The sequence below is a fragment of the Paenibacillus marchantiophytorum genome, assembly GCF_014640555.1.
GTDB classification, from domain to species: Bacteria; Bacillota; Bacilli; order Paenibacillales; family NBRC-103111; genus Paenibacillus_E; species Paenibacillus_E marchantiophytorum.
Window position 1 is genome coordinate 1 of record NZ_BMHE01000053.1, and the last position, 45,618, is coordinate 45,618.

Sequence of the window (45,618 nt, forward strand, 5' to 3'; positions counted from 1 at the left end):
TATTCCTAAGAATCCGCAGTGTGATCTCCACTCTACAAAAACAAGCTCGCCCAATTTTCGACTCTCTTTTCCGTGCATTTCGGGGGCAATTTATTTTCAACTAACTGATACCTAAGTAGTTACAAATTTGCTCAGTAGCGCCAACTCGGTTCATTAAATCTCCAAAGCAGCCATTTTACGGTCTATAAACATCATACAGTTCGTTAGATGCTCTTTGAGACCGAAAAGCCCCATGCCCCCCTAACGAACTCAATACCCTTTATTCGGCCAGAATCGCTCATTCTGAAAATCTAACGAATACCAGATGCTCTATTTCAAGAAAATGACCACCTTTCCGCCTAAAATTTGCTCAGTAGCGCCAACTCGGTTCATTAAATCTCCAAAGCAGCCATTTTACGGTCTATAAGCATCATACAGTTCGTTAGATGCCCTTTGAGACCGAAAAAGCCCCATGCCCCCTAACGAACTCAATACCCTTTATTCGCGCAAAAAACCCATCCGTTGCCGGATGGGTTTCACTATTTTTTTCTCGCTAGAATAGCTTGGTAATCCACTTGCGTGCCTTCCATTGGGAGGACCGTGAATTGTTCGATGTCAAATACTTCGGCCACTTTACGCTGGATGTGCTCATCCTCATAAAAGGAGAAGAATCGCTGAGGCCGATACGTATCATGCTCCCAAATCCCCTCACTCTCGTACCCGCCGTAAAGTCCCAAGTACAACAACCCTTCCGGCTTGAGCACAGTTTCTATGTTGGTGAGAACTTGGTGAAGTCCCTCCTTGGGTACATGAAGCAATGCATTCATCGTCCAAACGGCATCAAATGATTGCTCAGGCAAGCCCAGATTATAGAAATCCATTGCAAAGGCAGCCAACCCTTTTTCCTTGCATATAGCTACCATTTCTTCGGAAAGATCAACACATGTGACCTCGCAACCTTGATTTTGCAAATAGACGGCTTGATGACCAGGACCGCTGCCCAGATCCAGCACCCGCTTGCTCGTATCCGGAGAAACCTCATGCAGTCGTTTAAGAAAACGGTCCATTTCTTCGCTTTTCCAGATTTGAATCGTTTCCTCGTTGCGCAAACGGGCTTGTTGATCGTAGCTAGCCTTGAGTGTTTGTTTCACTTGAGCATCCAATCGGTCTTCCTCCCTTCATGCAAGTTGCGTTTTACTTCACCAAAGCCTTTTGCGCGGCATCCACAAGCTGGTCGAAGTACTCATCGTCTTCAAGCAGCTCCTCAACAGCTTCAATGTCTTCTTCTTTCCCGGACTCGTTCAAAAAGTTTAAAGCGTAGCTCCAATCATCTTTCCCGCGTTTGCTGTGCAGGGTGATTTCGTAGGGATGTTCGTGCCCGTTTACTTTGAATTCAACCTTGCCTACATAGCCATCTTCTTTGGCGAACTCCATGTTCGCTTTTAGCACTTCAATCATGTTCATCATCCTTTTCTGATCGTTTTAGCCAAGTCCATATGGCTTTCATTGTGGTTTGCAAGTTAGTTGTATCCTGCCAAATATAAGGATTATGATCTCTAAAATAATCGGCATGACCGCCTATCAAAGGCAGCGTCTGCCGGTGATTCGGTGCATGCTTCACTCGATTCCAACGCCTTAAACCAAGGCGGGTCTTGGACCATCCGCCCCAAGTGCCCAGACGCGGCACCGGATCTTTGGCTTGATTCAGCTGGTTCGCTGCTTTCAGATAAAGCACTTGATTCCTAAGATTAGGCGGTATCGCACATTTCGGGGACCCGATTTGGATCACACCCAGAAGTGAATATCCTTGTTGTATGACCATTTCAGCAGCTTGAATAGAAGCTACCCCGCCTGCACTATGCCCTATAAGCAGAACCTGTTGTCTGGCTGATAAGTTAGCGGTTAGATAGGATATCAAGCTTTCCCCTCCATATATGGATGGTTTGCCATGGGCGTTGCGCCAAAGATCGCTTATAATTTCACTGAGCTGCCGCCCCCGATGACGTGTCCAATCCCCATAGGGATAGTGAACAACAACGCGGTTCGCAATACCCTCTTGATTGAACTGAGCGGACAACGCCATTCCAAAAGCATCCAAAAAATAAGGTGCCGTCGCAAAGCCCGCTGATATCATAATGACGACTTCCTCCGCAGCGGAGTACCTGGCCATGGGTACGTCAATTCCCTTCTTCTGCGAAATGGGTTAGGAACGCGGTTTAGCGCGATTGGTCGGCATCGCAGTCATCGGATCATCCGGCCAGTAGTGTTTAGGATATCGGCCTTTGAGGTCTTTTTTAACTTCAAAGTAGGCTTCTCGCCAAAAGCTGGCCAAATCCTTCGTCACCTGAACAGGACGCTGGGCTGGCGACAATAAGTGCAAAGTCACTGGGATTCTGCCTTTCGCAATCCGCGGAGTATCTGCAAGGCCGAACATTTCTTGCAAGCGAACTGCAATTGCAGGAGATTCACCCATCCTATAGTCAACGGGAACACGAGATCCGCTTGGCACTTGAATGTGCGTGGGTGCCCACTCGTCCAATCGGCGTCGCTGCTCCCATGTTAGCATTTCTTCTAATATACTTGTCAAATTTAGCCGCCCTATGGCACCTTTGGTTTTCAGTCCATACAGATGGGGCCCCAGCCAATCTTCCAATGTAGCCAGTAAAGTTGCGTCCCGCATATCGGGCCACTCCTCTTCATGCCTATGGATAAAGGTAACACGCTCCTGCAATTGACGCGCACTCTTTGTCCAAGGCAGCAGTTCCAAAGATTCGGCACGAATGCCGGAGATCAGCGCCTGCACATATAATTCCGGGCTGAGCTCCTGCAAGGGGTTGTCTTTGAGGATAATCGCTCCAAACCGCAAGCGTTGCCTTGCTTTTACGGATTCGGTCGCCTTATCCCAAAGCACTTCTTTCTCCTGCTGCAAAAGACTTTCAAATACTGCAAGCAGTTCATCTTCCTGTATGGGCGCTGCCAAATAAATACGGCTTTCCGGGCCATTATCGTCTAGCTCGGCAGCTACGAGATAGCGCTCGTTGGATAGCGGCTGCAGCTCAGGCAGCACAGCTCCGCGCCCGCTGCTCAGCAGGAAGCGGCCCGTCGATCGTCGCTGCGCGACGCGATCGGGGTAAGCGAAGGCGAGCAGCAGCCCGCTCGCCGAAGCCCGCCTGGCGCTCTGGCGGATGCCGAGCGCCTGCATGAGCACTTTGGCTTCCGCCGCGATGCGCCGGCACAAGCCAAAGTCAACATCTGCGCGCTGCTCGCCCTGCGCAGCGCGCCAGAGCACTTCGATGCGGGTGCGAACATCCGCATCCCGCCCTTCCGCAGCGCGCATGAAATCGCGCTCGCTCAGCATTACCGCGAGCTCGCACGCCATGGCGCCGAGCTCAAGCGGTATGGCTTGCAGCACCATGTGCGCAAGCCTCGGGTGCAGCCCTAGCGGCGCGAGGCGCTTGCCGTGCGCCGTTAGGGCCCCGTGCGCGTGCAAGGCACCGAGCTGCACGAGCAGATCCCGAGCCTGCTGGTAAGCAGCAGCAGGCGGAGGGTCGAGCCAGACCAGCTCGGCTGGGTCTGACACGCCCCAGGCGGCCAGTTCCAGCGCTAGCGGCGCCAGATCCGCTTCGCGGATTTCTGGCGTGCTGCTTAGCGGGAGCTGCCGCTGCTCGGTCTCGGTCCATAGGCGGTAGCACACGCCAGGACCGAGACGACCAGCCCGGCCTCTGCGCTGATCAGCAGAGGCTGCCGAAACTGGAACCGTCGTCAGACGGGTCATGCCGGTCCGTGGCGAGAAGCGCGGCACACGCATCAAGCCGCTGTCGATAACAACCGTGACACCTTCAACGGTCAAGCTCGTCTCTGCGATCGACGTCGCCAGCACGACCTTGCGGTGACCCGCGGCGCTTGGCGCAAGCGCCCGATCCTGGTCTTCTTGAGAAAGATTGCCATATAGCGGCGCAATCTCCACCTCTTGACCTAATCGCAGTGCGCCGAGACTGCCAGCTACGCGATGAATCTCTGCTGCTCCTGGCAGAAAAACAAGCAAACTCCCTGCCTGTTCGGCTATTGCTTGTTGAATACTTTTGATAACTGCAGTTTCTATCTTGCCCATCACTTTGGTTGTTAAATAATGCGTTGTAACCGGGTAAGTTCGCCCTTCACTTCTAATAATAGGGGCCTGATCCAGCATGGAAGCGACAGGTTCGGCTTCAATGGTCGCTGACATCACGAGGATGCGCATGTCTTCGCGCAGCAAGGTCTGCGTCTGCCGGCTCAAAGCCAGTCCCAGATCAGCATGCAAACTGCGTTCATGAAACTCATCAAAAATAACGACACCTACACCATCTAGCGCTGGATCAGTTTGAAGCATCCTTGTTAGTACGCCTTCCGTAATGACTTCAATACGTGTTCTCGGGCCGACTCGTGTATCATTTTTTACCCGATAACCCACTGTGGTTCCTACTTCTTCACCTAGAAGCTTGGACATGTAGCCCGCAGCAGCCCGTGCGGCCAACCTTCGCGGCTCAAGCATTAAGATCTTCTGATCTTGCAGCCATGTTTCTTGCAGGAGAGCAATCGGAACCCGGGTCGTCTTACCCGCTCCAGGCTGAGCAACCAGCACGGCGCAGGGGCTCCCGCGCAATGCGTCCATTAATTGGGGGAGAACAGATTCAATCGGCAATGCACTCATTTGTTTCACTCCGAGCTATGTAGAAGTCTGGTTTCAACTTTATACCTCTATTCTCTTTCTGCTGTTCCTTCCGCAAGCAATCGTGTATACTTAGATAGAATCTGGTCACTAAAGGAGATCTTTAAGATGAACGTACATGAAGCGATATCCAAACATTCGAATGCACAGCATTTGCATCTCGTGCGCTTTGCGGAACTGGATGAAAAGCGTGAGCAAGCGATCGATGCTGCCGTTGATCTGTGCAAACGTGGGCTACCCTTCACCGTTGATGCCATCAACGCCATTACAGCCCAAATCATCGCCCATGCGAAAGAGGGCATTTCTCCGCTCCGTTCTTATGTAAATGAGGACATGGTGCGTGATTACGTAAACAAAGGGTAAGGAGATAAGATGTAATGGGTGTTCTGACTTTTATTTCGATGTTAATTATGGGTTCCGCCTTCAGTGCCGGATTCCTGCTTCTTTTTAAGCGCAAAACAGCTCTGGGAATTATCTGTATCGGACTTTCCGTTGTCTGTTATATTGCTTACGCCTACATAGCGAATAAGTATTTTGTTTAAGACTTTTAATTAGATGAAAGAAGAACCGAGCGGAACATGCGCATCGGTTCTTTGTCTATGCCTGTGGAATAAAGCCGTATTCCCTCAGTTTCCGAAACACCAGCTCATAATACGCAGTGGGGTGGGGAACAATTTGTTCCAAACGCACCACTAGATTCTCCTCTTCCAGGAAACCCGCCGCGTTCAGTCGATATCCATTCGCCGTCAATTCATCCATTTCAGAATGAATTAATCGTTCAAAACTGGCCGCTTTCACCGCAAAAATCCCACTGACCTCATCAGGTTGCAGTACATACGCCTGAAGCTGCTGATCGCAACGATGCACGAAAACATGACAAAACTCACGATCGATAAGGTTTTCGGAGATGAGATCCTCTTCCGCAAATATGCCACATGGCATTAATTGATCGAAGTTAACCTTGAGCCCTAGCTCTTCCTCCAGCTCGCGCGCTCCCTCTTTTGTTGTTTCGCCGGCCGCAAGATGTCCAGCACAAGAAATGTCCAGTAAATTCGGAAATAAATCTTTGTCTGGGTGCCTCAATTGCAGAAGAAGAGCCGGTTCTCCCCCTTCATGTGTAACAATCCAGCATTGAAAGGTTTGATGCCAAAGTCCCTTCGCATGCACTTCCGAACGTGGAGCAGCGCCAAGCCAATTCATGTTTTTATCATAAATATCAAATATCTCTTCGGTTTTGTTCAAGATACTGTCTAACTCCCCTCAGAGTGATCTATTCGAATGCCGCAAAATCGATTTCCTGAAACCGGCTAACTTCTTTCATCCAACGCTCGGCAACATACTGCGTATGTACGGGATGAATATTGTAAGCGTCATATGCCGCTTGATTGGCAAATACCATCGAGAAACCATAGTCAAAATCCGTTTTCACGCTTACTTGACGCAGAACACGGAACTCCTCTACACCAGGAATCGCCGCCAATTCCTCTGCGCTGCTTGTTAGAAATTGTTCAGCCTCTTGTGTATCTTTACCAGCATGCAAATTAAAAATAACCATATGTTGAATATTTCCTAAAGTCATCGTCTTTGTGCTCCTTTTTCATGATCTGCCTCTATTATAGCGGATTTTGTCCATAATATGGAGCATAAAATCGAACGTATGTGTACAGGTTAAGGCTGAACGCTAATTTGTCCAGAAAGGATGACTCTCATGGAAAACAAAAAACATGCCGGCAATTACACCGGAACCACGAACACGAACGCCCAAAATCAAGATTTGGCCTTCGTCAATGACACCTTAGAAAACGCCCCAAACACAAACTCAGTTAACATTGCCAAAGATGATATTAGTGAAGAAAACGAACAAATCCAATTGAATCAGAAATAAGATCATCTGGTTAAAATGAGCAGGCAGCTAGTTCCGAGTTTCGGGCGACTCCTGTTCTTTTTTTGCGACCGAAAACTTGGCATCCCTCTCGGGTTGCGCTACTATGGAAAGAGATTCAGTCTTGAGGAGGTCAGTCATTTTGGAAAATGTCATTATCATTGGTGCAGGCCCTTGCGGGTTGTCTGCCGCAGTCGCTTTACAACGCGAAGGTCTTTCACCCTTACTTATAGAAAAAAGCAGCATCGTCAATGCCATTTATTTGTATCCTACGTATTTGCAATTTTTCAGCACGCCTGAACTGCTTGAAATTGGAGACTATCCATTTTCAACCCCTCATGATAAACCCTATCGTCAAGAAGCATTGGTCTATTACAGAGAGGTCGCTCGCAGAGAACAACTTCGTATTCGCTCTTATGAGGAAGTCGTTGCCATAGAACAGCTCGAAACAGGCTTCCATGTGCATACGGTAAATCAGTTTGGCAAAGCGACAGTTTATAGCGCTCGTCGTGTCATCGTTGCTACCGGTTATTTTGATCATCCTAATTTGCTTGGGATCCCCGGCGAGGATTCACCTAAGACGACCCACTATTACAAGGAAGCTCACCCCTATGCAGGTACCAAAGTAGCTATTATCGGCGGCAATAATTCCGCTGTTGACGCGGCCATGGATTTGATGCGGGTCGGCGCTGAAGTAACCGTTATTTACCGCGGACCCCATTTCTCTGCCAATATTAAACCATGGGTTCGTCCGATCTTCGAAAGCATGGTAAACAAAGGACGCATCCACATGTGGTTTAACTCTCAGGTTGAACGAATCGAAGAACAAGCGATTGTTGTACGCAGAGACTCCGAAAGCGTCATTTTGGCGAATGACTTCGTTCTTGCCCTCACAGGCTTCAGACCTGATCGTCAACTGCTGACATCCATTGGTGTGAACTTTCATGAAGAAACGAATGCTCCGCTGATCAATCCCGAGACGATGGAAACGAATATTCCGGGACTATATGTCGCTGGCGTTGTTGCATCTTCCAAATACGATGCGAACGAAATCTTCATTGAAACGGGACGGATGCATGGGATAGCCATTACGAAACATATCATGGCCGAAATAAACCTAGCTTGCGGCTAGGTCACTAAATCCAGTCAAGTCCAGTCAAATCATTGAACCTTGAGGCAAACCCAAGGCCCCTAACGAACTCAATAACCTTTATTCGACCAAAATCGCTCACTCTGAAAATCTAATGAATTCCAGAGGCGCTATTTCAAGCATACGATCACCTTTCCACCTAAAATCTGCCGTAGCAAAGAAATCTGCGGCGGACGCCACCAGCAGCAAATCCACTCCAGAGGGAACGACGTTTTCCTCTACCCCACTCCATAGGGAACGTCATTCCTCTATTCTGGCATTAACCGCGTTATTTGGACCTCACGCGGAACTCTGTTCCTCTATTTCGCTGTTTCGCCCCCGAAATGGGCAGATTCACACCAAATAACGGATCCTAGTTCCGCATGGATGCACACATCGGCCGATATGCCACATATAGCGGATCGTAGTTCCTCTTGCCACTGACGGCTGCCGCTCCCGCCCAACCAATCAGCTACTTTCCCGTACTGCTAACTCTCCGCGTTCTCCCAACCATCCATCTAACTCCACCACCAGCAGCAAACCCACTCCAGAGGGAACGTCATTCCTCTATTCTGGCATTAACCGCGCTATTTGGACCTCACGCGGAACTCTGTTCCTCTATTTCGCTGTTCCGCCCCCGAAATGGGCAGATTCACACCAAATAACGGATCCTAGTTCCGCATGGATGTGCACATCGGTCGATTTGCCACATATAGAGAATCGTAGTTCCTCTTACCACTGACGGCTGCCATACCGTCCAACCAATCAGCTACTTTTCCGTACTGCTAACTCTCCGCGTTCTCCCAACCATCCATCTAACTCCACCACCAGCAGCAAATCCACTTCAGAGGGAACGTCATTCCTCTATTCTGGCATTAACCGCGCTATTTGGACCTCACGCGGAACTCTGTTCCTCTATTTCGCTGTTTCGCCCCCGAAATGGGCAGATTCAGACCAAATAACGGATCCTAGTTCCGCATGGATGTGCACATCGGCTGATTTGCCACATATAGAGGATCGTAGTTCCTTTTGACGGCTGCCTCTCCCGCCCAACCAATCAGCTACTTTCCCGTACTGCTACTCTCCGCGTTCTCCCAACCATCCATCTAACTCCACCACCAGTAGAAAATCCACTTCAGAGGGAACGACGTTTTCCTCTACCCCACTCCAGAGGGAACGTCATTCCTCTATTCTGGCATTAACCGCGCTATTTGAACCTCACGCGGAACTCTGTTCCTCTATTTCGCTGTTCCGCCCCCGAAATGGGCAGATTCACACCAAATAACGGATCCTAGTTCCGCATGGATGTGCACATCGGTCGATTTGCCACATATAGAGAATCGTAGTTCCTCTTGCCACTGACGGCTGCCATACCGTCCAACCAATCAGATACTTTTCCGTACTGCTAACTCTCCGCGTTCTCCCAACCATCCATCTAACTCCACCACCAGCAGCAAATCCACTCCAGAGGGAACGTCGTTCCTCTATTCTGGCAAAAACCGCGCTAATTGGACCTCACGCGGAACTCTGTTCCTCTATTTCGCTGTTTCGCCCCCGAAGTGGGCGGATTCGCACCAAATAACGGATCGTAGTTCCGCATGGATGTGCACATCGGCCGATCTGCCACATATAGCGGATCATAGTTCCTCTTGCCACTGACGGCTGCCTTACGCCCAAACAATCAGCTTCTTTCCCGTACTGCTAATCTCCGCGTTCTCCCAACCATCCATCTAACTCCACCACCAGTAGAAAATCCACTTCAGAGGGAACGACGTTCCTCTACCTTAAGAATTCACTCCACAATTTCATTCTTCGTGGAGCTGCGCAGCAGCACGGGTGATTATTTTGGCAAAGACTATACAAATTGCACTAAGAAAGTCTAAGACAGCAGCAATTCGAAGCAATAAGCACTTACAGTTACCTTTTCTCAGCGCATTGAGACACTCCATCAAATCGAGTTGCTACAGCGCTTGGAAAGGAGTACCTCTCTAAACGACATTTGGGGTAATCGCTCACCACAGACCCAAAAACCTTTCAATCTAGCTGATTGAACGTTTTTTATATGAAAATATTTCCCATTTTTCAAAGTTTCCTCTTCCAATACGAACGTTTGTTTGTTATAATAAAAACAAGAACAAATGTTCCAATTAGATGAGGAGGTTGTTAACATGATGAACACTAGTCACAATTTTCGCTTTATTGAGAGAGATTATTGGTACCACAAGGCATTGTGTGACACTGACCATCTTCTTCCCGGACAGATAGATGCCATGCTCGATGAAGCACATGCCTATTACGCCGATTATACGTTCAAGTTTTATGATGACGGATCGGTGACAATCATAGACAACGACACCAACATTCGCATTAAACCACGAGAATTAACAGGAGCTGTTTATGACTTCTACATCCGCAAGCGTATCTACCTTATTAAAACGAACCTTATGGAGAAACAACTTCAATACGCATAAGTTCTCCAAAAGAAAGGCCACCAAACAAGGGGGCTCCCTTATCTGATGGCCTTTTCTTCTATTTACACATCGCTATATCGAAAACAAGTCTCGAAGTGATCATTCACCATTCCTACCGCTTGCATATAGGCATAACAAATGGTTGACCCTACGAATTTGAATCCGCGCTTTTTCAAATCTTTGCTCATTGCATTTGATATTTCCGATGTTGCTGGAACTTCACTCATACTGCGCCAATGATTGCGAATCGGTTGGCCGCCTACGAATCCCCATATGTATTGATCGAACGTGCCAAACTCTTGTTGAACGTTGAGAAAAGCTTTCGCATTCTGAACAACAGCTGCGATTTTCAAGCGATTTCGTACGATTCCCGCATTTTGCAAAAGCTCTTGCATCTTGTTATCATCGTAATTCACAATGATTAACGGATCAAATTGATCGAATGCTTCACGGTAGTTCTCGCGTTTCTTCAGAATGGTATACCAACTGAGTCCTGCCTGTGCACCCTCGAGATTAAGCATCTCAAACAAATGACGATCATCATGGACCGGTACTCCCCATTCTTGATCATGGTAATGGATATATAACGGATCTTCATTGACCCAACCGCAGCGGACAGTCATTTCTACGTTCACCTCACCTAGATATAGAACACGCGTTCTCATTCATTATAAAACCAATACGAACACTTGTCCAGTTCCAAATTAATTAATAGGAAGACCGTAGAATTGTTGGGTATTCCGATGAATGATCACGGCTGCTGTTTCTCTTGGCACACCATGCAGCAGCGCTATCTGTTCAATAACCGCATGAATCATCTGCGGGTGTGTTTCTTGCCCTTGGAAAGGCCCTTCGAAGGGCCAAGGACCATCCGTCTCAACCATTAGTTGCGTAATTGGATAATTACGAACAAGCGTTTGTATTTCCTCTTCATACAAAACATCAGGAGTAATGGAGATCATGTAACCGGCTTGAATCATGCGTTGCACCACATGTGGAGCCCCTTTGAACCAGTGAAAATGAGCTTTGCGAATCCGATGCTTCACCAGCAGATCACAGACGATTTCCGCATCTTCATAAACCGCGTGCAGCACGACTGGTTTATCCAATTCCGCAGCCAGTTTCATGAAGCTTTCCAGTAGCGCCACATAGGGAGCAAGATTAAAGGCGTGCCCCTTTTCTTCGGCTTCAACCCGATTATAATAAGGTAAGCCGATCTCTCCAACTGCAACCATCTCATCTGCGTGTTCGCGAATCCAAGTGAATAGTTCTTCCACTTCTACTTCATCAGGCAGCGCCTGTTCAGGATGGAAGCCATAAGCAGCGAAAACTTTACCTTCTGCGAATGTTTTCAATCGCTTCGTCGCTTTACAAGAATCCAAATGTCTGGACACCGCAATAAGAGCTTCAATCTGGCTGTTGGCTAAATCAGAAACGATTTGCTTAGCAGAATCTTCTGTATACATATCAAGATGTATATGGGCATCAATAGCGAGAATCATGATTGGACCTCCTGACGCAATAGACTTTGTATATGTTTACGAAGCTTGTGGAATGCGGGCTCAAGATTGACTTCCTCCTGACGCGGCCGGGCGAAAGGAACTACCAGTTCCTCCAGTATTTCGGCAGGCTTATTCGAAATCACATAGATCCGATCAGATAAGAAAAGAGCTTCCTCGATACTATGGGTCACAAATAAGATAGACCGCCTGTTCTTCTCCCAAATATTGAGCAGCCAGGCTTGCATATCTTGGCGCGTCAGCGCGTCCAATGAGCCGAAGGGTTCATCCAGGCACATGACTTCCTGCGGACTAAGCAGCGCTCTGAGAAACGACACACGCTGCTGCATCCCGCCTGACAAGACGTGTGGCAGCTCCTGTTCGTACCCGGCAAGGCCAACCTTGGGCAGCCACTCTCTGGCTTTTGCCACCGCGTCCTGCCTTGGTACACCAGCAACCTCTTGAGCTAGTGCTACATTGGCTTCAATCGTCCGCCAGGGGAACAATGCGGGCTGCTGCGGCATGTAGCTGATCAAGCCTTTGATGCCCGTCACCTTCGCTCCATCCAACCAAACATCGCCTGCTGTAGGCGTGACGAGACCGCCAATGATATGGAATAGGGTACTTTTTCCGCTGCCGGACGGGCCGATGATGGTCACGAACTCGCCTTCTTTTACATGCAGTGAAATATCAGATAACACGGTCACACGTTGTTTTTTGCCCGCGAATGTATGTTGAATTCCTTGAAGTTCTAACTTATTCATGCTCGTACTCCTTCATCTCTAGGATGACTTCTTCGCATTCCAGCGAATGATCAGCTTCTCCAGCCCGGCAATGAACCAGAAGAACAACAAGCTTAGTATAACGATGATAAATATCGCAACAAATTCACGATCCGCACGAAAGGCCGATTTCTGTAAAATCATATAATAACCAAGGCCAACACCGCCACCCAACCATTCCGCAATAACCGCTCCCATTACACTGTAAGTTGCTGATATTTTGAGTCCGGTAAACAGAGCCGGCAATGCATGAGGCACCTCAAGCTTATAGAAAATTTGCCTTCTGCTAGCCCCTATCATCTGCATGTAATTATACATATTCCGATCTGTTTGCATGAAGCCATCCAGGGTAGACATCGTTACCGGGAAGAAACAAACCAGTGAAATTAATAAGATTTTAGGTAAAAGACCAAATCCAAATAAAATAATTAAAAGAGGGCCCAACGCAATCGTAGGAACATTCTGTGAAAGAATCAACAACGGATAGAATCCGGCTTTGAGCGCGGGTATCCGGTGCAGACAACCAGCGACGACAGCGCCGCCTGTTACACCGACAGCGAAGCCCATTAACATCAATCGCAGAGTGGCGAAGCTATGCATCCAGACGCGCGGCATATCCGTTGTACCGTCTCGCCATATCTTGAGCGGACTCGGCAGCAGCCAACTGGCTGTTCCTCCCCAAGTCACTGCTAGCTGCCATATAAGCAACAGAAGGATGACCACGACAATAGGTGGCCATCCTGCTTTGAACCAGCGTTGCTGTTTCATTATCTGTATTTCTCCGTTAACTTGTCCATCGACGCTCCAGAGGGGTTGAAATATATTTTCACTTGGGAAATAACGTTAGGGCTGCCCATTTCAATCATTGCGGCATTCATATCCTGAATGATTGCCAGCAATTGATCCAATTCCCCTTCCATCGTTGTTTCCAACGGTGAAACGAAATATTTCACACCAGATTTCGCGATCACCTCAATCGCTCGATCGACATAAGGAATCACATCTTCATTATTTTTCGTTTTGGGAATGATTTGAATACTGACAAGTGCATTAGCCATGGGAATTGCTCCTTCCAATTGATCGTCTGATTTCAGTTCAAGCTTATTTCGCAGCAGCTGGCAAGAAATTGTTCGTAAAAGCAGCGTCTACATCCAGGTTTTTCTCCAGAAGCTTATGCTCCAGCATCCAATTCGCATAATTTTCCCAGACTGCCCGTTTTTGTTCACCCCAACGCGGGGCATCATCCTGGTAACGTGTGCTAAGCCATTTTTGGCTAGCAAGCACAAGCTTTTTATCCAAGTCGGGAACAGCTTTGATCAAAATGTTCGCCGCATCCTCAGGCTTGCTGATTGCGAATTGATAGCCCTTGGTCGCTGCTGCCATGAAGGCTTTCACGACTTCTGGTTTTTCTTTGATCATTTTCTCATTCGTTGCCAGAACCGGCGTGTAATAATCCAGTTTATCGGAGTATTTATTCAAATAAATCATATTTAGCGGCTCTCCACGCAGCTCGGCATCCACGCCTGTCCAAGCGTAGTATATCCAAGCGAAATCAATATCACGTTTCACCGCTGTGAAGTAATCAGCTTCACCAATATTAACAATCTTCACTTTGCTCGGATCCGCTTTCTCTGATTGCATTAGAGATTCAATCATAGCATTTTCAGCTGGAGCGCCCCAACCACCGTATGTTTTATTCTCAAAATCCTTCGGCGATTTGACGTTCTTCGCCACCGGTGAAGCAAATCCTGATGTATTATGTTGGATCACTGCGGCAAGCGAAACCAAAGGAACACCTTGGATACGACCTTGTGTAATGCTCTCTTGATAACTAACCCCGAATTCAGCAGCTCCTGAAGCGATCATCGTATCTGCGCCGCCCTCTCCGGGAGCGATGATTTGCACATTCAAACCTTCTTGTTCGAAAAAGCCTTGATCTTTAGCCACGTACAGTCCCGTATGATTCGTATTCGGCGTCCAGTCCAAAACCACCTTAATATTCGTCAATGCCTTGGCCGGTTTAGCAGATTCCGTTGCTTTGGCCGATTCCGTCGGTTTCACGGCCTCATTGCCACACCCTGCCAACGCGACAGACAGACTTACCAGCATCCATGGTGCGATTTTCTTCCAGTTCATTCCTAGTTTCCCCTCTCGTCTTTACATCCAACCACAAGAAAAAGCTCCCGTTATCCGGGAGCGCCATAAGTAGAAAATGATAAACCCTATCGAAGCTTGACCGAAAGGACGTGCATTTGTGTGAATTCTCTACGCTGGCATTACCATAGATACAAAAAAGCCGCAAAAGACAAAATCGTCTCGTGCGGCTTATACGTTGACATTAGTACACTAATTAGTTGTACTATCATTCTCTGCGCTAGCATTACCTAGATCAGATCGAACGGTCAGCGGTATATCCCGCACTCTCAGCCTGACTAATCAAGCTCCCGGTTGGTGGTTATTCAATTCACATAAGAGAAATATACCCCTACTTATTGAATTAAGCAAGCTTACCTTTTAAATTATTAACTTCTAGGGGCCCAAAGCATAATGGAGACCCCTACAACGCAAACAGCAGCTCCAATCCAATCGTACATATCAGGTGTTTTTTTATCTACAAACCATCCCCACAGCACGGCAAGAATGATGAATACACCGCCGTAAGCTGCATAGACTCGCCCAAAGGATGGAAAGCTCTGCAGAGTTGGAATAATACCGTACAAGACAAGGATTATTCCTCCTACAATACCGTACGAGAGTGGCTTGGATTCTCGCAGCCAAAGCCAAACCAGGTATCCTCCGCCAATTTCAGCGATCCCAGCGATTACGAAAAGCAGGATAGTTAACAACAATGACGAGTACTCCTTTCCAAGAGCAAGTTCCGATGTACTTCGGCAGCCTATTCCTTATCATTCCCAAGTAGATTCAACTGCCAGGAAACACCAAACTTATCCCCAACCCAACCAAATTTCTTACTGAACGGATAAGCCCCTAGCGCCATATAGACTTGACCATCCTGCGATAATTGAGCAAAAACACGCTCAATCTCCGCTTCCGTTTCGCAGTTTACATAGAGTGAAATGGATGGCGTAAACGTAAAAGCATGCTCCACACTGCTGTCTATACACATAAATTCCTGTCCATGGATGGAAAACCTCGCCTGCAGCACACTGCCCTCCGCTCCCGCTTCATTCGGGCCGTATCGCTTTATGCTGACGATCTCAGATTGATCGAAGACAGAAGTATACAGATTCATAGCTTCTTCGGCCTGGCCAGTGAACATCAAGAATGTTGTGATTTTTTGATGAGATACGCCCATACGAACAGCTCCTTTGTCACTTATGTCAATAACCAGCTTTTTAATTGGGAACCCATCCGCTTCGCATCCGAGTAGCCCAAATCGTGCAGTTCTTCCAGTTTCTTCGGATTCTTCTCCATCCGGCCTACAAGTACTTTGGCAGAAGGACGGATGATGATCGCACTGCCATCGGCTTCCATTTTGGAAATGGTCTCCAAGGTTGCATTGTAGATTTCACTTCGATTCACAAGCACATTCACGAGACCGTCATATTTCGGATAAAAGCTTTTGGCAAGCCACCGTTGTTTGAACGGACTCTTGCGATATCCTTGTTCTTTGGTCAGCACGATAATATGTTTCTTATTGCCATCCGCAACTGACTTCTGTACCGGAATCGGATCGACCAATCCGCCATCGAATAACGTGCGGCCTTCGTAATGAATCGGCTTTGCTACAAACGGCAGTGAGCTAGAAGCCTGCACAATAGGCATTGTCTCTTTCATCAGCTGATGCTTGGTGTAATAAATCGGTTCACCGGTATGCGCATCCGTAGTTCCAATCGCAAATTGCTGTGTTGAATTATAGAAAGCATCATAATCAAAGGGAACCAATTTATTCGGCAATTCATTGAAAATGAAATCCATGCCAAAAATACTTTTGTGGCGCACCAAATTGCGATAGCTTAGATACCGATGATCTCCAATATAATCAATGGTTACTTTTTTGTTTCGTCCAGGTTGTTTCGCTATATAGGACACCGCGTTACATGCCCCAGCTGATACTCCGACTACATAGGGGAAATATAAATCCTGTTCCATAAAATATTCCAAGACTCCTGCGGTATACACCCCTCGCATACCTCCGCCTTCCAGTACGAGTCCAACGTCTTCCATGGTGACACCTTCTTTCTATCTGTCTCAAGCCCCTTTCTAGCATACAGGAAATGTAAATCAAAAGAAATGCTCCTTCATCTCCGTAAAAGAGACAAAGAAGCAGATTATAACCCATTTTTATAGACAGTTTCCGTAATTATCGCTGATAATCCGCATTTTTGCTGCTAAATGAATGAATGCTATTACCGTTGTTCTTTGTATTGCTCTTTGATCACTAAGAATTGATCTAGATTAGTTAAGAAAATATCGACGATATCAGGGTCAAAATGTTTGCCGCGTTCCGTTTTCAGTAAATCCAATACACGATCCAACTCCCATGCCTTTTTGTACACACGATCACTGCATAGCGCATCAAAAACATCAGCAAGCGCAGTTATTCGGCCATAGAGATGGATCTGTTCGCCTTTCAACCCTAATGGGTAGCCTGTCCCATCATAACGCTCATGATGCTGCCCCGCGATAATCGCAGCCGCATTCAGTACTTGTTTGTTCGAATGCTTGAGCATTTCATAACCCAGATTCGAGTGAGTTTTCATAATGTCGAATTCTTCTTTGGTTAGCGCCCCAGGCTTATTCAGGATTGCGTCTGGAATCCCTACTTTGCCGACATCATGCATAGGAGAAGCTAAGCGAATTACTTCTGCCTCTTGCGCTGGCAACCCGTATTTAATCGCGAGCAAATGTGAATATTCGGCAACCCGCTTCACGTGATGACCTGTTTCTTTGGATCTTGTTTCTGTAATTTCCCCCATTGTATAAATGATTTCTTGCTGCGTGCTTTCCAACTCTTCATTCAAATAAATATTCTCGAAAGCTACGGAAACATTGGTGCAATAAATATCAACCAAATAACGTTCCCACTCGCTAAGTGCTTTGAAACCGTTCATGTAAATGACATTCTCCATCCCCATCTTGCTTTGGAAATAAATCACAAAACGATCGGAAGCGAAGCGGCTTGTTTTGGTTTGAAACGCCTGTTCAATCTCATCCAGCATTTCCGACGGAACGACATCACGTGCACGGTCATCCTGATTGGTGGCATAGTCTCCGCTTGCAGCCAGAATATAAATATCCTCGACCCCTTTGGTCACTGCAAAGCTGCAATGGATGGCATTTTTGTGCAGATTCACAATAGAGGTCATCTGTGTCAAAACGCCGGAGGCAAATTTCTTCATCGATTGCAATTCAAACAATGTTGAAGCTGATTTAATAATCTCTTCCAGACCTGCTCTGCTTTTCTCAATCGTTTTCAAATCTCGATAGGAGCGCAGTGCCGTAACTACCGTGGTAAAAAGCTTTTGCGTCGTCAATTCTGTTTTTTCTTTGTAATCATTAATATCATAATCCATGATCACTGTCCGCTCAGGCGCTTGACCAGGCTGGCCAGTACGCAGGATAATACGAATCGAGGAATTTTTCAACTCTTCGCGTATATATTTAACGATTTGAAGTCCTGCATCTTCGTATTCCATCACCACATCTAATAAAATTAAGGCGGCATCTGGATGCTGCGTTAATAATTGCTTGGCTTCCAACGCAGAATATGCACTATGAAACTCAAGCTTCTTGCCATCAAATTCGAAGTCATCGAGTACCATTTTGGTCACTTGATGGATTTGCTTCTCATCATCTACGATCAAAGCAATCCAAGGTTCTTGTTCAACCGCTTTAACTTGCGTAGAATCAGCAACTTCTTCCTCAGCAAAAAGAAGCTCATCTTGGTCTATGGACCGATCTTGACTTGTCATAGCTCAGCTTCCTCCTCTTTCGGGATTGTAATCACAAATAAGCTTCCTTGTCCCAGTACACTGGAGCAATGAATCGTTCCGTTCATCGATTGTGTCACGAGATTGTAGACAATATTCATCCCTAATCCTGTGCCGCCCTTGCCACGGCTTGTTGTGAAGAATGGGTCGAAAATGTGATCCAGCACTTCTTGGTTCATCCCTTTGCCGTCATCGGAATAACCGATTGTTATCGTATCCCGATCATGTGTAACACGAATGCTTAAACTGCCTTCTTCGTCCATCTCATAAGCATGGTTTAAAGAATTCATCACTAGATTGGTAATTAATTGCGATAAGGCACCTGGATACGTGTACAGATTAAGCTCATGATCACAGTAAACATCCACGCGCAGCCTGGTTTTCTTCAGTGTCGGCTTTAAACTGGCAATAATCCCTTCTAAATACTCCTGCAGAAGGAAAGTACGCTTCACTTCCACACTTTGGTCGACTGAGATTTGTTTAAAGCTGCGGACAAGGGACGACGCACGTTCCAAATTGGACTGCACCATGGCATTCGTCTCACTAACGACAAGAAGAAACTGTTCCAAATCCGACTTTTTCATTTTACCAGTTTCATACAAGCTTTTGAAATCCTTCGTCTTTTGATCCAAATAGGATACTGCGGTAACCCCAATGCCAATAGGTGTATTAATTTCATGTGAAACACCAGCTACCAGATTTCCCAGTGCTCCCATTTTCTCAGATTGAACGAGTTGATCTTGTGTCACTTGGAGCGATTGCAGCGCATGCTGGAGCTCGTGATATCGCTCATCCAGATCCGTAACCATCTCATTGAATGCTTCGGATACTTCCTCAATTTCTGGAGATGCCTTGAATTGCAGATTCGGTAATTCGCCTCCCTGCTTGACCCTTACCGCTGCTTCCCGCAAACGACTCAAGGGCCGAATGACGATGACGCGTAAAATAAGCCACAATACCGTCGATAGAACGATCGCGATCGTTAGGCCCACGATAAAGATTAGCTTGGTCCGTTCTTTGAGCAGTACCGCTTCCTCCGACGAATCAAAAATAACCTCTACCGCACCAACGACCATGCCATCCTCTTGAAGCGGGGCTGTAAGGCGAACAATGGGAATCTCACTTGTTTCCATCGGAACACGGTCAACGATTGTCTGATCCTGTTTGGGGATAATAATGTTGGCAGGGTGCATATGCTTCCCCACTTCTTTGCGATTGGACGCAGCGAGAATTTCGCCATCTTTGTTATACAATTTCATCTCAAGAACACGTATATTTTTATACTGAATATAATCAAAAATTTGCTGAACATCATTAATCGACCGCGATTCTTCATACCTTCCATTGATCGCCATCGTCATTCCGCTAATTTGACTCACATAGGCTTGTCGGATTGAGGTATTTAAGCTCCTCGTGTCAAAAATCATCATCGTCGAAATCATGCTGACCGTGACAATGGTCACGAGGAAAACAATGCGTTTTTGCAGACTGACTTTCTTGGGTTGAGATTTCATATGTAAGCTTCCCCTACTTCACTTCGAACGTAACGGTTTTACTGACGTCATAGGGCGTGTGATCATTATTGTGCAAGGAAACTTTAATTTCGTGCTGGCCTTTGCTTACATGTTCATATACTTTCACTTTCTCGGTAAGAATTTCTTTTTCTCCTTTGTCAAAGGAAAGATGGACATGCCCCTCCCCTTCTTTGCGCACCTGATCGTAGTGCTCTCTGGACAATTTCAAATCCGTTGTTAATTTAAGCGTAGCCGTATCACCGTTTATTTCAATACTCGCATCGAGCGTAGGTTTATACACACTTTCAGTTGTCTTATTGCTTTTAGTAGATCCACATCCCGAAATCAATAGGGCTACAGCCGCAATTAAACACATACTTTTAACTATTTTCATACTTTCATCCCCTGTATCTGACCCAATTTGTCTGATGTTGTCAAAAAAAGCTATCTTGTTTAGCTTATGAATAATCGCGAGGTTTGTCCACTTATATTTTGCATAAATTGGGTATTCAACCTAATTGTTTCTGTATTCTAAATTTTCTGAATTCTAATGTCGAAATATCATAAGAACGCGCAGTTTTTGCGCTTCCCCAGGAAATAATTTCATTTCCCAAGCCAAGAATGATTTCCCCACTTTTGGAGCAATGTAGTAAAGTCACATTTCTCTTTTCAACGACACATCTACTATCCTTAGGAGGCTCTCCCCTATGACGAACACGAATCAGCATCAACAACCCGTCCAACACGCCATTGATGCAGCAGATCATGCCATTCTTCAAGCTCAGGATGCTGAACATAAACTGCAAGTTGCTATCACAGAATCGAACCCTCATGCGATTCAATCTGCGCAAGCTGCAATTACGCAAGCCAAACATCAGGTACATCAAGCGCACGAGCAGCTTCAAACTTTCAACAACGAGCAGTTCGGACAGCAGATCCAGCAAACGATGGAGCAATTGACGCAAGCTTCTCAAGATCTCGATGCCAATCAAAACAAGTTCAGCACCCCAAAACAAATTAGATAGCCGATGGATATTAAAAGTGATCGAAATTCGATCGCTTTTTCTTTTTATAGCAAGACTATGGTAAACTACTGTGGAAGGTTTTCAAGTTATTTGGGGAGGCACTACATTTCATGCTCGTTATCGGAATTGCCGGTGGGACCGGATCAGGAAAAACAACAGTAGCAAGATCGATCATCAACAAGCTTGGTTCGACCAAAGTGACATTAATTTCACAGGATAATTACTATCTTCATCATAGCGGCCTTACGTTTGAGGAACGGGAACGCATTAATTATGATCATCCCCGTGCCTTCGAGAATACTTTGCTGCTCAAGCATTTAAATGAGCTAAAAAACGGCAATCCGGTTGATATTCCGGTCTATGATTTCTCGCAACATGCCCGTTCACAGGAAACGATTCGCATTGATGTTAAACCGATTGTGCTGCTTGAGGGCATTCATGTTTTGACAGATGAAGAGCTTCGCGGCGCTCTGAACATCAAAGTATTCGTCGATACGGATCCCGATGTACGTATTCTTAGACGGCTCTCCAGGGATATCAATGAACGCGGTCGTTCGCTGCAATCGGTTTTTGATCAATACTTAACGACAGTAAAACCGATGCATGATGCCTTCATTGAGCCTTCCAAGAAATACGCGGATATCATTATCCCAGAAGGCGGAGAAAACCAAATCGGCATTTCCATGTTGACTATTTTGACCGAACGCTACATGACAGACCAGGCTGCCAGCTACGAAATTGGTTAATTCACCAGGAGAAAAAGGGGCTAAGCAGTTTACTCACGCTTAGTCCCTTTGTTTTGGTATCCATTTTGCAAGAGAAAGCCAACCGACCTAGAGCGCGCAACAGCTGCGCCCCGTCACGAAGCCGCGACGTCCGCACGCCAATCTGTCATTTTAATGAACTTGGATGATGCTTATTGACGAGAAAATGGCTTGTTTGGCGATCTAATGAACTGAGTTGACGTTATCGAGCAGTTAATAAGCGGAATGGAAATCATTTGTATGAAATAACTCGTTGGGAATTCATTAGATTTTCAAAATGACCCATTTTGATCAAATAAAGGGTATTGAGTTCGTAAGGGGGATTTGCCTCAAGATTCATAGAGGGATATCCCCCTTTGTTTGGCATAAATTAATGAGGTTAAGCATCATCGTTGCCTAAATCCACAGTTTCCCATCTTTCTGCGTAGTCATTCAACTTGCCGTGAAGCGGGACATGAAATTGATTGATAATGAAAAGTCTGACTTTTTTTATCCATTCTTTGAAAGAAGGATACGTGATAAATTGATTCGCATAGCGATCACTGATGCATAAGAAATGAGGTCCCGGCGTTTTATCGGTCAAAAAGTTCAATGAGGTATCGATAGGCGTATACTTCTTGCGCTTCCCTTCCCATGTATCCAAATCCAGTTGAAGGGTCGTCGTTGTCTGTCTAAGCAAGGCTTCCAAATGCTTCACGCGCGCGTAATAAGGCTCTTTGCTCGGAATTTCCATCCTGCGAAGGGTTTCTTCATGCTGTGGATAGAAAATGGCCCTAACGAATTTGCGCTCTTCGGCCCACTTGATAAAAGCATTCATATCGGATGCTGTCCAATCCTCAAACGTTTCGAACACAAACACAGTGCCTTTGCGTGTTTGGGCTGGCGGTTCGTACCCGAATGGCACTTTAATCTGCTCTCTTGCCATGGCTTCCTCCTCTGTTTGTGTCCTCTGGTTGTTCGTCTATGCTCCATATCCTGCTAGCTCTCTATTGTAGCATATCCCAGTAAACGGACGAAATGATTCGTTCATTGGATTTAGAGCGCCCATTACGCTATAATTTCTAAGTATTAATTTTCAATTGAAGGAGACCACTATAATGAGAGATCCACGACTACAAACCTTCGCCCGCAACATTATTCGTTACTCTGTTAGCCTACAGCCTGGCGAGAACATATTGATTGAAATGATAGGCGTTAAAGACCCTGAGCTTGCCAAATGCTTTATTGAAGAAGTTTATGCCGTTGGCGGAAAACCATTCATCGAACTGCGTGATCCTGTCATCACCAGAAGCTTGCAAATGAAAGGCTCGCAAGAGCAGTTCAGCCAATGGTCTGATTTCGAACTGCAGCGTATGAAGCAAATGGATTCCTACGTCGCTGTGCGAAGCGGAGATAATATTACCGAGTCTTCCGATGTGCCGGATGATCAAATGAAATTGTATCTAAAGCACTTCCAACGCCCGCTGTTCGACGAACGAATCAACAACACCAAATGGTGTGTAATGCGTTATCCGAACCCCTCTATGGCCCAGTTAGCCGGCAAAAGCACCGAAGAATTCGAAGACTTTTACTTCAAAGTCTGCAACCTTGATTACAGCAAAATGGCTGTCGCCATGGAGTCGCTTGTGGATCTGATGAACCGCACAGATCGTGTCCGCCTTGTAGCCAAAGGAACCGATATCAGCTTCTCCATCAAAAATATCGGAGCCGTTCCTTGCTCAGGCTTGCGAAACATCCCGGATGGCGAGGTCTATTCCGCTCCTGTGAAGGATTCCGTGAATGGCATCATCAGCTACAACACGCCAACCATTTACTCGGGAACTTCGTTTGAAAACATCGTTCTGCGTTTTGAGAATGGGCGAATTGTAGAAGCCACCAGCAATGATACGAAGAAGTTGAATGACATTCTGGATACGGATGATGGCGCTCGTTATATTGGTGAGTTCGCAATCGGCGTAAACCCTCATATTCAGCATCCAATGAAAGACATCCTCTTCGATGAGAAGATTGATGGCAGCATTCACTTCACTCCAGGTCAAGCATATGAGACTGCCGACAACACGAACCGTTCCTCCGTCCACTGGGACATGGTCCTGATTCAACGACCTGAGTACGGCGGCGGCGAAATTTACTTCGACGATGTGTTAATCCGCAAGGACGGGCGCTTCGTCATTCCTGAATTAGAGAAGTTGAACCCCGAAAACTTAATGTAATAAAATAAAAAGCAGGTAAAGTATCCGTTCGATCGGAGTACTTTATCTGCTTTTTTAACCCTCTAATTAAGGGCATTAATCATTGATAGTTAACCTAGCCAATGAAATACAACATGCTCAGGCGACTGATCAAGCTCAGGTTTTTTCAGCGGAATCAAGGTTTCTGTGTTTTTGATAAGCTCTGCAGCACTCGATTTCCATTGTGTGGCTTCAATTTGAACAACCGTGCCTTTAGGAACAAAAGGAAACAACGCTTGAACATCCTCGTTCGTGAGACGGACGCAGCCCAATGATTTATCGCTTCCAATTGAGCTCTCATCGTACGTGCCGTGAAGCGCTATGTCACCTAGACCGAGGCCTGCTTCGCCATAACTGGAAGCATTTTTTCCTTTTGGATGCTGAACACGGTCATTCACAATGAAATCTCCGAGTGGTGTTGCCGCATTAGCGCCGAGGCCAACCACCTTATCCCCTAACAAATAATTCCCGCTCATAAGCCTCAATCGATGCTCAACCTGATTAATTTCTATAAGTACAGGTTCAAAGGGGATCGCCTCCGAGCCTACCGTATTTGGATAAAACATAGCTGCAGCATCACCTGCTCCACTGTTATAAACCCATCCCCCCTGCCCATTATTAGCCGCGGAGACGTCATTAGAACCTGACTCAGACTCTAAAGGAATAAAGCTTAGGTAATTATTCGGATAATCTTGCAGAAGCTTATTCAGGCTCTCTGGAGCTTTCCCATTGTCCTTCATGTAGGCAGCTAGAGCTGTACGAACTAAATTAGCACCAATCGCACTAAGCGGTTGGTGCTTGTCATAAGCCGAATTCAGGAAGCGTATTCTTACCGAGTTGTCCGTTTCCGGATGGTACTGAGCAACAACGATCGCACGCTTGGCCATCTCTTCATTGGTGAGGACCATGGTCTTTCCTCTCAGCGTTTGATCCTGAGAAACAATTCCGTAGATGATAATGCTGCGTTTGGGCATTTCCTTTGCCAAGGCAACAGCTTGCTTATGCAGAGCATCCTCAATTTCTTCATTGGCGCTTTCAGGCGTTAAATACATAATAAACGGCGTATCCACAGTCTCGTAGGTGATGCTGCTCCCGACTCCCCACACCTTCATGTTGGAAATCGTTTTGTAAATTGGCTTATCCCCAACAAATAATAATACCAACAGCAAGTTAAACACGAGCAGGACGATAAGCAATGTTTTCATAAAAGGGGGCAGCAGTCCTTTATTCTTACCTGGGAAAGCTTGCTGAAGACTGGCTGCGTGCTGCGCTTGCTGCTGATCCAGCTGCTGAATGGCGCGATTGGCAGCCGAATAGAACGGTGAAGGATACGTTTTCAAAACTTCCTTGTAATGAAACACAGCTCTCTTGAGATTCCCTTTTAACTGAAATTTCTGCCCAATCTTATAATGTGCTTCTGGCGAATTGGCATCCAGATACCGAATCACCTTCTCATAATATTGGGGATCAGAGGGGCTTACGAAAAAGTTTTTGTGCAGATGAATCAAATTGTCATCCAGGTGACTCTGAAATCGTTGTTGGTGGCGAATCATTAGGCTCCTCTCCGTTTCAATAGAGTAGCTTGTCCAATCTCGCTGCGTGATACATTTAGTATCTCTGATACATAATGTATCACGAGTAATATAGAAAGACAACTGTTTTGTTGCTTCCCTGCATGAACTGCCCCCGATCAGCAAAAACTGAACGACGGAGGTGATGAACGATGAGTGGACGAAATAGCAAACCCAAAAACACTGGACCTGCCAGCAGCCCTTCTCGCTTAGATCAATTCGGTGAAAAAGCGGTTCAGCAAGAAAAACAGGAAGCTAAGGAACAAAACAGAAGACCAAAATAACCTTCACTTTGGCAATCTAATGAACTGAAATGGCGTTATAATCCTAGTTCCCTTTGGCCTTTGCAATGACAGAGAGCGTCGGTGAACGGAACTATGATCCGCTATAAAGCGGGAATTGGGGTAAACGTAGCATGAAAGGGAACTTAGTTCCGCTATTTAAGCGGAAACTGCTGATTCCAACCGGGAAATGGTGACATAGCGGATCGTAGTTCCCTCAACCTCCCGATAATGACACTTTTAGCTAGAATAGCCCACCGTAGTTCCCTTACGTCCGCGCGAAGCAGCTGGAGTAACTCCGCGTTCACTCCAAAACATATAAACTCTTATATGTACACAAAGACGCTCCCACCTAAGATCCTTAGGTGAGAGCGTCTTGTCGTTGTACAATAGTAAACTTAGTGCGCCACTTGGTTATAGGTCATAATCCAGATGGAGCCTCCTACAATCGTAACTAGAATAATGAGACCAAAGATTAGCGCCATTATATTCCAGCGTGCATTCTCGCCATCCTTCACATGCATGAAGAACAGAAGTTGAACACCGAACTGCAGCACGGCCATAATGAGAATCACCAACAGTGTACCCGTTTTATTGAGCATGTGGTTCATGACAACAACCAAAGGAATAATCGTTAAGATAATCGATAAGGCGAAGCCTATGATGTAAGACTTCAATGATCCATGAGCATCATGATTCTGATGCGAGCTTGTATGCTGCCCACTCATTTACATCACCCCCATCAGATATACAATCGTAAATACGAAGATCCACACGACATCAAGAAAATGCCAGTATAACGAAATGACAGCTACTTTCCGTTTGGTCACAGCCGTAATTCCTCTGCGTCTCAATTGGAAAATCAAACCAATCATCCAGATCAGACCAACCGATACGTGCAATCCGTGCGTGCCAACTAAGGTAAAGAAGGCCGATAAGAAAGCGCTCGTGCTGATGGTTGCTCCTTCGTGATTAACCATCGTAATAAATTCACTTAGCTCAAGTCCAACGAACGAAGCCCCTAGAACCACTGTAACAGCGAGCCAGCCAATTAGCTGCTTTAAGTTACCTTTGTTCATTCCTAGGACAGCCAGACCGCTTGTGAAGCTGCTGGTGAGCAAGATGAAGGTCTCGGCGATGATCCCCGGCATTTTGAACAGTTCTTCCGGTGTAGGTCCGCCATTTGTATTTTGGTGAAGTACCATATAGGTCGCGAATAACGAACCAAACAAGATAACGTCCGTGATTAAAAAGATCCAAAAACCAAACGTTTTGAGCGATTCATGATCATGTTCATGATCGTGGTCATGGGCGTGTTCGCCACTGTGTGCGGCTGCATTTGCCATTAGAGTTTCGCTCCTTTCAATGCGGCTTCTGTCCGTTTCACTTCATCAGCCGGTATATAGTAATCCGTATCATACGAGAACGAGCGTGCAATCATACAGATCCCTACTCCGATTAAAGCCGGAATCGTCAGCCACATCCAACCCCATACGAAGCCGAATCCGGCAAAGAACCAGAACGTCGAAATAATGAATGGAATCGCTGAGTTCTTAGGCATATGAATAGGTTCATAGACAATTGGTGCAGCGGGTTTGCCAGAGGCAGCTCGCTTCTCTTTCTCTTCCCACCAAGCATCTGTTTCGCTAACTTGCGGGAGCACCGCAAAGTTATAGATCGGAGCTGGTGATGGAATGGACCATTCGAGCGTACGGCCTTCCCACGGATCACCGTTCACATCCGCTTCTCTGAATTTAATTGAGTGGGCAATTTGCCACACTTGGAAGATGAACCCGACTCCCATCAAGAAGCCGCCAACAGTGGACACGAGATTAAGCGGTCCCCAGCCCATATCGAAATCGTACGTATACGTACGGCGAGTCATTCCATCCAAGCCCAAGAAATATTGCGGCATGAAACATACATAGAAACCAATGTTCCACAGCCAGAAAGCCCATTTGCCTAAATGCTCATTAAGCTTGAAGCCGAACATTTTTGGCCACCAGTAGTAAAGGCCTGCGAAGTAACCGAACGCGACCCCGCCGATTAGAACCTGATGGAAGTGCGCAATCAAGAAGTAACTGTTATGAAATTGGAAATCCGCAGGAGCTACAGAGAGCAGAACCCCTGTCATACCACCAATAACAAAGCATGGAATGAAAGCGACCGTCCACATCATCGGTGTTGTAAAGCGAATTTTACCGCGGTACATCGTGAAGAGCCAGTTAAACACTTTGGCCCCCGTCGGAATCGCGATCAGCATGGTACTGATGGCGAAAAAGGCGTTCACATTCGCACCCGAACCCATCGTGAAGAAGTGATGAGCCCATGTGAAGAAGGACAATAGACTGATAATCAACATGGCGAAAACCATGGATTTGTAGCCGAATAATTTCTTTTTGGAGAACGTCGACACAATTTCCGAGAAAATCCCGAAAGCGGGTACGACGACAATGTAAACCTCGGGGTGCCCCCACATCCAAATTAAGTTGATGTACATCATCGGATTTCCGCCGCCATCCAAGGTGAAGAAATGTGCGCCAAGAAAGCGATCCAGGAATAATAAAGCCAAAGTTACCGTCAAGATTGGGAAAGCAAAGATAATCATAATACAGCTTGAAAATACGGACCAAGTAAACATAGGCATCTTCATCAGCTTCATGCCTGGTGCACGCATTTTCAGAATCGTTACGATAAAGTTGATCCCGGTTGCCAAACTACCAATACCGGAAATCTGAATCCCCCAGATATAGAAGTTCTGCCCTACGCCCGGACTATGCGACATCTCCGAAAGCGGTGGATAGCTGAGCCATCCTGCGTCCGGTGAACCACCGATAACGAATGATACGTTGAACAGCATTGCGCCCCAGAAAAACATCCAGAAGCTGAGTGAGTTCAAGAACGGATAGGCTACGTCTCTGGCTCCGATTTGAAGAGGGACAACAATGTTAAACAAACCGAACATCAATGGCATCGCCATGAACAAAATCATGATTACGCCGTGGGTAGTGAAAATTTGATTATAATGATCTGCTTGCAAAAACTCACTATTCGGCATTGCGAGCTGCAGACGCATAAGGAGCGCATCGACACCGCCGCGGAACAACATCATAATCGAACAGATGATATACATGATCCCAATTCGTTTATGATCAACGCTTGTTAACCATTCTTTCCAAAGCCAGCCCCATTTTCTGAAATAGGTCAGCACAAAAATCATGGCCACCATCGAGAGTCCGATACTTACTTGAGCGCCTAAAATGAGCGGATCGCCGGTAACGAAAAACTCCGATGCGAACTGTTTGATTTTATCCAACATGAGCACGACTTCCTTTCCTTAAGCTTCCGTCAATCATTTGGTCATTTTCATTTGACTGTGGTCCATCTTGTCCATATCCTTAGATGTCTCCGACCCCGAGGCTTTCTTCGCCTCTGTCGCCGTTTCTCCACCGCCATGACCACTGTGTGCGGATTGACCTTTTGTATACTTGGTAACAACTTTCTCGAACAAGCCATCTGGAATGGCTGAGAAATATTGCACGCCAGACTTGCCTGGCTTAGCTAAAGCTTCATAGCTTTCCATCGTTAACTTCGCCGGAACTTTTTTCGTTTTGGCGATAAACTCTTCGAAATCTTGCTGTGAAGTTGCATTCACGTCGAAGGTCATATCAGCAAAATGCTCGCCGCTAAAGTTAGCGCCCGTTCCAAAATAATGGCCAATCTCATCCGCTTGCAAATAGAGCGTCATCGCCATGCCAGACATCGTATAAATTTGTCCTCCCAGCTGCGGAACCCAGAATGAGTTCATCGGCGCATCGGAAGTAAGTTCAAACTTAATCGGCGTATCTTCCGGGATCTGCAAGTAGTTGACTGTGGCAATGCCTTGTTCCGGATAAGTGAACAGCCATTTCCAATCGAGCGATGTAACTTGAATCGTGATGGGTGCCTTATCGGATTTCAAAGGTTTAGAAGGTTCGAGTGCGTGCGTATAACGCACGGTCACAACAGCAAGTGTAGCGATAATAATAATCGGTATCGCCCACCACACCACTTCCAACGTTGTACTATGTGCCCAATTCGGCTTATAGGAAGCCTTGTTACCAGCTTTATCTCGATACCGCCATACAATCCAAGCTGTAAGTGCAAGGACTGGTACAAGGATAATCGTGCATAAAACGGTTGAAATCATAATCAAATCTTTCTGCTGCGCTCCTACGGGACCTTTGGGATCCAGTACCATGGCTTGGCTGCAGCCTGACAAGACAACGATGAAAGCAATCATCATCAGGGGCAGTAGAGCTCGTACGAGTTTTCTTTTCTTCATCCAACTAACCTCCCTATCCACAAATCTGCAAATTGCGTTTTCGTTTTATTTAACTTGCATGATATCGTTCTATTACCAAGATAACAAATTGCGCTTAAAAGTACACATGCACAGATATGACTTAACAAATACGTCAAAGGATCGACGTTTTACTGTAAAACAAATGTCACAGAACGTTTGTTGACTATTATGAAAATGTATGAAAAATCAAAAAGCCCTTCAAGTTAGTTACTTGAAAGGCTTTATTCACATTTTCGTTGTTTCGAATTCATTCAGCCTTTGAAGCAGCACGTGAATGAACCAAGTGGATAGCGGTCCGAATCACATAGATGTGAACACTACCTACCATGAAGCCTACGCCAACCATAAGAGAAGCATTGCGATCGCTAAAATGATTTATGTTGAGCAAGCTCAAAACTAATCCTATGCCAAGTAAAGCCCAAGCCGCGATCGTCATCAACTTCACAAGTGGCATAACATCGCGCTCACTGCGCTCAATACTACTGACCGAAATAGCTCTATTCGCCATTAATATCACTCCAAACTCTGATGTAAGTGCTTTATAAATATAGTATAACACAAAAAATGAATTTTGTTCATATTTTATTCACACGTCGCTCAAATTTTGGACAAAATTAAGTCAGCGAGACTTCACATAAAATAATATTGACATTTTCATATATTTGTGTTATAATAAAATATTTTATTGACTTACCCCCACCCTTCTCGATATGATAGCCATATTCTTTCAAATCATTTTCTGTTGGAGGGTTTTGCATGCAAATTGCTAATGGTCTATTTATGCTTGAGCTTTCTGTCCCTGTAATGGGCGGGATCGACGTGATTCACCCTACTCTTTTGTTTGATGAGAATGGCGCCGTCTTAGTGGATACTGGTTTCCCCGGCGTTCTCCCGCTTATCCGCCAAGCGATGGAGCAAGAAGGCGTGTCTCTTCAAGAACTTCACTCCATTATTATTACCCACCAAGACATCGATCATATCGGGAGTTTGCCAACTTTATTATCCGAATCGGAACAGAAATTGAATATTTTGGCTACCGAGATCGAAAAACCCTATATTCAAGGTGAGAAAATGCTGATTAAAATTACGCCTGAGGCCATTGATAAAGCTGTGGCAGGCTTGCCTGCAAATGTTTCATCAGAGTGGCGCCAAGCATTTCGCACAACCTTAGAAAATCCACCCAAAGGCCAAGTCACCGGGCTGCTAAGCAGCAATCAGCAGCTTCCCTATGCCGGCGGTCTTCTTGTCATCGATACACCTGGACATACACCGGGTCATATCAGTCTGTACCACCCAGCCAGTAAAACCTTGATCGCAGCAGATGCTCTCGTTGTTCATAACGGTCAACTCCTAGGACCTGTGCCTGATTACTGTGTCGATTATGCCCTAGCGATGCAGTCCGTCAAGAAGCTCACCGCTCTGGATATTGACCAAGTGATTTGCTTTCACGGTGGCTTGTATCGCGACAACGTCAACAGTCGCATCGCTGAACTTGCGGCAGCGGCGAGTTCGAACTGACGCACTGTAGTTCCCTCATCTAAGCGCGAGGCAGCTGGGGTAATTCCTCGCTCACTCAAAACATATCAATTCTGCAATATTAAAAACAGGCTGCCCCTAAGGGCAGCCCATTGCTTCATTATGTATGCTTATTTCAAAAGCGTGTACTTCCCAATCAGCGGCAATGGCTTGGCTTGACCTTGTGCCGCGGCTACGATACCCAAGATGGCAAGAATAAAAATAGCCAAGTTAGCTAACGGCAGCAGAATCCAACCAATAAACGGAATAATACCTAAAATCACATTCACAATTACGGCCGTTACTAATAATGTGAGACCTTGATTCGCATGGTACCAAGCGAATTTAGAATCTTTGGCAGCGATAAGCGGAATGAAAAACAAGATGTAAGCAACGATTGCCATTCCCTTATTGTTTTGAATATCCGTCGAATCATGCATGGACAACACCTCTTTTTCTCAAAGTTTACTCTTTCATTATATTCGGAGTTTTCCATCTATTCTATGGATTTTCTCACATTTACGAAAAATTTTTCTAGGTTCCAACGATTAAACGTCTAAATTTGCTAATAAACGTCTAGCCTCCATGACTTTTTCCACAGAAACAGGCTTATCTATACTCAATTGTTCCCGCACGCCAGTTCCCATATGAATACAGGGCACCTTAGTTTGATTAACAAAAGACTTCAAACTTGCCAGCGTCACACCGCCACCCGCCATAATCTGAAGGGTATGCCCTTCTGTCCGTCTAACCAGTCGTTTCATTTGCTCTACAGCATCAAGAGCCCTTGCAGCCCCTCCTGAAGTTAATACGGAGCGAATTTGTGCATAGTCCAGCAGGGTACTAACAGCATCCTCCTGATTGACAATTTCATCAAAAGCCCGATGATAGGTAACAGGCAAAGGCGTAGCCTCCAGCAGCAATTCGAGAACGTTGCGGTCAATTGTCTTCTCCGAAGTTAGCGCCCCCAGAACCAAAGCGCTAGCACCAGCTTGATAAGCCCGCTTGCTATCATTAATCATCTGAGCCACATCTTCTTCTGACATGTGAAAAGAACGGCTGTGAGGCCGAATCATGACGTGAACAGGAATTGTAAGTTCAGAAGCAATCTCCTGAACCAATTTCAATGATGGGGTCAATCCACCCTCTTCCAGGTTAGCTACAAGTTCAATTCGATCAGCCCCACCGGCCTCGGCATTCCTTGCATCTTCCAATGTAGTTGCAATGACTTCTAATAAGACCATTCTCTACAACACCCTCCTTCTATTAAACACGTTTACACACGATGTCCCAACAGCCAATCCAGTTGGCTAATTTGGACTTTAACAGGCATAATACCAAGAACCTTGTTACGAAGCATCAGCCCTATCGGATTGCTCATTTGAACGACTCGCGACATCCGTCTGGATTGCTGAACGACGCGATGTGCACGGGGCATTCGAGTTCGTTCGTAAGCAGCCAACGCTGCTTCAAGATTTTCTAAGCGGGAAACTTCAACTTGAGATAGGCAATCCGCAAGGACACTGGCATCTTCCATCGCTTGTGCTCCTCCCTGCCCCAAATTAGGCAGCATGGGATGCGCGGCATCTCCTAGCAGCGTTACTCGCCCTTTGCTCCAACTTTGAAGCGGTACCCGATCATAAATATCATGAAAAAGAATGGATGCCTCCGCGGTGGACTGAATGACAGCCTCAATCGGTTGGAACCAACCCTTGAATTGCTGAAGGGCATGATCTTTATTAAGAAGAATCTTGGCTCCTGGCGCGGAGTTAACAGCAGCGAACCAATAAACCTGATTCTCGCCAATTTGTGAAAAGCCGAAGCGCTTCCCTTTTCCCCACGCCTCAAAGCCGCCACCGATCTCTCGTGGATACCGCTGATCCGCAAAGGTTGTTATGCCGCGCAAAGCATGAAACCCCGAGTACCTCAGCGGTTGGTGCCCGAATAACAAGGCAACCGATTGCGAATGAATACCATCGGAACCAATCAAGAGATGCCCGCTATCTTCGCTGCCATCCTCGAATTTAAGCGTCACACCGGTTTCGTCCTGAACGATAACATTCAGCTTTTTATTCATATGGAGTGTTACATGGGCACCGAGCTCGTGAGCCAAAATAGCTTGCAGCTTGGCGCGATGTATTAAATAACTGTAAGTCTGATATTTATCAGCTTGTAGATCGACGGGTACAGACGTGATGGCCCGGCCTTGCCAAGCACGGATATCAGCTTTCCCTACCCTTGCGCCCGCCTGCTTAACTTTGTCTGCTACATCAAGTTTCTTTAATACATGCATGGCGTTCGCAGCCAATACAATGCCCGCACCAAATTCAGAGAGTTCCTGCTTCTTCTCATAGATGGCAATGTCCCACCCTTGCTTTTGCAAAAAAAGCGCTGTGGTCAGACCGCCGATTCCCGCTCCTAGAATAAGCGCCTTTTTAGAAGCTGCAACATTGTTCTTCATGTCAGCCTCCCCTCTTGCCTGTCTTTTCCATCTACTGTACCACAATCTGGACAAGACAAAAACTCCTCAAGGATCACATTAAGGAGTTAGGATGCAGACATGCACGCAGTTGTTTGGGTGATAGGATGCTTATTAGGTAGCAATCAATTGTTGTTGAACTTCTACAAGCTCCAAGTTTGAGAAAAACCGGCTTAACTTTGCCATCTTCTCCGTTGCAGCTAGTTTGGGCATCGGTTTACACATTGGCTTTCCTTGGTAACAGACCGTAAATAACAAATTCATCACCTTAACCTTCAATGAATTTTAGTTCTTGATACAAATTGTATCACATTATTAGATTCCCGACAAGATCAGATTATTAACGCCACTATTCGCGCTATGTTTAGGCAACTTTTCAGGACTATATACCCGCGTGTAATAAATATCAAACAGGCGCTCAAAAAAAATGCAAAAAAATCCTTACATTCGACAATAACTCAGCATTATAATGGTAGAAAATAGTAGAAAACCCTTTAATTACAACAAAATACGACGTCATCCCGCTTGCTAGCGGCTAGTTATATAATACGAAAGACCCCCTCATAATTGAGGGGGTCTTTCCTAATTAAACGATCGACAATTCTGAAAGTTTAGCGCGAACTTGATCTACTAGTGCTAAGGCATCTTCCGAACGGTTAACGACATCCACAACATCCATATCGATAATCAAAACTTCAGATGCCTGATAGTGATTCATCACCCAATCATCGTAACCCGACCACAGTTGACGATAGTATTCAACTAATGACTGATCTTGTTCAAAGCTGCGTCCGCGCAAACCAATGCGGTACATAACCGTTTCGAAAGAGGCTTTGAGATAAACCATCAAATCCGGCGCTTTCTTGGGAAGTTCAGCAAGTTCAGACATCATATTGTCTGCCAAACCTTCATAAACATCGAATTCCAGCTGAGAAATGCGTCCCAGTTCGCGATTCACTTTCGCAAAGTACCAATCTTCGTAGATGCTTCGATCCAACACATTGCGATTATGTACTAATGCTTGCTTGATCGCCTTAAATCTAGTATTCAGGAAGTGTAATTGCAGCAGAAACGGGTAACGTTTCTTCTCAATTTCTTCCGGAGTTGCTGTATAAAATAATGGCAATATCGGATTATCGTCCACACTCTCATAAAATACATTTGAATTAAGCTCAGAACCCAACAAAGTGGATACGGATGTCTTGCCTAAACCGATCATTCCCCCAACCACAATCACTGCCATTGACCCCTTTCCCCTTCTAGCCCAACTTGAATTTACCAACAGTCAATTAATCTAAAGCTTTCCTATTATACAAGGAAATCAAAGAGGAGGGAACCCTCTTTTTTTACCTTTCACGGTCACACCCTGCCTGGCAATATGAACTTACCAGCAAAAAATTGAAAATGATTTGTGATTGTTTCTGCGTTCATACTGTCACTACTTATATGTGCAATTTCATCAAAATAATAAGACAGAGGTGTGAAAATGATTTACGGAACTAAACTACTGGATACAGATATAGAGTTATTTATTGCAGCTCTCTGCAAAACACCTGTCTATGTTTGGTCGTTAGATCCTTTAGGCGTTTATTATCAGGTTAATTCGGGAATTATCATGAAATATACACCTGATGGAGTACGAATTCATAATGAACAAGATCCTTCAATCTCACAATGGTATTCTCGTGAATCCAACGAGTTCAGCATTAATTACTAAAATGAAAAAACCGCCGTTCCTGATCACAGGTTTGGCGGTTTTTGTTTTTTTCCTACGTGCTTTCCACGATCTCTCCGTTATTCGGTTGGGTAGGCAGAAATACGTCAATCATCGTTCCTTCACCCAATTGACTTTGAATCGTCATCGTCCCTTTGTGGGCTTCTACGATTTTGAAACACATCATCAAACCGAGTCCTGTCCCCTTCTCCTTCGTCGTGTAGAAAGGTTCTCCCAGCTGTTTCAGTCGTTCCTCCGGGATGCCGCAGCCGTTATCCACAGTTCTGACTCTAATCAAATCAGTCCCTTGCAGGGAAACTGTCATCTTGATTTGGCCATCTTTGGGGATGGCTTCCATCGCATTTTTAACCAAATTAATGAATAATTGCTTTAAATGCATCTCCGAACAAATCAACTCAGGTATCTCGGATTCGAACTCCAGGATTAACTCCACATTGCAAAGCACTGCTTGTGTTTCCAATAGAGCCACCACGGTTTGCAGAATCCCCTGCAAGTCGCTTTTTTTATAATGAATGGCTTCCGGCTTGGCAATCACTAGGAACTCACTCACAATGAAATTAATCCGATCCAATTCAGACAGCATAATGTCAAAATAGTGCTGCTTTCCTTTCATATCACTCTGCAGCAGCTGCAAGAAGCCGCGAAGCGAGGTTAACGGATTTCTAATTTCATGCGCCAGCCCTGCCGCTAATTGACCCGCGACAGACAGCTTATCCGACTTGCGCAGCAGCTCCTCCGTTCGCTTGCGCTCCGTAATATCTCGCGTGATACCGGCGAATCCGATAATTTCGCCCTTCTCGTTTTTGATCGGTGTTTTGGTCACACTCACATGCACAAGCTGTCCATCTTTGCGCAAGCGAACCGTCTCCAAACCGGAAATCTGCTTGCCCGCCTTGAGCATTTCGTATATTTCCCTGCGCTGTTCTTCCAGATAGGCCGGATAGATGGGCAAAGTTCGATTGAGCAGTTCGTTGGAGTGCCATCCGAAGATTTGCTCGTACGCGGTATTTACGGAAATGACACACGCATGCAAATCGAGCACACAGATCGCATCCGTTGTATTATTGATGAATGACTCCAGCAGTTCCTTCGTTTCTCTAAGCTCCGTCTCCATCCGCTTGCGTTCCGTAATATCCACACAAGATCCGATGACTTCAACTACGCGGCCATTTTCATAAATGGGACGCAGTGAGGTCAGATAAGTGATCCCTCGGAACGTGGTCTCGTACATCACATTTTGATCGCCATTCCAGGATTTGCTGTAGTAGCTTTCAATGTTGACTGCCATATAGAACGGCCAAATTTTATATAAATCATTGCCTAATATATTCGACGGCTTATACCCCAATCGATACAGCAGTTCCCCATCACATAGCGTATGTATGAATTTCCCGCGCATCTGTCTGAATTTCATCGTCATCCCTTGCTGTCTGCGAACAGTGTCATGGAGATCCTGCTGCGCTACCCGCAAGGATTCACGATCCTTATTATGCTGCGTTATATCTCTTGCTATTAAGTAAACGCCTTCTATTGTCCCATTGACAATGATTGGCACATTTTTCAGTCCAAGTTCTATGATTCCGCCATTCTTATGTGAGACTCTAAGCATATAGTTGTCAGCTTGCATAACGACATTATCGGATGAACCTATGTCCTCATTTTCTTTGCCCCAAAAGTGATTGACAGGCTGTCCTATCATATCCGACTCTATATAGCCCAGAATTCGTTCCATCGCAGGGTTCACGTTTTTAATCAAACCGTTCAGATCACACGTCAGAATCCCAGCTGGATTGTGTTCGATTAATGATTTGTAGCGTTGTTCACTCTCAGCAAGCTTTTGTTCCATTTCTGATTTTGGTGGTAAAGGTCTGATTTGAGAAATAAAATAAAGCGGTTGATTGTAAGCGTCTCTTACTAATGACATGTCACATTCTACGCCTAAAATATTGCCTTCCTTCTGAATCAGTTTCTTCTCCATGTGAATGGTGCGAATATCTCCGGATAGCAATTGCGAAATGCGCGCTCGCATTTTTATCTTCTCATCAGGCAGAAAAAGCTCATGCAGCTCTTTGTATAACAAATCTTCTTCCGCGTAACCTGACAAACTGCACATACTGCTATTCATTCTCATCCAGTGTCCATGAAGTGAAATAAGCGCCATACCAACCGTCGTGTATTCAAAGATTGAGGCAAAGGACGGTTCCGTTCTCGAAAGCAGACCCTGAATATTGTCTGGATCTGCACTGGTTGTGACATTCAGCGGATTATTGACCCTATTCATTCTATATCTCCCATCTTTAAACTTACATTGGATGGTTACCATCACCGATAGTTTGAATTCGACAATTTGAAGAATATTCCTGCCTTTGCAAGAGTTGGATTTGAAATAGTTCACAAAATGTGCCCTTGACATTTCTTCCTGTGATAGAATGGAAGGGGTCAATTTCTACTATTTCCTGTGAGGAGGTCCACCGTTGCCAAATATTTGGACGCATCTTATTTTCGGACAAGAATTAATGAAACAGCTCGGCCATGCTCCTATGCTGAATGATAAACAACTGCGAAATATTTTCTCTCTTGGCTGTCAGGGGCCTGATTTCCTTTTCTATCATAACTTTCTGCCTTGGAAAAAAGACAAGAAGATGAATGAATTAGGCTCTCTTATGCATGCACAGCAGTGCGGGCCCTTCATCGAAGACATCCTTCATCATGTACAAGGCAGAGGCTTGTATAATCCTGCTGTTGTGTATGCGCTAGGATTCATCACCCATCACATCCTTGATCGCAACATGCATCCCTATGTATTCTACAAATCTGGTTTCAAAAAGTGGGATCATCAACGTTTTGAGATTATTCTGGACACGCTGATCGTTCGTCAGAAGCTGGGCATGCAAACTTGGAAAACACCAGTTTGGAAAGAAATCTACGTCGGTGACACGCTCCCGCTAGGGATTATTCCAGCGCTTGCGAATGCTGCTGCTAATCAGTATAAGGATCGAGCATCGCAAATTACCGAGAAGGATTGGAACGACGCCTATAGGGATATGATTCGGGCGCAGCGGCTATTTCATGATCCAAAAGGGATCAAACGTCTGTTGACCTTGGGTCAAATCTCGCCGCTAGTCTACACCAAACATCCGGCTCCGCTGGATTACCTCAACGAAGCCAAGACTGTTTGGAATTGTCCTACCGCACAGGGCGAAACTTACACGTACAGTGTTTGGGACCTGTGGGACCTTGCGATGGAAGATGGGCTGCTTGTTGTCCAATCCGCCATACAAGCGCTGCAAAGCGGCTCCGCGGCCGACTTTAGCCTGTTGCATGAAAGACTCGGCAATCGTTCTTATGAAACTGGCAAACCTTGCGACAGCGGCTTACAAATCAAGCATGTGAAGCCTATAATCTAGAGGCTTTTATCGTCAATCTGGTCAATCCAAGACTCAATCTGGCCGATGACAGAAGCGACACAGCCGTCCTGAAACGGAGAAATGAGTCCCGCTACCTCAACAAGCTCGGTGAAACTCTGACTTCCCCCTTGCTTGCATAGACGCAAGTAGTCCTGCCAAGCTGTCTCCGGATTTTCATTGGCCCGTTTCCAGAACTGAAATGCGCACACTTGAGCTAATGTGTAATCGATGTAATAGAACGGGCTTTTGTAAATGTGGGGCTGCTGCTGCCAGAAGCCTCCTCTTTCCAAATAATCGTTATCCTCGTAGACCCGATGCGGCAAATACTTGCGTTCAACTTCACGCCAGACTTGTTTCCGCTCTGCAGGTGTCAGCTCCGGCTGCTCGTATACCCGGTGTTGAAACTCATCAACGGCAACGCCATATGGGATGAACAAAAGCGACTCGCTTAAATGTTTAAACTTGTACTTATCTGTCTCCTCCGCGAAGAACAACGACATCCACGGCCATGCCAAAAACTCCATACTCATGGAATGGATCTCACAGGCTTCCAACGTCGGGAAAATATATTCCGGCACTTGGAACTCACGGCTGCTAAATCCTTGAAAAGCATGGCCTACCTCATGAGTTAAGACGTCAATATCACCAGAAGTGCCATTGAAGTTCGAGAAGATATACGGAGCTTGGTAACTGCTGATATACGAGCAATACCCACCAACTCTTTTGCCTTTCTTGGCGACTAGATCCATTAATCCATTCTCAATCATGAATGTGAAAAATTCATCCGTCTCAGGTGAAAGCTCGGCATACATCTTGCTGGCTTGTTCTACAATCCAATCCGCATCACCTTTGGGTGTCGCATTCCCGGATGGGAAGCCAAACTTATCGTCATAATAGTGCAGCGAATCTACACCTATTCTAGCTTTCTGACGATCCTTGAGCTTGGTTGCAGCGGGGACAATATGCTCATGTACTTGTTTACGGAAGGTTTCAACATCCTTCGCATTGTAGTCTGATCGGTTTAAGCGCGCGTAAGCGAGCTCAACAAAATTAGTGAATCCCAATTTGCGGGCAATTACAGAGCGGATTTTCACTAATTGATCATACAACTCATCCAATTTGGCTTCATTCGCGATGAAGAAGCTATATCTCACATCATTCGCTTCTTTGCGCACTTTTCGGTCTGTCGACACTTGAAAAGGAGCAAGTTGCGATAAATTCCGTTCTTCTCCTTCATAAACCAGCTTGGCTGAAGCCAACAACTTGGAATATTCACTTGCTAGTTTATTCTCTTGAACCAAATCCTCAACAATCTCCGGTGAGAATGTTTTCAGAGCGAGCGAAGCAATTCTAAACAGCTGCTTCCCCCATTTGAGCTCAAGTTCCGTGCGGTATGTAGAATCAATAAGCGCTTGATAGAAATCAGTAATCAACCCTTGATATAACGGTTCTATTTCATCCAGAAACTCTTGCTCCGCTTTATAGAACTCATCCGTTGTATCCACACTATGACGAATTCTTGCGATAGACTCCATAGAATCCAATTCACTGCGCAGATGAACGATTGCTTCCATCGCTTGATCTTGGTCGGCAAACGAAGAAGCTTGTTTAAATTGTTCCAAGAGTCCTTTGAACTTGGTTTCAAAAGCTTGAAAGTCAGGCCTTTCATACTTAAAATCTTGAAATTTCATGCGAATCTCTCCTTCGTCCTTGACTATTTGCTCCACTTACATGACAGCGATGCTGTACGGATACAATTCACTTGTCATCAGCTGATTGGCGACAGCCGGATCCTGCTCCATGATCAATCTGGCTTCTAATTCATTATCTACGCGCAAGATCACGATGCCAAATGTTTTCTCGTCAGACGTTTGCGTGCGTCCTGCTAAAATGAGCTCTCCTGCTTCTTTTAACTGCAAAAGATACTGAAAATGCTCTTCTATAATGTTATTTTCTTTGTCCGTCCAAAGGCTTCGATCAAAATAAGCAGGCTGCAATCGTATGACATATATAAATTCTTGCTTATCGCTCATCCTTCCTGCTCCTTCCTATTCAAGTTTGGCAATTGCCAATCGATTTCTTCACTGTTTAGTCCTCTCAAATAAGCATTCACCTTGGAAAAAGGTTTACTGCCAAAAAATCCGCGATACGAAGACAGCGGACTAGGATGTACCGATTTGATTATATAATGCTTTGTTGTATCGATAAGCCGTTCCTTGGCCTGGGCATGACTTCCCCACAGCACGAAGATGACGGGTTGTTCGCGATCGCTTAGCGTTCGGATGATGTTATCCGTAAACGTTTCCCAGCCTTTTCCCTTATGCGAGTTCGGAGTATCCTCACGTACAGTCAACACCGTGTTCAACAGAAGAACGCCTTGATCAGCCCATTTCTTGAGGTAGCCGTTATCCGGGATCAAACAGCCAAGATCGTTCTGTAATTCTTTGTATATATTTTGCAAGGATGGCGGTGGTGTTATACCTGGTTTAACGGAAAAACTGAGGCCATGCGCCTGGCCTCTTCCATGATAGGGATCCTGTCCCAAAATAACAACTCGGGTATCATTATATGAGGTGAACTGTAGGGCCGCATAAATCTCATTTTGTTCAGGAAAAATGGTTTGCGTCTGATATTCAATTTCCATAAAAGCACGCAGGCTTTGGAAATAGGGCTTCTCAAATTCGGATCTCAGGCAGGAAGCCCAATCGTTCGTTAAGTGTGTTAAGTCACTCACGGTCTGTCTCCTTTATTCCGTTTCGACTCCCAGTTCCCCGGTATCGATGTTTTTCAAAACAATCCGACCATCCGCTGCTGTTCCGTCAGCCAGAACGAGCTTGAGCTTCGTCGTCTTCCCTTTATTGACTAGCGCTTGTACTTGCGCATCTGTTAAATTCCGCCCGAAGCTTTCTTTCCAAATCACGAATTTGCAGCCTTCCTTATAGTGTGAACAGCCATATCCTTTGCGGCCCATGAACAAAGAACCACCGCAGCCAGGTCTTGGACAAGTTGCCAGAAAAGTGCTCGCGCCATCCGTTTGTTTCGCCGCAGCTGTCTTCTTGGGGGCTGCCGCTTTCTTAGCACTGCTTTCGGAGGACGCGGAAGATGATCTTGCTGCTCCCCGTTTGGCTCCTCCTGCTGGAGGCGTCTCCCCTTCAAAAGCATCTTTGGAAGCTTTGGTCTGCACACGAACCTTGTTCACAATCAAAGTTGCAAACTTCTTCACATTGAGCATGAACTGCTCGTCCGATGCGGTACCACGAGAAATTTCATTCAATCTGCGTTCCCATTGCCCCGTCATCTCTGGTGATGTCAGCAGCTCAATACCTGCGCCGCGGATAAGCTCTACAACCGTCCGTCCCTTTTGCGTCAGCACAATTTTCTTGCCTTGCATATCGATGTACCCGACCTTTTTGAGTCGTTCGATCGTAGCAGCTCGCGTTGCAGGTGTGCCCAGGCCGGAATCTTTCATCGCATCGCGAAGCTCTTCATCCTCAATCTGTTTGCCTGCGCTTTCCATCGCTTTCAACAGGGTTCCTTCGTTAAAATGCTTAGGGGGTTGCGTGTCCTTCTCTTTCACAATCGCATCATGACAAATGACATTGCCCTGAGAATCAACGGAGAATGGCTCGCTAACTTCCACTTCCTCATCCTCTTCGTCGTCTTTGTCCTTGCCTTTGGAAGCCTTAGGTTTTTCCTTCTTCTGATCGGCATAAATGACCTTCCAGCCCAAATCGAGCAGTTCTTTCACTGTCGTCTTGAACATCTCTTGCTCCACTTCCGTCATCACGGTGTGGACCTTGTACTCGGCTGGCGGATAAAACTGCGATAAAAACCGTCGGACAATTAAGTCATATAGCTTCTGCTCATCCGGACTAAGTCCCGAAGCTTTGCGATTCGTCGGAAGGATGGCATGATGATCTTCTACCTTCGTTGGATTGCAAATAAATTTGTTGTTTTTATGCACCAGATTGCGGTTAGCCCCTTGCACTAAATCGTTATATGCAGTTCCTTGCAAAGCAGACAACGATTTATGCATTTCGGGAATATTTTGTTCCGTCACATAGTTCGAATTCGTTCTTGGGTATGAAATTACCTTGTGCTTCTCATACAGCGCTTGCGCCGTATCCAATGTCTTCTTAGCAGAGAAAGCGTATTTGCCGTTCGCCTCACGCTGAAGAAGCGTCAAATCATATAATTTGAACGGGTATTCCTTCGTATCCTTCACTTCATAGGAAATGATGCGTGCTGGCTTCCCTTTGACCTTGGCGGCGAGAGCTTCGACTTTGGGTTGATCTGTCAATCGCTCGCCTTGCCACATGCCGCGATAAGTCGTTTCGCCCTGGGTAAAATGTCCTTCCAATTCATAAAATTTGAGGGACGAGAAAGCTTCAATCTGCTTCTGTCGATCATAAATAAGCGCGAGCACTGGCGTTTGAACACGGCCTACAGAGAGCAGGACATTATGCTTCGTTGTAAATGCACGTGAGCCATTCATACCAATCAACCAGTCTGCTTCACTGCGAGAGCGGGCAGCGCGTGTCAAGTTTTCGTATTCTGCGCCGTCCTTCAGTGTGGCAAAGCCATGCCGAATGGTTTCCGACGTTAAATCGGAGATCCATAGGCGTTTTACAGGCTGTTTCAGTCCCAAATGCCGCTGAATCAGTGAAAAAATGTGCTGCCCTTCCCGCCCCGCATCGCAAGCATTGACGAGCTGATCGCACTTCTTAGCCAGTTCTGCGATGACTTTCAATTGATCATAAGTCCTTGGATTGGGAATCAGCTTGAATTCATCCGGAATGATGGGCAAGTGATTGATGTTCCATTTTTTATATTTATCATCATATTTATCCGGTTCAGCCAGCTCAATTAAATGCCCGATCGCCCAGGTGATAATATATTCTTCACCTTCCAGATAGGACCTGAGATTCTTGGCTTTAGGTTCTATTGCGGCGGCTATATTTCGCCCCATATCAGGTTTTTCCGCAATAATTAAAGTCTTCAAAAGAGTATCGCTCCTTATAAAATCTATCTAGATAAATGGGAATCTGTTGACTCAGTTTATCCCACTTTATAGCCTGCTGCAATATGAGTACAGGTGAAAATTTTAGCCGGCTTATTTTTTCCAGAGAAATTCAGCATATCGCAGGGGCGTTTCATAGGTTCGATACAAGGATGTTCCCTTCTCGCTTAAGCCTACATCCCAACCATTATCAGCCATATGAGACAGCGCTCCCTCCATAGAAGGTTCCATTGAGCTAATAACACTTTCAGCAACCTTATTTACCATGGTTTAACCCCGTAAAAAGCGTTCTAAGAAAATCGGCTCCCCTTAGGAGACGATGAGCCACATCCAGACGTCCAGAATCCTATTAAAGGAACTGTAGGCCGCTATTTAGGCAAATATCGAAGATATTAGGGTAGTAGCGGAACTACAGGGCCTTATTTCCACGATATGAGCTAAATTTCGCAACAAACCGCAAAATAGCATACTGTAGTTCCCTCACACTCCCAATAATGCTATTTTTTCCTATAATAGCGAACTGTAGTTCCTTTATCTCCGCGCTAGGCTGCCCAGGTTAACTCTGCAATCACTCCAAAACATATTAAGCTATGACAGTGTACCTCCTATTGATGTTTATTAACACAGTAGATTCCTAAAAATACCGTCTAACTTAGTCGGATAATGTTAATCGTGGCACCAGGCGGAGCTAATACAACCGTTGCAATCAGGCCAAACATTTGAAGAATAATGGTGGATGCAGCCGGCACTGTAATTATAAAGTCTCCTAAAAAACCAGTAGCACTTAATGCGGGTGTATTTACTGATGCAGGCACGGATACGCCATTCAACAACACTCTGGATTGAGCTAAAACAGCTGCCGTAGCATTTATTTTATAAGAAATGTAGTAACGTCCAGCATTCGTAAGTGTAAACGTTGTATTAGCGCCATTAATCGTGATGCCTGAACCGATGTTTTGATTGTTGGGCAAAGGAATGTTCAATCCACCTAGAACAACCAGCAAGGTACCTGATGTATTTGCTGCAAAAGCTGAATTGTCCGTCAAACTTGTACCTGTGGCTCCGGTATCTCCTGTAGCACCTGTTGGTCCCGTATCTCCAGTTGCTCCTGTTGCTCCTGTTGGCCCTGTAACCCCTGCGGTTCCCGTGGCTCCTGTTGGTCCCGTAACCCCTGCGGCTCCCGTCGCTCCTGTTGGTCCCGTAACCCCTGCGGCCCCTGTCGCTCCTGTTGGTCCCGTAACTCCTGCGGTTCCCGTCGCTCCTGTTGGTCCCGTAACCCCTGCGGCTCCCGTCGCTCCTGTTGGTCCCGTAACCCCTGCGGCTCCCG

47 protein-coding genes and 1 riboswitch are annotated in these 45,618 nt (G+C 45.8%); of the genes, 11 read left to right on the forward strand and 36 right to left on the reverse strand.

The window, feature by feature from the left end:
- Positions 1-518: 518 nt before the first annotated feature.
- Genes IEY34_RS30475 through hrpB form a run of 4 tightly spaced genes read right to left on the reverse strand, consistent with a single transcriptional unit; the run spans position 519 to position 4,669 of the window.
- Positions 519-1,142 carry a class I SAM-dependent methyltransferase gene (locus tag IEY34_RS30475; protein ID WP_189019159.1) on the reverse strand — a complete coding sequence of 208 codons (624 nt, stop codon included), beginning with the start codon at positions 1,140-1,142 and terminating at the stop codon, positions 519-521.
- A 31-nt stretch (positions 1,143-1,173) separates the two neighbouring features.
- Positions 1,174-1,437 (reverse strand): hypothetical protein, encoded by a 264-nt coding sequence (locus IEY34_RS30480; RefSeq protein ID WP_308423069.1) that lies wholly within the window; start codon positions 1,435-1,437, stop codon positions 1,174-1,176.
- Positions 1,430-2,149: an alpha/beta hydrolase family protein gene (locus tag IEY34_RS30485; RefSeq protein ID WP_189019161.1), complete on the reverse strand. Its 720-nt coding sequence runs from the start codon at positions 2,147-2,149 to the stop codon at positions 1,430-1,432. Before IEY34_RS30485 ends, IEY34_RS30480 begins: the two co-directional genes overlap by 8 nt.
- 33 nt (positions 2,150-2,182) lie before the next feature.
- Entirely contained in the window at positions 2,183-4,669 is a 2,487-nt protein-coding gene (hrpB, locus tag IEY34_RS30490; RefSeq protein WP_189019163.1) for an ATP-dependent helicase HrpB, read from the reverse strand.
- A gap of 126 nt (positions 4,670-4,795) precedes the next feature.
- Here hrpB and IEY34_RS30495 point away from each other — a divergent pair, with 126 nt between their 5' ends.
- Positions 4,796-5,050 carry a YpbS family protein gene (locus IEY34_RS30495; RefSeq protein WP_189019164.1) on the forward strand — a complete coding sequence of 85 codons (255 nt, stop codon included), beginning with the start codon at positions 4,796-4,798 and terminating at the stop codon, positions 5,048-5,050.
- A 14-nt stretch (positions 5,051-5,064) separates the two neighbouring features.
- Positions 5,065-5,229, forward strand: coding sequence for a hypothetical protein (locus tag IEY34_RS30500; protein ID WP_189019167.1), 165 nt, complete (start codon positions 5,065-5,067; stop codon positions 5,227-5,229).
- 55 nt (positions 5,230-5,284) lie between these two features.
- On the opposite strand, the gene IEY34_RS30505 is transcribed toward IEY34_RS30500, so the two are convergent.
- Both IEY34_RS30505 and IEY34_RS30510 read right to left on the reverse strand, forming a co-directional pair.
- Positions 5,285-5,929 carry an NUDIX hydrolase gene (locus IEY34_RS30505; RefSeq protein WP_189019169.1) on the reverse strand — a complete coding sequence of 215 codons (645 nt, stop codon included), beginning with the start codon at positions 5,927-5,929 and terminating at the stop codon, positions 5,285-5,287.
- A 28-nt stretch (positions 5,930-5,957) separates the two neighbouring features.
- Positions 5,958-6,266: a Dabb family protein gene (locus IEY34_RS30510; protein WP_189019171.1), complete on the reverse strand. Its 309-nt coding sequence runs from the start codon at positions 6,264-6,266 to the stop codon at positions 5,958-5,960.
- Positions 6,267-6,395: 129 nt separating this feature from the next.
- Between IEY34_RS30510 and IEY34_RS30515 the strand changes: the two genes are divergently transcribed.
- The 3 genes from IEY34_RS30515 (at position 6,396) to IEY34_RS30525 (ending at position 10,169) form a co-directional block, all read left to right on the forward strand.
- On the forward strand, positions 6,396-6,572 hold the full coding sequence (locus IEY34_RS30515; RefSeq protein WP_189019172.1) for a hypothetical protein: 177 nt from the start codon (positions 6,396-6,398) through the stop codon (positions 6,570-6,572).
- Between the two features lie 139 nt (positions 6,573-6,711).
- Positions 6,712-7,701, forward strand: coding sequence for a YpdA family putative bacillithiol disulfide reductase (locus IEY34_RS30520; protein WP_189019174.1), 990 nt, complete (start codon positions 6,712-6,714; stop codon positions 7,699-7,701).
- 2,165 nt (positions 7,702-9,866) lie between these two features.
- A complete protein-coding gene (locus tag IEY34_RS30525) occupies positions 9,867-10,169 on the forward strand; it encodes a hypothetical protein (RefSeq protein ID WP_229757915.1) in 303 nt (100 codons plus the stop codon).
- 62 nt (positions 10,170-10,231) lie between these two features.
- Here IEY34_RS30525 and IEY34_RS30530 read toward each other — a convergent pair whose 3' ends face one another.
- From IEY34_RS30530 to IEY34_RS30585, 12 genes are all read right to left on the reverse strand, one after another.
- Positions 10,232-10,792: a DNA-3-methyladenine glycosylase I gene (locus tag IEY34_RS30530; RefSeq protein ID WP_189019176.1), complete on the reverse strand. Its 561-nt coding sequence runs from the start codon at positions 10,790-10,792 to the stop codon at positions 10,232-10,234.
- A gap of 81 nt (positions 10,793-10,873) precedes the next feature.
- Positions 10,874-11,671: a TatD family hydrolase gene (locus tag IEY34_RS30535; RefSeq protein ID WP_189019178.1), complete on the reverse strand. Its 798-nt coding sequence runs from the start codon at positions 11,669-11,671 to the stop codon at positions 10,874-10,876.
- Positions 11,668-12,432: an ABC transporter ATP-binding protein gene (locus IEY34_RS30540; protein ID WP_189019180.1), complete on the reverse strand. Its 765-nt coding sequence runs from the start codon at positions 12,430-12,432 to the stop codon at positions 11,668-11,670. Before IEY34_RS30540 ends, IEY34_RS30535 begins: the two co-directional genes overlap by 4 nt.
- Positions 12,433-12,450: 18 nt before the next feature.
- The gene (locus tag IEY34_RS30545) at positions 12,451-13,218 is read right to left on the reverse strand and encodes an ABC transporter permease (RefSeq protein ID WP_189019182.1); all 768 of its coding nucleotides are present in this window, start codon (positions 13,216-13,218) and stop codon (positions 12,451-12,453) included.
- A complete protein-coding gene (locus tag IEY34_RS30550; RefSeq protein WP_029194191.1) occupies positions 13,218-13,508 on the reverse strand; it encodes a thiamine-binding protein in 291 nt (96 codons plus the stop codon). Before IEY34_RS30550 ends, IEY34_RS30545 begins: the two co-directional genes overlap by 1 nt.
- Before the next feature lie 43 nt (positions 13,509-13,551).
- Complete coding sequence (locus IEY34_RS30555; RefSeq protein WP_189019183.1) at positions 13,552-14,586, reverse strand: ABC transporter substrate-binding protein; 1,035 nt, start codon at positions 14,584-14,586, stop codon at positions 13,552-13,554.
- 213 nt (positions 14,587-14,799) lie between these two features.
- Positions 14,800-14,908, reverse strand: a riboswitch (TPP riboswitch).
- 64 nt (positions 14,909-14,972) lie between these two features.
- The gene (locus tag IEY34_RS30560; protein WP_189019185.1) at positions 14,973-15,299 is read right to left on the reverse strand and encodes a YnfA family protein; all 327 of its coding nucleotides are present in this window, start codon (positions 15,297-15,299) and stop codon (positions 14,973-14,975) included.
- A 47-nt stretch (positions 15,300-15,346) separates the two neighbouring features.
- Complete coding sequence (locus IEY34_RS30565) at positions 15,347-15,766, reverse strand: VOC family protein (protein WP_189019187.1); 420 nt, start codon at positions 15,764-15,766, stop codon at positions 15,347-15,349.
- A gap of 20 nt (positions 15,767-15,786) precedes the next feature.
- Positions 15,787-16,638, reverse strand: coding sequence for a patatin-like phospholipase family protein (locus IEY34_RS30570; RefSeq protein ID WP_189019189.1), 852 nt, complete (start codon positions 16,636-16,638; stop codon positions 15,787-15,789).
- Positions 16,639-16,820: 182 nt separating this feature from the next.
- A complete protein-coding gene (locus tag IEY34_RS30575; RefSeq protein WP_189019191.1) occupies positions 16,821-18,386 on the reverse strand; it encodes a DUF3369 domain-containing protein in 1,566 nt (521 codons plus the stop codon).
- The gene (locus IEY34_RS30580; protein ID WP_189019192.1) at positions 18,383-19,918 is read right to left on the reverse strand and encodes a sensor histidine kinase; all 1,536 of its coding nucleotides are present in this window, start codon (positions 19,916-19,918) and stop codon (positions 18,383-18,385) included. Before IEY34_RS30580 ends, IEY34_RS30575 begins: the two co-directional genes overlap by 4 nt.
- Before the next feature lie 13 nt (positions 19,919-19,931).
- Complete coding sequence (locus IEY34_RS30585) at positions 19,932-20,312, reverse strand: hypothetical protein (RefSeq protein WP_189019194.1); 381 nt, start codon at positions 20,310-20,312, stop codon at positions 19,932-19,934.
- A gap of 313 nt (positions 20,313-20,625) precedes the next feature.
- Here IEY34_RS30585 and IEY34_RS30590 point away from each other — a divergent pair, with 313 nt between their 5' ends.
- Positions 20,626-20,943 carry a hypothetical protein gene (locus IEY34_RS30590; protein ID WP_189019196.1) on the forward strand — a complete coding sequence of 106 codons (318 nt, stop codon included), beginning with the start codon at positions 20,626-20,628 and terminating at the stop codon, positions 20,941-20,943.
- Positions 20,944-21,053: 110 nt separating this feature from the next.
- Positions 21,054-21,689: a uridine kinase gene (gene udk, locus IEY34_RS30595; protein ID WP_189019198.1), complete on the forward strand. Its 636-nt coding sequence runs from the start codon at positions 21,054-21,056 to the stop codon at positions 21,687-21,689.
- A gap of 397 nt (positions 21,690-22,086) precedes the next feature.
- On the opposite strand, the gene IEY34_RS30600 is transcribed toward udk, so the two are convergent.
- A complete protein-coding gene (locus IEY34_RS30600) occupies positions 22,087-22,632 on the reverse strand; it encodes a hypothetical protein (RefSeq protein ID WP_189019200.1) in 546 nt (181 codons plus the stop codon).
- Positions 22,633-22,804: 172 nt separating this feature from the next.
- Here IEY34_RS30600 and IEY34_RS30605 point away from each other — a divergent pair, with 172 nt between their 5' ends.
- Positions 22,805-23,920: an aminopeptidase gene (locus IEY34_RS30605; protein ID WP_189019202.1), complete on the forward strand. Its 1,116-nt coding sequence runs from the start codon at positions 22,805-22,807 to the stop codon at positions 23,918-23,920.
- An 89-nt stretch (positions 23,921-24,009) separates the two neighbouring features.
- Here the strand turns inward: IEY34_RS30605 and IEY34_RS30610 are convergent, their stop codons facing one another.
- Positions 24,010-25,491 (reverse strand): L,D-transpeptidase, encoded by a 1,482-nt coding sequence (locus IEY34_RS30610; protein WP_189019203.1) that lies wholly within the window; start codon positions 25,489-25,491, stop codon positions 24,010-24,012.
- 170 nt (positions 25,492-25,661) lie between these two features.
- Between IEY34_RS30610 and IEY34_RS37415 the strand changes: the two genes are divergently transcribed.
- Positions 25,662-25,793 carry a hypothetical protein gene (locus tag IEY34_RS37415; RefSeq protein ID WP_268240202.1) on the forward strand — a complete coding sequence of 44 codons (132 nt, stop codon included), beginning with the start codon at positions 25,662-25,664 and terminating at the stop codon, positions 25,791-25,793.
- 395 nt (positions 25,794-26,188) lie between these two features.
- On the opposite strand, the gene cyoD is transcribed toward IEY34_RS37415, so the two are convergent.
- From cyoD to IEY34_RS30635, 5 genes are all read right to left on the reverse strand, one after another.
- A complete protein-coding gene (gene cyoD / locus IEY34_RS30615) occupies positions 26,189-26,518 on the reverse strand; it encodes a cytochrome o ubiquinol oxidase subunit IV (protein WP_189019205.1) in 330 nt (109 codons plus the stop codon).
- Positions 26,519-27,136, reverse strand: coding sequence for a cytochrome o ubiquinol oxidase subunit III (gene cyoC / locus IEY34_RS30620; protein WP_189019207.1), 618 nt, complete (start codon positions 27,134-27,136; stop codon positions 26,519-26,521).
- The gene (locus IEY34_RS30625) at positions 27,136-29,109 is read right to left on the reverse strand and encodes a cbb3-type cytochrome c oxidase subunit I (protein ID WP_189019209.1); all 1,974 of its coding nucleotides are present in this window, start codon (positions 29,107-29,109) and stop codon (positions 27,136-27,138) included. The genes cyoC and IEY34_RS30625 overlap by 1 nt, the downstream gene beginning before the upstream one ends.
- 33 nt (positions 29,110-29,142) lie before the next feature.
- A complete protein-coding gene (cyoA, locus tag IEY34_RS30630) occupies positions 29,143-30,114 on the reverse strand; it encodes a ubiquinol oxidase subunit II (protein WP_189019211.1) in 972 nt (323 codons plus the stop codon).
- Positions 30,115-30,382: 268 nt separating this feature from the next.
- Positions 30,383-30,643: a hypothetical protein gene (locus IEY34_RS30635; RefSeq protein WP_189019213.1), complete on the reverse strand. Its 261-nt coding sequence runs from the start codon at positions 30,641-30,643 to the stop codon at positions 30,383-30,385.
- Positions 30,644-30,891: 248 nt separating this feature from the next.
- Here IEY34_RS30635 and IEY34_RS30640 point away from each other — a divergent pair, with 248 nt between their 5' ends.
- A complete protein-coding gene (locus IEY34_RS30640; RefSeq protein WP_189019215.1) occupies positions 30,892-31,653 on the forward strand; it encodes an MBL fold metallo-hydrolase in 762 nt (253 codons plus the stop codon).
- Positions 31,654-31,781: 128 nt separating this feature from the next.
- On the opposite strand, the gene IEY34_RS30645 is transcribed toward IEY34_RS30640, so the two are convergent.
- The 6 genes from IEY34_RS30645 to IEY34_RS30670 form a co-directional block, all read right to left on the reverse strand.
- Positions 31,782-32,090 carry a DUF4870 domain-containing protein gene (locus IEY34_RS30645; RefSeq protein ID WP_189019217.1) on the reverse strand — a complete coding sequence of 103 codons (309 nt, stop codon included), beginning with the start codon at positions 32,088-32,090 and terminating at the stop codon, positions 31,782-31,784.
- A 108-nt stretch (positions 32,091-32,198) separates the two neighbouring features.
- Complete coding sequence (locus IEY34_RS30650) at positions 32,199-32,894, reverse strand: copper homeostasis protein CutC (protein WP_189019219.1); 696 nt, start codon at positions 32,892-32,894, stop codon at positions 32,199-32,201.
- A 32-nt stretch (positions 32,895-32,926) separates the two neighbouring features.
- Positions 32,927-34,111 carry an FAD-dependent monooxygenase gene (locus IEY34_RS30655; RefSeq protein ID WP_189019221.1) on the reverse strand — a complete coding sequence of 395 codons (1,185 nt, stop codon included), beginning with the start codon at positions 34,109-34,111 and terminating at the stop codon, positions 32,927-32,929.
- Positions 34,112-34,243: 132 nt separating this feature from the next.
- Positions 34,244-34,393 carry a hypothetical protein gene (locus tag IEY34_RS30660; RefSeq protein WP_189019223.1) on the reverse strand — a complete coding sequence of 50 codons (150 nt, stop codon included), beginning with the start codon at positions 34,391-34,393 and terminating at the stop codon, positions 34,244-34,246.
- A gap of 322 nt (positions 34,394-34,715) precedes the next feature.
- Positions 34,716-35,372 carry a deoxynucleoside kinase gene (locus IEY34_RS30665; protein WP_189019224.1) on the reverse strand — a complete coding sequence of 219 codons (657 nt, stop codon included), beginning with the start codon at positions 35,370-35,372 and terminating at the stop codon, positions 34,716-34,718.
- Between the two features lie 526 nt (positions 35,373-35,898).
- Positions 35,899-38,145, reverse strand: coding sequence for a PAS domain-containing sensor histidine kinase (locus tag IEY34_RS30670; RefSeq protein WP_189019226.1), 2,247 nt, complete (start codon positions 38,143-38,145; stop codon positions 35,899-35,901).
- 193 nt (positions 38,146-38,338) lie between these two features.
- On the opposite strand from IEY34_RS30670, the gene IEY34_RS30675 reads away from it, so the two are divergent.
- Positions 38,339-39,271, forward strand: a complete 933-nt coding sequence (locus IEY34_RS30675) for a zinc dependent phospholipase C family protein (RefSeq protein WP_189019228.1) — start codon at positions 38,339-38,341, stop codon at positions 39,269-39,271.
- Here IEY34_RS30675 and IEY34_RS30680 read toward each other — a convergent pair.
- The 5 genes from IEY34_RS30680 to IEY34_RS30705 all read right to left on the reverse strand — a co-directional run.
- Positions 39,268-40,962, reverse strand: coding sequence for a M3 family oligoendopeptidase (locus IEY34_RS30680; protein ID WP_189019230.1), 1,695 nt, complete (start codon positions 40,960-40,962; stop codon positions 39,268-39,270). The two genes, IEY34_RS30675 and IEY34_RS30680, sit on opposite strands and share 4 nt — an antisense overlap.
- Positions 40,963-40,998: 36 nt before the next feature.
- On the reverse strand, positions 40,999-41,304 hold the full coding sequence (locus IEY34_RS30685) for a YciI family protein (protein ID WP_189019232.1): 306 nt from the start codon (positions 41,302-41,304) through the stop codon (positions 40,999-41,001).
- On the reverse strand, positions 41,301-42,005 hold the full coding sequence (locus IEY34_RS30690) for a uracil-DNA glycosylase (protein WP_189019234.1): 705 nt from the start codon (positions 42,003-42,005) through the stop codon (positions 41,301-41,303). Before IEY34_RS30690 ends, IEY34_RS30685 begins: the two co-directional genes overlap by 4 nt.
- Positions 42,006-42,017: 12 nt before the next feature.
- Positions 42,018-44,273 (reverse strand): type IA DNA topoisomerase, encoded by a 2,256-nt coding sequence (locus IEY34_RS30695; protein ID WP_189019235.1) that lies wholly within the window; start codon positions 44,271-44,273, stop codon positions 42,018-42,020.
- A 665-nt stretch (positions 44,274-44,938) separates the two neighbouring features.
- Positions 44,939-45,618 (reverse strand): BclA C-terminal domain-containing protein (locus tag IEY34_RS30705; RefSeq protein WP_444544038.1); only part of this gene is annotated, 680 nt, incomplete at its 5' end.

What these genes read in the sequence shown, in the direction of transcription:
- IEY34_RS30480 (WP_308423069.1), bottom strand. Translation starts at nt 1,437, where the DNA reads ATGATTGAAGTGCTAAAAGCGAACATGGAGTTCGCCAAAGAAGATGGC.
- IEY34_RS30485 (WP_189019161.1), bottom strand. Translation starts at nt 2,149, where the DNA reads ATGGCCAGGTACTCCGCTGCGGAGGAAGTCGTCATTATGATATCAGCG.
- hrpB (WP_189019163.1), bottom strand. Translation starts at nt 4,669, where the DNA reads ATGAGTGCATTGCCGATTGAATCTGTTCTCCCCCAATTAATGGACGCA.
- IEY34_RS30495 (WP_189019164.1), top strand. Translation starts at nt 4,796, where the DNA reads ATGAACGTACATGAAGCGATATCCAAACATTCGAATGCACAGCATTTG.
- IEY34_RS30500 (WP_189019167.1), top strand. Translation starts at nt 5,065, where the DNA reads ATGGGTGTTCTGACTTTTATTTCGATGTTAATTATGGGTTCCGCCTTC.
- IEY34_RS30510 (WP_189019171.1), bottom strand. Translation starts at nt 6,266, where the DNA reads ATGACTTTAGGAAATATTCAACATATGGTTATTTTTAATTTGCATGCT.
- IEY34_RS30515 (WP_189019172.1), top strand. Translation starts at nt 6,396, where the DNA reads ATGGAAAACAAAAAACATGCCGGCAATTACACCGGAACCACGAACACG.
- IEY34_RS30525 (WP_229757915.1), top strand. Translation starts at nt 9,867, where the DNA reads ATGATGAACACTAGTCACAATTTTCGCTTTATTGAGAGAGATTATTGG.
- IEY34_RS30530 (WP_189019176.1), bottom strand. Translation starts at nt 10,792, where the DNA reads ATGACTGTCCGCTGCGGTTGGGTCAATGAAGATCCGTTATATATCCAT.
- IEY34_RS30535 (WP_189019178.1), bottom strand. Translation starts at nt 11,671, where the DNA reads ATGATTCTCGCTATTGATGCCCATATACATCTTGATATGTATACAGAA.
- IEY34_RS30540 (WP_189019180.1), bottom strand. Translation starts at nt 12,432, where the DNA reads ATGAATAAGTTAGAACTTCAAGGAATTCAACATACATTCGCGGGCAAA.
- IEY34_RS30545 (WP_189019182.1), bottom strand. Translation starts at nt 13,218, where the DNA reads ATGAAACAGCAACGCTGGTTCAAAGCAGGATGGCCACCTATTGTCGTG.
- IEY34_RS30550 (WP_029194191.1), bottom strand. Translation starts at nt 13,508, where the DNA reads ATGGCTAATGCACTTGTCAGTATTCAAATCATTCCCAAAACGAAAAAT.
- IEY34_RS30555 (WP_189019183.1), bottom strand. Translation starts at nt 14,586, where the DNA reads ATGAACTGGAAGAAAATCGCACCATGGATGCTGGTAAGTCTGTCTGTC.
- IEY34_RS30565 (WP_189019187.1), bottom strand. Translation starts at nt 15,766, where the DNA reads ATGGGCGTATCTCATCAAAAAATCACAACATTCTTGATGTTCACTGGC.
- IEY34_RS30570 (WP_189019189.1), bottom strand. Translation starts at nt 16,638, where the DNA reads ATGGAAGACGTTGGACTCGTACTGGAAGGCGGAGGTATGCGAGGGGTG.
- IEY34_RS30575 (WP_189019191.1), bottom strand. Translation starts at nt 18,386, where the DNA reads ATGACAAGTCAAGATCGGTCCATAGACCAAGATGAGCTTCTTTTTGCT.
- IEY34_RS30580 (WP_189019192.1), bottom strand. Translation starts at nt 19,918, where the DNA reads ATGAAATCTCAACCCAAGAAAGTCAGTCTGCAAAAACGCATTGTTTTC.
- IEY34_RS30585 (WP_189019194.1), bottom strand. Translation starts at nt 20,312, where the DNA reads ATGAAAATAGTTAAAAGTATGTGTTTAATTGCGGCTGTAGCCCTATTG.
- IEY34_RS30590 (WP_189019196.1), top strand. Translation starts at nt 20,626, where the DNA reads ATGACGAACACGAATCAGCATCAACAACCCGTCCAACACGCCATTGAT.
- udk (WP_189019198.1), top strand. Translation starts at nt 21,054, where the DNA reads ATGCTCGTTATCGGAATTGCCGGTGGGACCGGATCAGGAAAAACAACA.
- IEY34_RS30600 (WP_189019200.1), bottom strand. Translation starts at nt 22,632, where the DNA reads ATGGCAAGAGAGCAGATTAAAGTGCCATTCGGGTACGAACCGCCAGCC.
- IEY34_RS30605 (WP_189019202.1), top strand. Translation starts at nt 22,805, where the DNA reads ATGAGAGATCCACGACTACAAACCTTCGCCCGCAACATTATTCGTTAC.
- IEY34_RS30610 (WP_189019203.1), bottom strand. Translation starts at nt 25,491, where the DNA reads ATGATTCGCCACCAACAACGATTTCAGAGTCACCTGGATGACAATTTG.
- IEY34_RS37415 (WP_268240202.1), top strand. Translation starts at nt 25,662, where the DNA reads ATGAGTGGACGAAATAGCAAACCCAAAAACACTGGACCTGCCAGCAGC.
- cyoD (WP_189019205.1), bottom strand. Translation starts at nt 26,518, where the DNA reads ATGAGTGGGCAGCATACAAGCTCGCATCAGAATCATGATGCTCATGGA.
- cyoC (WP_189019207.1), bottom strand. Translation starts at nt 27,136, where the DNA reads ATGGCAAATGCAGCCGCACACAGTGGCGAACACGCCCATGACCACGAT.
- IEY34_RS30625 (WP_189019209.1), bottom strand. Translation starts at nt 29,109, where the DNA reads ATGTTGGATAAAATCAAACAGTTCGCATCGGAGTTTTTCGTTACCGGC.
- cyoA (WP_189019211.1), bottom strand. Translation starts at nt 30,114, where the DNA reads ATGAAGAAAAGAAAACTCGTACGAGCTCTACTGCCCCTGATGATGATT.
- IEY34_RS30635 (WP_189019213.1), bottom strand. Translation starts at nt 30,643, where the DNA reads ATGGCGAATAGAGCTATTTCGGTCAGTAGTATTGAGCGCAGTGAGCGC.
- IEY34_RS30640 (WP_189019215.1), top strand. Translation starts at nt 30,892, where the DNA reads ATGCAAATTGCTAATGGTCTATTTATGCTTGAGCTTTCTGTCCCTGTA.
- IEY34_RS30645 (WP_189019217.1), bottom strand. Translation starts at nt 32,090, where the DNA reads ATGCATGATTCGACGGATATTCAAAACAATAAGGGAATGGCAATCGTT.
- IEY34_RS30650 (WP_189019219.1), bottom strand. Translation starts at nt 32,894, where the DNA reads ATGGTCTTATTAGAAGTCATTGCAACTACATTGGAAGATGCAAGGAAT.
- IEY34_RS30655 (WP_189019221.1), bottom strand. Translation starts at nt 34,111, where the DNA reads ATGAAGAACAATGTTGCAGCTTCTAAAAAGGCGCTTATTCTAGGAGCG.
- IEY34_RS30660 (WP_189019223.1), bottom strand. Translation starts at nt 34,393, where the DNA reads ATGAATTTGTTATTTACGGTCTGTTACCAAGGAAAGCCAATGTGTAAA.
- IEY34_RS30665 (WP_189019224.1), bottom strand. Translation starts at nt 35,372, where the DNA reads ATGGCAGTGATTGTGGTTGGGGGAATGATCGGTTTAGGCAAGACATCC.
- IEY34_RS30670 (WP_189019226.1), bottom strand. Translation starts at nt 38,145, where the DNA reads ATGAATAGGGTCAATAATCCGCTGAATGTCACAACCAGTGCAGATCCA.
- IEY34_RS30680 (WP_189019230.1), bottom strand. Translation starts at nt 40,962, where the DNA reads ATGAAATTTCAAGATTTTAAGTATGAAAGGCCTGACTTTCAAGCTTTT.
- IEY34_RS30685 (WP_189019232.1), bottom strand. Translation starts at nt 41,304, where the DNA reads ATGAGCGATAAGCAAGAATTTATATATGTCATACGATTGCAGCCTGCT.